General features: G+C 63.1%; 49 protein-coding genes, 1 pseudogene and 1 riboswitch. Of the genes and pseudogenes, 22 read left to right on the forward strand and 28 right to left on the reverse strand.

All coding sequences use genetic code 11. From position 1 onward, the window contains the following. On the reverse strand, positions 1-721 hold a 721-nt coding region (locus GKC28_RS26755), incomplete at its 3' end, for a cysteine hydrolase family protein (protein ID WP_302480812.1). Positions 722-798: 77 nt separating this feature from the next. Here GKC28_RS26755 and GKC28_RS19600 point away from each other — a divergent pair. Next, entirely contained in the window at positions 799-1,740 is a 942-nt protein-coding gene (locus GKC28_RS19600) for a GlxA family transcriptional regulator (protein ID WP_174148689.1), read from the forward strand. Positions 1,741-1,984: 244 nt separating this feature from the next. Further along, entirely contained in the window at positions 1,985-2,995 is a 1,011-nt protein-coding gene (locus GKC28_RS19605) for an AraC family transcriptional regulator (protein WP_217434153.1), read from the forward strand. Here the strand turns inward: GKC28_RS19605 and GKC28_RS19610 are convergent. Beyond that, positions 2,961-3,983, reverse strand: coding sequence for an alpha/beta fold hydrolase (locus GKC28_RS19610; protein ID WP_174148691.1), 1,023 nt, complete (start codon positions 3,981-3,983; stop codon positions 2,961-2,963). The genes GKC28_RS19605 and GKC28_RS19610 overlap by 35 nt on opposite strands. Before the next feature lie 253 nt (positions 3,984-4,236). Here GKC28_RS19610 and GKC28_RS19615 point away from each other — a divergent pair, with 253 nt between their 5' ends. Then, a complete protein-coding gene (locus tag GKC28_RS19615) occupies positions 4,237-4,623 on the forward strand; it encodes a nuclear transport factor 2 family protein (RefSeq protein WP_174148692.1) in 387 nt (128 codons plus the stop codon). Between the two features lie 239 nt (positions 4,624-4,862). Here GKC28_RS19615 and GKC28_RS19620 read toward each other — a convergent pair whose 3' ends face one another. From GKC28_RS19620 to GKC28_RS19655, 8 genes are all read right to left on the reverse strand, one after another. Further along, positions 4,863-6,260: an ABC transporter ATP-binding protein gene (locus GKC28_RS19620; protein ID WP_174148693.1), complete on the reverse strand. Its 1,398-nt coding sequence runs from the start codon at positions 6,258-6,260 to the stop codon at positions 4,863-4,865. After that, entirely contained in the window at positions 6,257-7,033 is a 777-nt protein-coding gene (locus GKC28_RS19625; RefSeq protein WP_174148694.1) for an ABC transporter permease, read from the reverse strand. Before GKC28_RS19625 ends, GKC28_RS19620 begins: the two co-directional genes overlap by 4 nt. Then, positions 7,030-7,974 carry an ABC transporter permease gene (locus tag GKC28_RS19630; RefSeq protein WP_174148695.1) on the reverse strand — a complete coding sequence of 315 codons (945 nt, stop codon included), beginning with the start codon at positions 7,972-7,974 and terminating at the stop codon, positions 7,030-7,032. Before GKC28_RS19630 ends, GKC28_RS19625 begins: the two co-directional genes overlap by 4 nt. After that, positions 7,974-9,461 (reverse strand): ABC transporter substrate-binding protein, encoded by a 1,488-nt coding sequence (locus GKC28_RS19635; RefSeq protein ID WP_174148696.1) that lies wholly within the window; start codon positions 9,459-9,461, stop codon positions 7,974-7,976. The genes GKC28_RS19630 and GKC28_RS19635 overlap by 1 nt, the downstream gene beginning before the upstream one ends. A gap of 363 nt (positions 9,462-9,824) precedes the next feature. Continuing rightward, positions 9,825-10,703: an ABC transporter permease gene (locus tag GKC28_RS19640; RefSeq protein ID WP_174148697.1), complete on the reverse strand. Its 879-nt coding sequence runs from the start codon at positions 10,701-10,703 to the stop codon at positions 9,825-9,827. 32 nt (positions 10,704-10,735) lie between these two features. After that, positions 10,736-11,686 (reverse strand): ABC transporter permease, encoded by a 951-nt coding sequence (locus GKC28_RS19645; protein ID WP_174148698.1) that lies wholly within the window; start codon positions 11,684-11,686, stop codon positions 10,736-10,738. A gap of 78 nt (positions 11,687-11,764) precedes the next feature. Beyond that, a complete protein-coding gene (locus GKC28_RS19650; RefSeq protein WP_174148699.1) occupies positions 11,765-13,432 on the reverse strand; it encodes a peptide ABC transporter substrate-binding protein in 1,668 nt (555 codons plus the stop codon). A gap of 34 nt (positions 13,433-13,466) precedes the next feature. Beyond that, complete coding sequence (locus GKC28_RS19655) at positions 13,467-15,131, reverse strand: ABC transporter ATP-binding protein (RefSeq protein WP_174148700.1); 1,665 nt, start codon at positions 15,129-15,131, stop codon at positions 13,467-13,469. A 428-nt stretch (positions 15,132-15,559) separates the two neighbouring features. Between GKC28_RS19655 and GKC28_RS19660 the strand changes: the two genes are divergently transcribed. Together GKC28_RS19660 and GKC28_RS19665 are read left to right on the forward strand one after the other, a co-directional pair. After that, positions 15,560-16,885: an FAD-binding oxidoreductase gene (locus GKC28_RS19660; RefSeq protein WP_174148701.1), complete on the forward strand. Its 1,326-nt coding sequence runs from the start codon at positions 15,560-15,562 to the stop codon at positions 16,883-16,885. Positions 16,886-16,977: 92 nt separating this feature from the next. Next, positions 16,978-17,466 (forward strand): Lrp/AsnC family transcriptional regulator, encoded by a 489-nt coding sequence (locus tag GKC28_RS19665; RefSeq protein WP_368041151.1) that lies wholly within the window; start codon positions 16,978-16,980, stop codon positions 17,464-17,466. A gap of 39 nt (positions 17,467-17,505) precedes the next feature. Here GKC28_RS19665 and GKC28_RS19670 read toward each other — a convergent pair whose 3' ends face one another. Both GKC28_RS19670 and GKC28_RS19675 read right to left on the reverse strand, forming a co-directional pair. Beyond that, positions 17,506-18,882, reverse strand: coding sequence for an aspartate aminotransferase family protein (locus GKC28_RS19670; protein WP_174148703.1), 1,377 nt, complete (start codon positions 18,880-18,882; stop codon positions 17,506-17,508). A gap of 263 nt (positions 18,883-19,145) precedes the next feature. Next, positions 19,146-20,177 (reverse strand): GNAT family N-acetyltransferase, encoded by a 1,032-nt coding sequence (locus tag GKC28_RS19675; protein WP_217434154.1) that lies wholly within the window; start codon positions 20,175-20,177, stop codon positions 19,146-19,148. A 209-nt stretch (positions 20,178-20,386) separates the two neighbouring features. On the opposite strand from GKC28_RS19675, the gene GKC28_RS19680 reads away from it, so the two are divergent. The 7 genes from GKC28_RS19680 (at position 20,387) to GKC28_RS19710 (ending at position 27,701) form a co-directional block, all read left to right on the forward strand. Further along, complete coding sequence (locus GKC28_RS19680; RefSeq protein ID WP_254604322.1) at positions 20,387-21,862, forward strand: NAD-dependent succinate-semialdehyde dehydrogenase; 1,476 nt, start codon at positions 20,387-20,389, stop codon at positions 21,860-21,862. 10 nt (positions 21,863-21,872) lie between these two features. Beyond that, on the forward strand, positions 21,873-23,537 hold the full coding sequence (locus tag GKC28_RS19685; protein WP_174148704.1) for an FAD-dependent oxidoreductase: 1,665 nt from the start codon (positions 21,873-21,875) through the stop codon (positions 23,535-23,537). A 132-nt stretch (positions 23,538-23,669) separates the two neighbouring features. Beyond that, entirely contained in the window at positions 23,670-23,864 is a 195-nt protein-coding gene (locus tag GKC28_RS19690; protein WP_174148705.1) for a hypothetical protein, read from the forward strand. A gap of 10 nt (positions 23,865-23,874) precedes the next feature. Next, on the forward strand, positions 23,875-24,585 hold the full coding sequence (locus GKC28_RS19695) for an IS6 family transposase (RefSeq protein WP_174148706.1): 711 nt from the start codon (positions 23,875-23,877) through the stop codon (positions 24,583-24,585). A gap of 165 nt (positions 24,586-24,750) precedes the next feature. After that, complete coding sequence (locus tag GKC28_RS19700; protein WP_174148707.1) at positions 24,751-25,872, forward strand: ABC transporter substrate-binding protein; 1,122 nt, start codon at positions 24,751-24,753, stop codon at positions 25,870-25,872. An 18-nt stretch (positions 25,873-25,890) separates the two neighbouring features. Next, the gene (locus GKC28_RS19705) at positions 25,891-26,952 is read left to right on the forward strand and encodes an iron ABC transporter permease (RefSeq protein ID WP_174148708.1); all 1,062 of its coding nucleotides are present in this window, start codon (positions 25,891-25,893) and stop codon (positions 26,950-26,952) included. Continuing rightward, positions 26,946-27,701 carry an ABC transporter ATP-binding protein gene (locus GKC28_RS19710; protein ID WP_174148709.1) on the forward strand — a complete coding sequence of 252 codons (756 nt, stop codon included), beginning with the start codon at positions 26,946-26,948 and terminating at the stop codon, positions 27,699-27,701. Before GKC28_RS19705 ends, GKC28_RS19710 begins: the two co-directional genes overlap by 7 nt. 511 nt (positions 27,702-28,212) lie before the next feature. Here GKC28_RS19710 and GKC28_RS26500 read toward each other — a convergent pair. Continuing rightward, positions 28,213-28,505 (reverse strand): annotated as a pseudogene (locus GKC28_RS26500) (transposase); the annotation flags it as partial. A 361-nt stretch (positions 28,506-28,866) separates the two neighbouring features. Here GKC28_RS26500 and adh point away from each other — a divergent pair. Next, positions 28,867-30,411 carry an aldehyde dehydrogenase gene (gene adh, locus GKC28_RS19715; RefSeq protein WP_174148710.1) on the forward strand — a complete coding sequence of 515 codons (1,545 nt, stop codon included), beginning with the start codon at positions 28,867-28,869 and terminating at the stop codon, positions 30,409-30,411. 69 nt (positions 30,412-30,480) lie between these two features. Next, the gene (locus GKC28_RS19720; protein ID WP_217434155.1) at positions 30,481-30,828 is read left to right on the forward strand and encodes a DUF779 domain-containing protein; all 348 of its coding nucleotides are present in this window, start codon (positions 30,481-30,483) and stop codon (positions 30,826-30,828) included. Positions 30,829-30,845: 17 nt separating this feature from the next. Here the strand turns inward: GKC28_RS19720 and GKC28_RS19725 are convergent, their stop codons facing one another. From GKC28_RS19725 to GKC28_RS19765, 9 genes are all read right to left on the reverse strand, one after another. Beyond that, the gene (locus tag GKC28_RS19725; RefSeq protein WP_174148711.1) at positions 30,846-33,047 is read right to left on the reverse strand and encodes a PAS-domain containing protein; all 2,202 of its coding nucleotides are present in this window, start codon (positions 33,045-33,047) and stop codon (positions 30,846-30,848) included. 3 nt (positions 33,048-33,050) lie between these two features. After that, positions 33,051-34,220 (reverse strand): FIST N-terminal domain-containing protein, encoded by a 1,170-nt coding sequence (locus GKC28_RS19730; protein WP_065268943.1) that lies wholly within the window; start codon positions 34,218-34,220, stop codon positions 33,051-33,053. A 33-nt stretch (positions 34,221-34,253) separates the two neighbouring features. Further along, positions 34,254-34,949 (reverse strand): response regulator transcription factor, encoded by a 696-nt coding sequence (locus GKC28_RS19735; protein WP_174148712.1) that lies wholly within the window; start codon positions 34,947-34,949, stop codon positions 34,254-34,256. A 142-nt stretch (positions 34,950-35,091) separates the two neighbouring features. After that, entirely contained in the window at positions 35,092-36,858 is a 1,767-nt protein-coding gene (locus GKC28_RS19740; protein WP_174148713.1) for a PQQ-dependent methanol/ethanol family dehydrogenase, read from the reverse strand. A gap of 233 nt (positions 36,859-37,091) precedes the next feature. Then, positions 37,092-37,886 carry an ABC transporter permease gene (locus tag GKC28_RS19745; RefSeq protein WP_174148714.1) on the reverse strand — a complete coding sequence of 265 codons (795 nt, stop codon included), beginning with the start codon at positions 37,884-37,886 and terminating at the stop codon, positions 37,092-37,094. Continuing rightward, positions 37,883-38,602, reverse strand: a complete 720-nt coding sequence (locus GKC28_RS19750; protein WP_174148715.1) for an ABC transporter ATP-binding protein — start codon at positions 38,600-38,602, stop codon at positions 37,883-37,885. The genes GKC28_RS19745 and GKC28_RS19750 overlap by 4 nt, the downstream gene beginning before the upstream one ends. Further along, on the reverse strand, positions 38,599-39,057 hold the full coding sequence (locus tag GKC28_RS19755) for a hypothetical protein (protein WP_174148716.1): 459 nt from the start codon (positions 39,055-39,057) through the stop codon (positions 38,599-38,601). Before GKC28_RS19755 ends, GKC28_RS19750 begins: the two co-directional genes overlap by 4 nt. 49 nt (positions 39,058-39,106) lie before the next feature. Continuing rightward, positions 39,107-40,084, reverse strand: a complete 978-nt coding sequence (locus GKC28_RS19760; RefSeq protein ID WP_174148717.1) for a YVTN family beta-propeller repeat protein — start codon at positions 40,082-40,084, stop codon at positions 39,107-39,109. Further along, on the reverse strand, positions 40,081-41,244 hold the full coding sequence (locus GKC28_RS19765; protein WP_174148718.1) for an ABC transporter substrate-binding protein: 1,164 nt from the start codon (positions 41,242-41,244) through the stop codon (positions 40,081-40,083). The genes GKC28_RS19760 and GKC28_RS19765 overlap by 4 nt, the downstream gene beginning before the upstream one ends. Positions 41,245-41,414: 170 nt before the next feature. On the opposite strand from GKC28_RS19765, the gene pedF reads away from it, so the two are divergent. Next, a complete protein-coding gene (gene pedF, locus GKC28_RS19770) occupies positions 41,415-42,092 on the forward strand; it encodes a cytochrome c-550 PedF (RefSeq protein ID WP_174148719.1) in 678 nt (225 codons plus the stop codon). A gap of 18 nt (positions 42,093-42,110) precedes the next feature. After that, positions 42,111-43,013 (forward strand): ABC transporter substrate-binding protein, encoded by a 903-nt coding sequence (locus GKC28_RS19775; protein ID WP_174148720.1) that lies wholly within the window; start codon positions 42,111-42,113, stop codon positions 43,011-43,013. Positions 43,014-43,019: 6 nt separating this feature from the next. Here GKC28_RS19775 and GKC28_RS19780 read toward each other — a convergent pair whose 3' ends face one another. Next, the gene (locus GKC28_RS19780; RefSeq protein WP_174148721.1) at positions 43,020-43,922 is read right to left on the reverse strand and encodes an FAD:protein FMN transferase; all 903 of its coding nucleotides are present in this window, start codon (positions 43,920-43,922) and stop codon (positions 43,020-43,022) included. Then, positions 43,919-46,003 carry a 4Fe-4S binding protein gene (locus tag GKC28_RS19785; protein WP_174148722.1) on the reverse strand — a complete coding sequence of 695 codons (2,085 nt, stop codon included), beginning with the start codon at positions 46,001-46,003 and terminating at the stop codon, positions 43,919-43,921. Before GKC28_RS19785 ends, GKC28_RS19780 begins: the two co-directional genes overlap by 4 nt. A 150-nt stretch (positions 46,004-46,153) precedes the next feature. Here GKC28_RS19785 and pqqA point away from each other — a divergent pair, with 150 nt between their 5' ends. The 5 genes from pqqA to pqqE are packed head-to-tail and all read left to right on the forward strand — an operon-like array spanning position 46,154 to position 49,282. After that, positions 46,154-46,261, forward strand: a complete 108-nt coding sequence (pqqA, locus tag GKC28_RS19790) for a pyrroloquinoline quinone precursor peptide PqqA (protein ID WP_027236494.1) — start codon at positions 46,154-46,156, stop codon at positions 46,259-46,261. A 21-nt stretch (positions 46,262-46,282) separates the two neighbouring features. Next, positions 46,283-47,167: a pyrroloquinoline quinone biosynthesis protein PqqB gene (pqqB, locus tag GKC28_RS19795; RefSeq protein ID WP_174148723.1), complete on the forward strand. Its 885-nt coding sequence runs from the start codon at positions 46,283-46,285 to the stop codon at positions 47,165-47,167. Beyond that, positions 47,164-47,916 carry a pyrroloquinoline-quinone synthase PqqC gene (pqqC, locus tag GKC28_RS19800; RefSeq protein ID WP_174148724.1) on the forward strand — a complete coding sequence of 251 codons (753 nt, stop codon included), beginning with the start codon at positions 47,164-47,166 and terminating at the stop codon, positions 47,914-47,916. Before pqqB ends, pqqC begins: the two co-directional genes overlap by 4 nt. Further along, positions 47,913-48,200: a pyrroloquinoline quinone biosynthesis peptide chaperone PqqD gene (gene pqqD, locus GKC28_RS19805; RefSeq protein ID WP_174148725.1), complete on the forward strand. Its 288-nt coding sequence runs from the start codon at positions 47,913-47,915 to the stop codon at positions 48,198-48,200. The genes pqqC and pqqD overlap by 4 nt, the downstream gene beginning before the upstream one ends. Next, positions 48,197-49,282: a pyrroloquinoline quinone biosynthesis protein PqqE gene (gene pqqE / locus GKC28_RS19810; protein WP_174148726.1), complete on the forward strand. Its 1,086-nt coding sequence runs from the start codon at positions 48,197-48,199 to the stop codon at positions 49,280-49,282. The genes pqqD and pqqE overlap by 4 nt, the downstream gene beginning before the upstream one ends. A 135-nt stretch (positions 49,283-49,417) precedes the next feature. On the opposite strand, the gene nrdF is transcribed toward pqqE, so the two are convergent. Genes nrdF through nrdH form a run of 4 tightly spaced genes read right to left on the reverse strand, consistent with a single transcriptional unit; the run spans position 49,418 to position 53,161 of the window. After that, positions 49,418-50,389: a class 1b ribonucleoside-diphosphate reductase subunit beta gene (nrdF, locus tag GKC28_RS19815; RefSeq protein WP_174148727.1), complete on the reverse strand. Its 972-nt coding sequence runs from the start codon at positions 50,387-50,389 to the stop codon at positions 49,418-49,420. Between the two features lie 13 nt (positions 50,390-50,402). Next, positions 50,403-52,526 (reverse strand): class 1b ribonucleoside-diphosphate reductase subunit alpha, encoded by a 2,124-nt coding sequence (gene nrdE, locus GKC28_RS19820; protein ID WP_174148728.1) that lies wholly within the window; start codon positions 52,524-52,526, stop codon positions 50,403-50,405. Next, a complete protein-coding gene (gene nrdI, locus GKC28_RS19825; RefSeq protein WP_174148733.1) occupies positions 52,508-52,924 on the reverse strand; it encodes a class Ib ribonucleoside-diphosphate reductase assembly flavoprotein NrdI in 417 nt (138 codons plus the stop codon). Before nrdI ends, nrdE begins: the two co-directional genes overlap by 19 nt. A gap of 12 nt (positions 52,925-52,936) precedes the next feature. Then, positions 52,937-53,161 (reverse strand): glutaredoxin-like protein NrdH, encoded by a 225-nt coding sequence (gene nrdH / locus GKC28_RS19830; RefSeq protein ID WP_174148729.1) that lies wholly within the window; start codon positions 53,159-53,161, stop codon positions 52,937-52,939. An 85-nt stretch (positions 53,162-53,246) separates the two neighbouring features. Beyond that, positions 53,247-53,439: riboswitch (cobalamin riboswitch) on the reverse strand. Between the two features lie 266 nt (positions 53,440-53,705). Between nrdH and GKC28_RS26505 the strand changes: the two genes are divergently transcribed. After that, positions 53,706-53,833, forward strand: a 128-nt coding sequence (locus GKC28_RS26505) for a helix-turn-helix domain-containing protein (protein WP_368041152.1), incomplete at its 3' end; no start/stop codon positions are given.

Here is a 53,833-nt window from a genome sequence, read left to right on the forward strand (position 1 = left end):
CCTGCACCACGCCCTGCACCACGCTGTGGTCATACAGATCGAAGGTGCCAGCTACCGCCTGCGCAGCCATGCCGACCTCATACCCGAGCATGTCCGCGCCAACGCCCCGATCGCTCCCCCGCCTCCGCCGAAGCGCCGCGGGCGACCGCCAAAGACAAGGAATGGAGCCGCTGATCACTAACGCCGGCTGATCACCGGGACCGAGCAAGTGGGGAATTTTACTTCGGCACTTTTGGGGAAAATTGAAACGGCGTTGACAGACACCATTGTGCTGAACATTTGCTGCTGCACAGGCGTCATGCGCCAGGGTGACCTTGAAACCCTTGTCGGCCGCAGCGCGAACAGTGGCGTCTATGCACATCTGGGTCATTGCACCGCATATCGTAACTCCTTCTATCTGCGCGCCGCGCAATATGTCCTCCAGATCGGTGCCGACGAAACTGTTCGGCCTGGCTTTTGTGATGACTTTCTCTGTCCCGGTTGGCTCCACGCTGACATGAATCGCGCTGCCGGGTGTTCCAGGCCGGAAGAACGGCGCGGAATTTGACGGCATCAAATGCTGGACATGGATAATCAACATGCCGGTTTCCCGGGCGGTTGCGAGTAAACGCGCCGCATTTGACGCGGCAGCATCCATGTTCGGCAAGGGCATCTTGCTTCCACCGAAACTTGGGAAATAGTCGTTTTGAATATCGACCAGCAGCAGGGCGGATTTTTTCATTTTGTCCTCGTTCATTTGGTGCAACTGGGGCTGTCTCGTCTTTACGTGCTCGCGGACCCTGATTACGATTGGCAGAAATGACGGATTTTGTGCCAGATATGCCAAAAGCGGCCATCATCAAATATGAAGGTGCCCAACAGTCCGCGTTGTTTGGATTGGGCGAAATTTTTGAGACGGCGAACCGTATGGCCGACGGCGAACCCGGGCCACGTCTCTTCCATGAAGTCCTCGAACCCGCATCGTTGAACAGCCAAGGAAATTTCGATGCGGTCATTCTGCCGCCAACCCTGACGGGCGCGAGAGGGGCTAGCGACAAGAAGCTGCATCGTTGGATCAGAGACATGCATTCCCGAGGAGCCGTTGTCTGCTCTGCCTGTGCCGGAGCTTACTGGCTGGCGTATGCGGGGATTCTGGACGGACGGCCGGCCACCACACATTGGGCTCTGGAGAAGGATTTCAGGTCGACGTTTCCCAAGGTGCATCTTCGGCCGGAACGTATCCTGCTTGATGACAACGACATCATAACTGCGGGAGGTGTGATGGCTTGGGTCGATCTTGGAGTTCAACTTGTTGGCCGCTGGATGGGGCCATCCGTTGTTTCCCGCATCTGCCGCCAGATGCTTATAGACCCAACCGGGAGGGAACAGCGCAACTACCGTTCGTTCCGTCCCGGCCTGTCGCACAATGATCAGCCCGTTCGCGCATTGCAGCTTTGGATGGAAGGCAATGCGGACAGCGATCTCTCCGTCAAAGCGCTGGCGGGCCGCGCGAATTTATCCATGCGTACCTTGCAACGAAGATTCACCAGCAACACCGGCCTTTCGGTCAATCAGTATGTGCAGGAACTGAGAGTGGAAAAAGCAAAGGGAATGCTCGAACTCACGGAAATGACAGTGAGCGAAATTTGCTGGCGCGTTGGTTATCATGATTTGTCGGCGTTCAACCGCCTGTTCAAGTCGGTGACCGGCCTGAGTGCCGGAGAGTACCGGCGCCGGTTCAAGATCAATTACGCCCAATAGGAACGAACACCAGAAACCAGATTGCGGCTTTTATTTTTGCCCTGACAGGCTTTCGCACAAGCACGGTGCGAGAGCATCAGCTATCGTTCCCTCTTGTTGCTTGTTCCAAACCCCGCGAGCTCCCGCTTCAGGCGCCATTCCTGGCATTCCCCTTCACGTATTCTGAGGTAATAGTGTCCGCATGATTTCCGTGCCGCTGCCCTTCATTGTCGCGCTTGTTCTGACCTTTTTGCTATGTCTCATCATGACACAGAGGGAAAGCGGCTACAGACCTGCCATAGTCTTTCTGAGTGCCTGTATCACGCTGCTCGTGGTTGTCGGACTGCGGTGGAGCTACGAGGCCCCGGTTTTCCGGTTCCTGCAACCGGTGACCGCGGCATTTCTGCCACCTGCCGCGTGGCTGTGCTTCTCTGGTCTGAACGGGCTGGCGAAAGGCCCAGCCTGGCACCATTTCGTGCCAACGGGAATAGTGTTTGTGCTTTCGGCGCTGTGGCCATGGGTTTATCCTCCTATTGACGCCCTGCTGGCCGCGCTGTTCCTCGGCTACGGTGCAACGCTGATGCGGCGTGGCCTCGCAGGAGCGGACCTTCTAACCGGAGCCCGGCTGAGCGATGCCCCGCAATCCGGCCGGGCGGCTGCCTGTGCGGGCGGACTACTGTTGTTTTCCGGGATGGTCGATCTGGCCATCGCCATGGATTTCGGGCTCGGCGGTGGCGGCCACGTCCGGGGGATCGTCAGCGCTGCAAACCTTCTGGTTCTGCCGCCGATTGCCTGGGCGGTGATCGTGATGGTGCGCTGCGTGCCGCAGCCCGAATCGGCACCTGTGGCCGGGAATTCCGAGGACCCGGCTTGGCAAGGCCTCCCGGCACCCGCCGACAACCAAGTCATGGCAGAGGTAGACCGGATTCTGGCCGAGCGCAGGCTTTACCGGGATCCGGACCTGACACTGGACCGGCTTTCGCGCCGTTTGGGCATTCCCGCCCGGCAGGTCTCCAGAGCTATCAACCGCAAGCTGGGCCAGAATGTGTCGCAGGCCATTAATGGATGGCGCATCCGCGACGCAATGGAACTGCTGGTGGAAACAGACCGCCCGGTGACAGAGATTATGTTCGACTGTGGTTTCCAGACGAAGTCGAATTTCAATCGGGAGTTCCGGCGCGTTGCCGGCACCTCGCCCAGCGGCTGGCGCCGCCAGGCCAGGTCCGGCACAATCGCTTCGGTCAGCGCGGTGGAAGCGTTTCCTCCAGAAAGCTGATGATTGCCGCGGAGATTTCCGCATGGATCTCTGCGCGGCCACGGCTGCCGCCATCCCGGCAGATAATTCCCTCTCCCGGCACTTCCGCCTCGATCAATGCTTCTCCCCCTGGCTTGCATCGCTGCATGAAGCTGAAGTGGATTGCATCCGGGATTGTCACCTTGCGGGTACTTCCGGCGGGCAAATGTTCGCTAAGCCAACCGGATTCCAGTTCCGCCGGCATATCGCCGACATCAATGCCCGCGCCAAGTATGAGGGCAGGAACAGGCAGCGCAGCGAGGCTTTCCGGTGTGAAACCCCGAGCCAGGCCAAGGTCCAGGGAGACAAAGCTATTCACACGCGGGTCACGAAAATCCTGACCGAGGGCGGCATCAGCCAGCCCGAGTTCTCCGGAAAGGGAACAGGCCCGGAGATTGGCGTTGACCTCACAATCCCGCGCGAACCGCACCGGGTCGAACCGGCCACCCGCAACAGCTGTCACCGTCCAGCCGCCCAGCGAATGGCCGATAGCGGCGATGCGGCTTGGATCGATCTCTCCAGCCAGTGCCGGATCTGCCAGAACGCCATCGATGGTGCGGCTCAGATCGCGCGGCCGCTCCCAAAGCATCTCAGCCTGAATGGGATTCCGGTCAAAGGTGGTCGTTCCGGGATGATCCGGGGCGGCAACTGCATAACCCTGTCCTGCCAGTTCTCCGGCCAGCCAGTTGAGGTTCCGCCAGTTGCCGCCGAACCCGTGCGACAACACGATGAGGGGATGCGGCCCTGGTTCCGGCGTTGCTCCGGGAATGGCACTGATGCCGATGAACGCCGGATTTTCGCCGATTGGTTGAGGTGGGGCGTTGTCTTCGGCCGGATACCAGAGTGCGACATTCAGCGGACGAGTGCCTTCTCCATCGATACCGAAATGGCGAAAACCGGTCGCTTCGGCTTGTGCGGAGGCGGTCACGCAAATCAAGCACGCGCTGGCGGTGAAAGAGGTCTTGAGCATAACAAAGGTCCTTCTGTGCAGTGAACCTGCGCTTCATCAGCCGAAATGACGGCATGCGAGACCTGAATCGCGATCGAGGACCAAAGATTTCTGTTCAAAGGGTGGGTAATATCCACATTGGGCTTTGATGAGTTTCTTGGAAAGCATCACGATCGCGAATGCGCCCGCCCAAATCTCTTCATTTGGCAGGTGAGGCATCAGCCCCTAAACCAAAGTCACAGAATAATATTCATAATTGGAAAGCGGTCATCACATGGAAAACCACGCGGAGCTTTTTGAGGCATTGCAGACATATTTTGACGGTTTGTTTTTCTGCGACAAGGACAAGCTGGACGTCGTGTTTCACCCTGCGGCGAGTCTGTTTGACGCGGAGAAAGGTGTGATTTTTGCCGAGCCGGTTGCGAGTTTCAACGCTGACGTGGGCGGCAATGCGGCCAACTCGCCCCATGCCCTGGGCCAGGAGCCGGATGCGGAGATCCTGATGGTGGACTACCTGTCGCCGGTCAGCGCGGTCGCGAAGATCCGCTTTCGCGCGCGCAAGAATGTGTATCAGGATCACCTGTCGCTGCTGAAAGGCGAAAACGGATGGCAGATCGTGGCCAAGGTTTGGTGCCTGGAGAAAGTGGTGGACCGGATCTGAGGGAGGGTCAATCCAGCCGCTGCGGGTCTTGTCGGAAACTCCTGGCATGGGCTGCCGCGGCACCGCCCGGCAACCTGCACCCTGTCCACTGACCTGTTTGCGCGGGCAAGGTGCAGGACCTGCCTGGCCGCTAGGTGTCGCTGCCAAATCGGTCTATCGTTTGTTTAAAGGTGAAAAATCCCAGATCCAGACGCGGGGGGGGGGAGAGAGCCGCTATCCCGCAGAAGCGCATCATCATCTCATTTGGATGAAAGCATTGGCGACAAGGCGATCTGGCGGTCTGTTGCACTGGCGATGAGGTCCGGGTCATGGCTCACCAGAAGCAGGGCGATGCCTTGATCGCGCGCAAGGCCCGTCAAGAGCTGAATAACCTCCTTTTGGGTCAATGGGTCGAGACGCGAGGTGGGTTCGTCCGCAAAAAGGAACACCGGGTCCAGCAGCAGAGCGCGCGCTATGGAGAGGCGTTGCAACTCGCCGCCGGAAACCGCGTCCGGCTTGCGTGCGAGAAGGCCTTTCTCAAGGCGGAGCCGTTCCAGCAAGGGCGGCAGACGGTCGCGCGGGATGCCGTGCAGCGCCATGAGATCCTCCAGGCCCTTTCCCAAGGCCGGGTGCGGCGCAAAGGAGGCGGGCGGATCCTGCCAGAGTTTCTGGAAGCGCATGCGGGCCTGCCCGTCGCTGCGCGTCACCCTGCCGGTGGCGGGCGCCGTGATCCCCAGGAGCGTATCGCCCAGCGAGGATTTCCCCACACCGGAAGGACCGCAAAGCCCCACCACCTCACCGGCATGCAGCACAAGATCCAGGCTCTCAAACAGTTGACGCCCACCGCGTTCAACGGTGACCCCCTGCGCCGACAGAACAGGCGTTCCCCTCCGGGCGGAGGGGCTCTTTTGCCAATGCCGCGGCTCCGCAGCGATGAGTTCCGCTGTATAGGGATCGGTCGGGGTCTTGAGCACCTGTTCAGCCGGGCCGCGTTCGATCAGCTGTCCCTTGCGCAGCACCAGGATCTCGCCACCTAGGGCCTCTGCCAGCTCAAGGTCATGGGTGATCGTCAGCAGCGCACCGCCGTCGTCTGTCACCCGTCTCAGGCGCAGTGCAACCTCGTCGCGGCGGGCGAAATCAAGCCCCTTGGTCGGCTCGTCGGCGACGACGATCCGCCCCCCTCCGGCGCGGGCGGCGGCGATGGCAAGACGTTGCGCCATACCGCCCGACAGCTCGAAAGGGTAGCGCTCGGCGGCCTGGCCGAGACCAAGCGCGGCGAGGTCTTCGCTGGCGGCGGCGGCGGCATTGGTCTTGCCGGCCACCAGCCTGTGGACCTCCGCGACCTGTTGCCTGGCGCGCATCAGCGGGTCCAGCGCGCGCCACGGCTCCTGCGGCAGCACAGAGATGGCGTGCCCCCAGAGGGAGGCAAGCGCCTTGGGATCGTCGAGAGCGACAGGCGCACCCTCGATGTGCAAAGTCCCCTGAGCGTGCAAGCCCGGTGGCAATGTCCCGAGGATGGCCTGGGCAAAGAGGCTCTTGCCAGAGCCGGTCTCGCCGATCAGGGTGACGGACTGCCCCGCTGCGACACGCAGAGCGATCCGTTCGACCATCGCGGCTTGGCTGCCCTTGACGGTCAGGTCAGCATTCAGAAGCGTCATACCTTGGGGCCTCCAGCGATGAGTGTCAGGGCGAGCAGGGTTGCCATTGTGGCGATGACCGGTTGCAACAGCGCCCAGGGCGCCTCGCGCCAATAGGGCAGCAGTTCGACCATCATCAGCCCCAGTTCCGGCGTCGGTGCGCGCACGCCTACCGACACGAAGCCGAGCGCGGCAATCCCCATGACGACTGCGGCGAAGGTCAGCGCGAAGGTGGCGCGCAAGACCGGGGCCAGTTCCGGCCAAAGATGCGTGCGGAAGATATAGATCGGGCCGAAGCCGAGAAGTCTGGCGGCCTCGACCGCCGGCGCGGCAATCTGCGCACGGATGGCGGCGCGCGTGAGGCGAAAGATCTCGACCCAGAGCGTCGCGGACAGGCCGGCCCAGAAGGCCAGCGGCTGGTTCGGCAGGATCAGCCCGGCGATGAGCACGATCAGAAGCGCGGGCAGTGCCACAATGGAATCGGCGAAGAGCACCAGCGCACGATCCACCCAACCGCCGCGCCAGCTTGCCAGCGCACCGAGCGCCACGCCAATCGCCGCAGTGGTCACCAGCGTCACGAAGGCGATCGTCAGCGACAACCGAAGCGCCGCGGCAAGGCGCGCGGACATGGAGCGGCCGAGGTGATCGAAGCCGAAGGGCGTTTCGGCGGAGGGCGGTTGCAGCGCATTCAGGAGGCTTTGGGCGGTGGGGTCGGTCTCGTTTACCAGCGGCAGGCCGAAGGCGAAGAGCAGAACGGCGGCGAGGATCGCCAGGCCAAGGCATCTGGGCATCATTGCGCTGCCTCTCTCGGGTCGAGCACACGCGCGGCGATATCCGCAAGCGCATTGATCAGGACAAAGGCAAGACCCATGATCAGCGCCGTCCCCTGCACCATGGGCACATCGCGGTGGAACACTGCATGGACGAGCGCATGGCCGATCCCCGGCCAGCCGAAGATGGTTTCCACAACCACGACCCCTTCCATCAGCGCCACGAATTGCGCGGCGATCAGCGTCAGCACGGGCACCGCCACGTGGCGTAACCCGTGACGCAGGACGACCTGTCGTTCGGACAGGCCTTTCCAGCGCGCAAAGCGCCACCAATCGGAGTCGCGCGCCTGCACAACCGCCTCGCGGGTGATGCGGGTGGTGTTGGCGGCGAGACCGAGCGCCAGTGTCAGGCCGGGCAAGATCAGGTGCCGCGCCTCGCCATGGCCGGCAGCGGGCAAGAGCCCCATGCCGATTGCGACCACAACGATCAGCACCAGCCCCAGAAGGAACTGCGGCGTGGCCTTAAAGACGGAGGCCAGGAGCACCGTGGCCCGGTCGAACCATCCGCCGGGGTGCAGCCCCGCCCAGAGACCCAGCGGCGGGCCGATCAGCAGCGACAGGAGGATCGCCACGCCCGCCAGCTCCGCCGTGGCGCCGAACTGATGCGCGATTTCGGCCAGGACGGTTTCCCCCGTCACCAGCGAGGTCCCGAGATCACCGCGAAACAGGCCCGCGATCCACCCCAAGAAGGCGGAGATGCCCGCCGGGTCGCCGATCTGGCTGCGCACCAGTTCGGCGTTCTCGGCGGTCACGTTGTCATAGCCGAAACGCGCGGCGGCGATGCGAAAGATCATGTCCCCCGGCAGCGCGCGCATCATGGCGAAACTCAGCACGCCGACGAGGATGGCAACCAGCCCCGCCTGCGCCAGGCGCCAGCCCAGAGAGCGGCCAATCGAGAGAAGCATTATTCGGCCCAGGTGACGGAGGCGAGACCGAGGGTGCGCTCGAACGGGTCGATGACCACGCCGGAGACCTCGTCCGAGACTGCCATGTTGAGCTCGTACCAGGCGATGGGCAGGACCGGCATTTCCTCGTGCAGCGTGGCGACGAGATCCTCGCGGGTGCCCTCCGGCGCGGTACCCGCGGCCATGGCTTTGACGCCTTTGGTGAAATCACCGTTCGACCAGCCCATCGCGCCCCAGTCGCCGCCCGGTGCATAATCCTGCAACAGGGTGCCGACCGGATCGGGAACCAGTGCAAAATTGCGGGCAAAAAGCGCGGTGGAAAGCGTTCCGTCGTTATGCTTGGCGGGGATTTCGGAGAAATTCGTCGAGTTGATCACCGGCTTTGCGCCCAGGGCGGCAAATTGCTGCTCCAGCACGGCGGCCACAAGCGGCAGCTCCGGGCGGTCGGGATAGGTCAGCAGCTCGATTTCCATTGGCTTGCCGTCCTTTTCGAGGATGCCCTCTGCGTTCGGCAGCCAGCCCGCCTCGGCCAGCGCCGCCTTCGCGGCCTCGGGATCGTAAGCGAGCGGTGCCAGCGTCGTGTCGTGCCATCCTGCCATGCCCGGGGGGAACATCTGGGTCGCGCCGGTTTCGTAGCGCAGCACGGCCTTGGCGATGCCTGCGCGATCAATGGCGAGCGAAAGCGCCTTGCGGGTGGCCTGGTCGAAAATTTCGCTATTGACCTTGAGCATCAGGACACGCGGGATCGGCGCGGACCGCACCTGCAGACCCTCCGCGCCCTTGAGGCGGGTGAAGGACGCCGGATCGAGCGAGAGAGTGATATCCGCATCTCCGCTCTCGGCCATCAGAGCGCGGGTCTCGGAGCGGCCGACACCATGGTAGACAGCCCGATCAATAGCCGCCGCATCGCCCCAGTAGTCGCCGAAGGCTTCGACGGTCATCTTGTTGGGTGGGGAGAATTCGGTCACCCGATAAGGACCGGTGCCGATGACTTCGGTCACCGGCCCGCCAGCGAAGGAAGAGGGTGCGATAATCGCGGAACGGTGCTCCGCCAGCATGGCGGGCAGCATGGCGAAGGGTTCGGTCAGCGTGATCGTCACAGTCTGGTCTTCGCTCGAGATCGCCGCGACCGGCGCCTTGGCCAGCAGGCCGCCATTGGCCCGCAACCAGTCCAGCGCCTTGGCGGCAGCGGCGCCATCCATGGCGCTGCCGTCATGGAAGGAGACGTTGTCGCGCAAGGTAAAGATCCAGTCCAGCCCGTCAGCGGACGATTTCCATTCAGTGGCCAGACCGGGGACAAGCCTGCCCTCGGCGTCAGCATCGACCAGTGTTTCGGTCACGTCCATCTTGAGGAAAACATGACCGGAAGTCACCGGATCCGCGCCCGTGAGCTCGAAGGGGGCGACAACGTCAAGCACGCCATCATTGGCCATAGCCGGCAGTGCGGTGCCGGCCATCAATAGCGAAAGGGTGAGAGTGCGGAACATTGGTGTCTCCGTTCAAAAAGTTTCGTCGTGCCGTTGCGTGGTGCTGCCTTCAGGGGCGAGGTAGCAATGTCTGGTAAGCGAGAGGGCCTGCTCCTCCAACGGTCATCGGGCTGATGTGATACTTTATAACATAACGAATGCAACAAAAATTTCTCGTTTCAGGCGAGGAACCATTCCTCTGCCTTTTTACGGGCTGGAATGGCGTAGGGGATGAAGCCGAGACGGGGAAAATCACGCTCCAAAACGGCGCTTCAATTGCGCGGAACAATTGAGTTTGTGCCTTTCCGTGCCGGGGCCATGATCCTACTAGAGGTCATGACCCCGGCTGAGGTTGCGGCAGGAATGATCAAGCCAAGTGGCGCCTTAAATATTATCGTTGCGCACGTCGAGAGCGTCGCGGAGGCCGTCGCCGATGAAGTTGAAGCTGGATACGGCGATGGTGATCGCGGCGCCGGGGATGATCGCCAGCCAGGGAGCGGTTGCCAAGTACTGCTGAGCCCCGTTCAGCATGTTGCCCCAACTGGGCAGCGGCGGCTGAATACCAAAACCGAGGAAGCTGATATAGGCTTCCAGCAGGATTGCACGGGCTACGGTCAGGGTGGCGGCGACGATGATTGGCCCCATGGCATTAGGCAGGATCTCGCGGAACATAATATGTGACCGGCCTAGCCCCAGCATGCGCCCGGCGAGTACGAATTCCCGCTCTTTGAGCGAACGGACTTCGGCCTCGACGATCCGTGCAACCTCCATCCAGCTTGTCACGGCTATGATGACAGTGATCATCACCGGGCTCGGTTTCAGAGCCGCCGCCAGGGCCAGAAGCAGGAAGATCGTCGGGTAGGACAGGAACCCGTCGACGGTCCGCATCAGCACGGCGCTGATCCAGCCGCCGCGATAACCGGCGATCACGCCGACCAGCGTGCCGACCAGGATCGACAGCACCATGGCGAAGAACCCGACCAGAAGCGAGATCCGTCCGGCCATCAAGAGCCGGGCGGCAATGTCCCGCCCCAGCGGGTCGGTGCCCAGGTAATGATCGCCCGATAAGGGCGGCGAGAACCTCGCTCGCAGGTCGATATAGAGCGAGTCATAGGGCAGCAGATAAGGCCCGACAACGCAGGCAAGCGTCAGCAAGCTGATCATCAGCAAGCCAAGGAGCGCCAGACGATGGCTCAGGAAGCGCCGCATTACGCGGCTTTGCCACCAGCGGCTGGGGGATTGAGTTGCGGCGAGTGTAGTCATTTCGGTGGCCTCTTGTTTCTTCGGGGCTGGCGTCAGGCCAGACGAATGCGGGGATCGACGACGGCGACGACGATGTCGGCAATGAGATTTCCTGCGATCGTGAGGATGGCCGAGAACATCAGCAGTCCCATCACAACCGGGTAGTCGCTGTAGCCGAGGCTATCGAGGAACAGCCGTCCCATGCCCGGCCAGGTGAAGACGGTTTCCGTTACCAGCGCCCCGGTCAGGATCGAGGGCAGCTGCACGCCGGCGAGGGTGATCATCGGCAGAAGTGCGTTGCCGACCACGTGCTTCATCAGCACCCGGCGTTCGCTCACCCCCTTTGCACGGGCAGTCTTGACGAATTCCTGGCTGATCGCGTCCAGGGTTGCAGTGCGCATGTAGCGGCTCCAGATCGCGATATGGACCAGTGCCAGCACCACCGAGGGCATGATCAGGTGGTGCAGGTAATCCAGCACCGACGCGTCGCCGATCGTGTACATGTTGCCTGCCGGCAGCCAACCCAGTTTCAGCGAGAAGACGTAGATGCCGATCAGGCCGAACCAGAAGGTCGGGATCGACAGGGCGACCATGGCACCGACAGTCGCAGCATAGTCGAAGAGCGAGTAGCGGTGGGTGGCGCCGCGAATGCCGATCCACGTGCCGATCGCGATTGCGATTACGGTTGAGGATCCCATCAGCAGGAATGTGGCGAAGATATGCCGGCCGATTACCGCCAGCACCGGATTGCCGTCGCGGAACGATGTCCCCCAGTCACCCTGCAGGAGCCGCCAGGCCCAGTCGAAATATTGCACCAACAGCGGGCGGTTCAGACCAAGCTGCTCGGCGAGCCGCGCCTTGTCGGCTTCGGTCATCCCCGGATCGAGCGCATATTGAGCCATCGGCCCGCCCGGAATGAGGTTGAGCACGGTAAAACCAATGATCGAGACGATCACCAGCAATACGATACTCTGAATGAGGCGTTTGAGTAGGAATGCGGGCATGTTCTCCTCCTTCCGAGACAGGCAGCGTGGAATAGTGCCCACCGCCCGGGGCAATCGCCCCGGGCAGCGGAAGTCAGTTTAGGCCCAGTACCAGGCTGCAGCGTGCCAGGATTCGGTCCGCGTGTTGGTATTGACCTCGAAGCCCTCGATACCGGCCTTGTGGCCGTAGACGTTCGTGTAGGCGAACAGCGGCAGGAAGGGCAGGTCGTGCCGGATGATCTCCTGAATGCGGAAATAGATCTCGCGGCGCTTTTCGGGGTCGAAAGTCCGGCTGCCTTCCACAAGCAGCGCGTCAACCTCGGGGTTGGAATACTGCGCGTTGTTCGACCCGCTGCCGCCCTTGGCCGCGATGGCATCGGTGTGGAAGCGATAGGTCACGTCCGGATCGCCGCCGACTAGATAGGTGATGCCGACCATAACCGAGTCGAATTGTGATTGACCCCAGAAATCGCCCCACATGACAGCGGGAGGCAGGTTCTCGATTGTCATCTCGGCACCGATTTCGGCGAAGGTCTGCTGCAGGAACTGCTGGGTCTGCTCGCGCAGGTGGTTACCGACCGTGGTCGAGTTCTTGAAGGACAGGCGCACCCCGTCCTTTTCGCGGATGCCGTCGGCACCCGGAACCCAGCCGGCCTCGTCCAGAATCTGGCGCGCGCGGTCGAGGTTGAACTCCTGCTTCGGCAGGTCCGGATTGTAGTAGTAGGATTGCGGCGGCATGAAGGTCTCGGCCGGGCTCGGCACGCCGTAATAGAGCGCGTCGATGATCGCCGGGCGATCCATCGCCAGGTACAGCGCCTCGCGCACGGCCTGTTCCTTGAACACCGGGAGTTCCTGGTTGAGATAGATCGATTCCACCGACCCTTTGGGCTCCGGCGTCACCACCCGATCCGGCAGGTTCTTGGCCTCTGCGTAATTGTCGGGCGTGATATAGGCCTGGCCGACCAGGTCGATATCGCCGCTCTTGAACTGGGCGTAGAGCACCGTCATGTCGGGGATGTATTTGAACACCAGCTGCTCGATATAGGGGCCTTCGCCGAAATAATCCGGGTTGGCCACCAGTTCGAGCCGGTCGCCGGCCAGACGCTGGCCCCATTTGAAGGCGCCGGTGCCGATGGGTGCCTGGTTGAAGGCGGCCTCGTTCGGGTCGGCCTCGGCCTCCAGGATGTGCTTGGGCACCATGAAGGTCTCGGTCAGGAAGGACATGTAGGGCGCGAAGGCCTCTTCCATGCGCCAGGTCAGTTCGGTCGGCGAGACCACGGTGATGTCGCGGACCAGATCATGGCCGGTGGTGCGCCAGGCGCGGAAATCGGGATTGACGATCAGTTCGAGCGTGAACTTGACGTCCTCGGCGGTGAAAGGCGTGCCATCGTGCCATGTCACGTCATCGCGCAGGCGGATGCGCCAGTTCAGCCCGTCTTCGGAAAGGCCGCCGTTCTCCACACTGGGGACCTCGGTCGCGAGGTTCGGTACGATGACACCATCCACATTGACACGGAACAGCGCGTCGAAAACCGAGAAGTTCACCCCGTCATCGACCTCGATATGCGGCATCAGCGGGTTGAACACGGTCGGTTCCTGCGACAGACCGACAACGATGCGGCCGGTTGGTGTTTCCGGCGGGGTCTGGGCAAAAGCGGGCCCGCCCAGAAGGTTGGGCGCGATCAGCCCCGCTGCTCCGCCCGCGGCCATCATCCGCAGCGCAGCGCGACGCGTATAGCTGGAGTTGGGTTTGTCTTGCTTGGTCATTGGTCGTCTCCCTTGGTTGGTTCTGATTTTGGTTTTAAATCTCGGCGGCCACCGGACGGTGCCCGGCGGGGCGTTCGCCCGGAATGGCGGCCACCAGTTCACGGGTGTAGGCAGATTGCGGATCGAGGAAGATCTGGCTCGGTGGGCCCTCCTCAACGATCTGCCCTTTCTGCATCACCGCAATGCGATCACAGATTTGGCTGGCTACGCGCAGATCGTGGGTGATGAAAACCATTGACACCCCGGTCTCGCGTTGGATCCGGTCCAGAAGCTCCAGAATTTGAGCCTGTATCGATACGTCGAGTGCCGAAACCGCTTCGTCGGCAATCAGCAGCTTTGGCTTGAACATCAGTGCCCGGGCAATTCCGATACGCTGGCGCTGGCCTCCCGAAAACTCATGCGGGTAGCGGTCGAACGCCCCGGCGTCGAGACCAACAAGGCCGAGAAGCGCACGTGCTTCTTCGCGCGCACTTGCAATATCCATTCCATGGGCCACTGGCCCGACGGTCAGGATCCGCCCAATCGTCATACGCGGGTTAAGCGAAGCGAAGGGGTCCTGAAAGATCATCTGAATTTTCTGACGCAGCGGCCGGAATTCCGCTTCATGAAGGGGCGCGATATCTGTGCCGTTGAACAGAATTTTTCCACCATCGGTTTCCATAAGCTTGACCAGCAACCGCCCTAGCGATGACTTGCCCGACCCGCTTTCGCCCACGATGCCGAGTGTTTGCCCAGGAGCCAGCTCAAAGGAGACATTCCTCACTGCGGGAACAATCCGTTGGGTGCGAAAGATCTTGCTGCCACTGCGATAGGTCTTTTCCAGGTTCTGGACCTTTAGAATCGGCTCGGCCTTATCTGTTTGCGATGCCGCGCGATCTTCGCCGGTCAGGTGCGGGACGGCGGCGATCAGCCGCTGTGTATAAGGATGTTCGGGAGTATGTAGAACCTTTTTTGCACTGCCATGCTCGACGACATGACCTTTTTCCATCACAACGACGCTGTCGGCAATTTCGGCAACGACGCCGAAATCATGGGTGATAAACATCACGCTCATACCCTTGCGGCGCTGGATATCGCGGATCAGTTTCAGAATTTGTGCCTGAGTGGTCACATCGAGCGCGGTGGTCGGTTCGTCGGCAATCAGGATCGTGGGCTCAAGCGCCAGTGCCATGGCGATCATCACCCGTTGCCGCTGCCCTCCCGATAGACGGAACGGGTATTGATGATACATCAGTTCCGGATCAGGCAGGCCGACTTCGGTCAGCAGTTCGATGGCTCTTTCGCGGCGCGACGTTGGGGTGCCGGCGCCGTGGGCTTGCATCGCCTCGTCGATTTGCTCGCCGACCGTCATAAGGGGGTTGAGGGCCGAAAGCGGATCCTGAAAGATCATTGACACTACCCGCCCGCGGAGGCTGCGCAGCGCCTCGGGGCCCATGCCAACGATGTCGCGTCCCTCAAGTTGGATCGACCCAGCGGTAACACCGATCACTTTTGGAAGTAGTCCCATAATCGTATTGGCGGTGACCGATTTTCCTGAACCTGATTCGCCGATAACGCACAAGATCTGACCACGACGTAAGTCAAAGGAGATATTTTCGACCGCATGGGCACGCTCCATGCCCTTTGGCAGGCTCACAGTCAGATCGCGCACTGAAAGCGCCACATCGGGCGTGTCTACCGTGTGGATGTTTGCGGTCATTGTAATTCCTCCCTTGTGCGCCGTTTCGGAAAACCGGAATCGCGCTATGTTTCGCTAATTTTGACCTGTGCCGGACAGAAGAGTCGTTCAAATCTGGTGTCCGCCCCGCACGATCATCTGCTGTCTCTAACCGTAAAGGCATTTTATTCTATTCCTGCCTCAATCTGCAGATCTGGCGGGTCGGCCTCTTGCGCCGATAGAATTCAAATGCCACGGTCGCTCGCCCTTCCTAGCTTGTCGCTCGCCCGTTGGACTGGCTTTGAGGGTGACTCGTTTACTGGCGTCCAGATCTCCAATCCAACTTCAGTCGACAAAACAATCGCCTGAATTTTGGCTAAAAGACCGCAGGATGTACTGCCGCCAGGCAAACTCCCTTGCATGGTGGTGCGCGCTGTCGCCTAGGATTGAGCAAAGACCGGAGGAATACGATGCCCGCACCGCTCATGCATATCAATTCGAGCCCCTCGCTGCCGCCCAAGGCCGATGTCGTCGTCATCGGCGGTGGAGTCGTGGGCGTTTTTACGGCCTACTACCTCGCGAGACGTGGGATAAAGGTGGCCTTGGTGGAGAAAGGGCGCGTCGCAGCCGAGCAATCCAGCCGCAACTGGGGCTGGTGCCGCCAGCAGAACCGCGATGCGCGCGAATTGCCGATGGCCACCAAGAGCCTTGCGCTCTGGGATGCGCTGGCCGGCGAGGTCGGTGCCGACGTCGGGTTCCGCCGCTGCGGGTTGCTGTATTTGTCGCAGGACGAAAGCGAGATCGCGGGCTGGGCGAAATGGCGTGACTTTGCCCGGACCGTGGGCGTGACCACCCATGTGCTGAGTGCCGCGGAAGCCAGCGAGCGGGGCCGGGCCACAGGGCGCCGGTGGAAAGGGGGCGTGTTTTCTCCCAGCGATGGGACAGCCGATCCCTCTGTCGCTGTGCCGCAGGTTGCAGCCGCGATCCTGAAACTCGGTGGCTTCGTGCATCAGAATTGCGCGGCGCGCGGGCTCGAGCTTTCGGCCGGCCGAGTGAGCGGAGTGGTAACAGAAGCGGGCACCATCCGCACTAAAACGGTGGTGATGGCCGGTGGTGCCTGGGCGTCATCTTTCTGCCACCAACTGGGTATCCGGTTCCCGCAGGCCTCGGTTCGGTCCTCCATCCTGGCCGTGTCACCGGGGGCCGAAGGGCTGCCCGAGGCACTGCATACGGCCGAGGTGTCGCTCACCCGCCGCCTGAATGGCGGCTACACGCTGGCGATCAGCGGGCGGGCCCGCGTTGATCCCTCGCCGCAACAGATCCGCTTCGGCCGCGAATTCCTGCCGATGTTCGCCCGCCGCTGGCGCTCGCTCGCACCCGGCGGCACGCAGGGATGGCGGCTGGGCCATGAAACGCTGAAGAAATGGGCGCTGGACGACATCACCCCGATGGAGCGCAACCGCATCCTCGACCCGAAACCTGATAGCGGACAGATCCGATTGACCTACAAGCGGGCCGGCACATTGCTGCCCGACCTGGCACGCTGCAAGATTTCGGACGCTTGGGCAGGTTACATAGACAGTACACCGGACGGCGTTCCGGCCATCGGCGAGGTCGAAAGCGTGCCGGGTTTCATCCTAGCTGCCGGATTCAGCGGGCACGGCTTTGGGATTGGCCCGGGTGCGGGTCATCTGATCGCCGACTTGGTGATTGGTGATGAACCCATTGTCGACCCGCGACCCTACGCCCCCGAACGGTTGAATCGCTCCGCATGGGGCAAAGTTGCGGATTTTTAAACAGGCAACGCGCGGGCCTGAATGCTTGCGCGGCCATGAATTCAGTGACGGATGATACCTGCGATAGTATTCATGGTTGGAACAACGACTGGGTGGCGGGCATGAAGCTTGACAAGATAGACATAAGAATTCTGTCAGAGTTGCAGAAGAACGGGCGTATCACCAATGTCGAACTGGCTGAATTGGTGCACTTGTCGCCGAGTCCCTGCCTGATGCGTGTTAAGAAACTTCAGGCCGAAGGCTATATCTCAGGTTACTCAGCGCAGATCAACATTGCAAAACTGGGCCGAAGCCTGACTGTCTTCACCGAGGTAACGTTGAAAAACCATCGGCAGATAGACTTTGCGCGGTTTGTTTCAACTGTGAAAAAGATTGATTCAGTGGTCGAATGCCACCTGGTGTCGGGGGGATACGATTACTTACTGAAATTCATGACGGCGGGAATCGCCGAATACCAGGCGATCATGGAACGTCTCATCGAGATGGAAATCGGGATCGACAAGTATTTCAGTTATGTCATCCTCAAATCGCCCATCGTGAAGGCGCATTTTCCTTTGGACTCGATTGTCGAAGAGGATTGAAGCCGGGGACCGACGCCACTGGCAGTCCCCGGGGGTTTCTTAGCCCTTGAGCGCGCGACGCACTTCCTTGTCTTCCAGCGTCTGATCCAACGTCAGCCTCGTGCGCTCGACAATGGCGTCAATTTCGGCCTCGGTGCAGCTGAGCGGTGGCGCATAGCCCAGGACGCCCTGATTGAAGGCGCGGATGATCAGCCCGTTCTGCCAGGCCCGGTCGAAAATGCGACGCCCGGCATCCGCTTCGACGGGAAGGGGGGTCTTGCGCGCCTTGTCGGTGACCAGTTCTATCGCCGCCAGCATGCCGCGCCCGCGCACATCGCCCACCAGCGGGTGATCGGCCAGCGCCTGCAGCCCTTCCATCAGCCTCGCACCTGCCTTGCAGCCATTCTCCAGCAGGCCGTTTTCGTAAAGATCGAGGCAGGCGAGTCCTACCGCGGCACTCACCGGATGGGCGGAATAGGTCTGGCCATGGCCCACCGGCGCGGCCCCGGCGCCGTCGGCGATGGCGTTGTAAACGCGGTCGGACAGGAACACCGCGCCCATCGGCACATAGCCCGAGGTCATGCCCTTGGCGACAGTGAGAAGGTCCGGAACGATCCCGTCCTCCGCGCAGGCAAACAGCGGCCCAGTGCGGCCAAAGCCGGTGATGACTTCATCGGCCACGAACAGGATGTCATGTTGCTTGCAGACCTCCTGCATCGCCTTCATCCAGCCTGCCGGCGGCACCAGCACGCCGCCCGAACCCTGGATCGGCTCGGCATAGAAGGCGGCGACACGTTCGGCGCCCAGTTCGGCGATCTTGGCGCGTAGCGCAGCCACCGAAGCGGCGATGATCGCCTCGCCGTCGCTGCCGACCGGATTGCGATACGCGTAATGCGATGGGATCTTGTGTTGCCAGTCATGCGGCGCGCCGAAGCCGGTATGGAAGATCGGCAGCGCCGTCAGCCCCGCCGAGGATACCAATGATCCGTGATACCCGTTCTCGACCGAGATGAATTGGTCCTTCTGCGGCTTGCCGATGGCGTGATGGTAGTAGCGGATGAAGCGGATGGTGCTGTCGACCGCATCGGATCCGCCGAGCGAGAAATAAACGTGGTTCAGATCCCCCGGCGCATGGTCCGCGAGCCGGGCCGCAAGGCGGATCGCGGGTTCCGAGCCCAGGCCGAAATAACCGGTCGCATAGGGCAGTTGCTGCAATTGCTTTGTGGCTGCGTCGATCAGACTTTGCTGGCCGTAACCGGCATTGACGCACCAGAGGCCCGCAAAGCCGTCGAGCAGTTCACGACCCTCGGCATCGGTGACGGTTGCCCCCCGAGCCGAGGAAAGTACCCGCACACCGGCCGCCTCATGACCGCGATAGGATGCCAGTGGATGCACAAGGTGCGCACGGTCGAGTTCGACAAGTGAATTGGCCAGCATTTCGGATTCCTTTTTTCTGCGGCCGGACCTAGCGGCCCATCATTTCAGTCTCGGCCCATCTTGGCGCCGGAGCGGCCGCAAATCCTGCCAATCATCCTCCCGTGAAAGAGGGTTCGCGCTGTCCTCGCAGGCTTTCGCAAAATCTTTTGCTGTATCTGGGTCGGAGCGGAGGCCGAATGGCAATTCCGATGTCGCGGATCGGAACAGGGTATGGATGCCGCGCGAGTAGACTACCGGGCGGGGCTGCGGCACATGAAACGAAGTCAGCTTAGCGCATGACCTGCGAGGCCATAGACCCACGGTGCATCCACACTCCGGTTGAGAAACCGGCGCCCCCTGGACATGGTTGTGACCTTTTCCGAGACCGGGAGGCCGCATTGCTGGATGAACTGCGCAAAGGGCCCGTCTTCTTCGCGCGTGTCGATCCGCGCGTGACGACCCTCCAGCGCCTGCAGGTGCCAGGCGGCGAGTTGAATTGCATCCTCGTCATTTCGGGCGACAATCGGACCGATCACCTGGCCCCGACCAAAATCATGGCGCATAGCATAGCCAACGATTTCGCCATTCCGTTTCAGGACGCAGGAGACCGAAACTTCGGCCAGGAGCGCAAGCAGGCGAGAGCGGTCGGTGCCGAAGGCAGGCCCGTCGATGGCGTATATCGTATCGATCTCGGCGGCTGGCATCTCGGCCAGATTGCCATCGACAGGGCCAAGGTCGGGCAGTTTCGTCACCGTTCCACGGTGCAGGAAGACCTCTGCTTCGGTCTGGAATTTGAGCGAAACGTATAGCGGAAAGGCGGCCTTCGTCGCATTCAGGCTCAGGTTACGGCCTTCGCATTGTTCCAACACCTGATCCATCAGCCAGCGACCGGCACCTTGTGCCTGGGCGCGGGGGGTCGTGATGACCAGCCCGACAGTTGCGAAATCCTCGCCATGCGGAAACCACATCGCGCTGCCGAAGACCCGGCCAATCCCGTCAACGGCCACGATGCCTTGCCCGGCGCGCCGCAGGAAGTCCCAATCCGCAGGCCGGTGCGGCCAACCGACACCGATCGACAGTGCATGCAGCAAATCAACGTCAACCTCGGAAATGTCCTGCGCGACCAGATCAAAGGACTTCACGCGAACAGACTTAGCCATGAAAACTCCTTCATCAATGAGCGGGGCGCCAAAGAATCCCCTGTGGCACACCGGATTTTCGCCGAAAGCCAATGTGATCACCTTCTGAAACATATTGAAACCAGGGAGCCAGCAGAATTTGCTGCATGTGGGCAAATCTTCCGAATCTTCTGCCAAACTTCAGCGCCATTCCGCAGCGAACTCTACCACGTCACGGCTATCCTGCCGATGATGCGTAGCCGCACAATTCGGGTGCCCAATGAAGTTATAGAGTTCTTGCTAACCTCAATATCAAGAGCGCTTTCATCGATCTGTGAACGATCCTCGCCCGAGTTAGATCGATTACGTCTGCCTTGAAGACGGCCCCAATCAGAAAGGAAACACTCATGAACGCGATCATGAAAATCGGCGGTTTCAACGATGCCGGACTGCTACGCCAGCAGGCCCTGATCGGCGGCGTCTGGAAGGATGCCGAGAGCGCCAAGACCGTCGATGTCATTGACCCTGCCAGCCAGGCGGTGCTTGGCACCGTTCCCGACATGGGTGGGGCGGAGACACGCGCCGCGATCGAGGCGGCGGAAGCCGCGTTCAAGGGCTGGAAGGCCCGCACCCATGCTGAGCGCGCCGAGGCGCTGGAACGCTGGCACGATCTGATGATCGACAACCTGGAGGATCTGGCCCTGCTCCTGACGCTGGAGCAGGGCAAGCCGCTGGCGGAATCGCGCGGCGAGATCCGTTATGGTGCCTCCTTCGTCAAATGGTTTGCGGAAGAAGCCCGCCGCATCGGCGGCGCCACTATCCCCTCGCCCACCGCTGACCGCCGCATCCTGGTGCTGAAGGAGGCCGTCGGCGTCTGCGCCATCATCACGCCCTGGAACTTCCCCAATGCGATGATCACCCGCAAGGTCGCCCCGGCGCTGGCCGCTGGCTGCACCGTAGTCATCAAACCGTCGGAATTCACACCCTTCTCAGCCCTGGCACTTGGCGTTCTGGCGGAACGCGCCGGCATCCCCGCCGGAGTGATCAATATCGTTACCGGCATGCCGACCGAGATTGGCAACGAACTGATGGCGAATGAGACCGTACGCAAGATCTCTTTCACCGGCTCGACCCGCGTCGGTGCGCTTCTGATGCGCGGCGCGGCTGACAGCATCAAGCGGTTGAGCCTAGAGCTCGGCGGCAATGCGCCCTTCATCGTGTTTGACGATGCCGATTTGGACATCGCCGTCGAGGGGGTCATCGCCTCGAAATTCCGCAATGGCGGCCAGACCTGCGTCTGTGCCAATCGGATCCTGGTGCATGCCGCCATCTACGATGCCTTCGCCGAAAAACTGGGCCGACGCGTGGCACAGCTGAAGGTTGGGCAAGGAACCGACAAAAGCACCGATATCGGCCCGATGATCAACGACGCCGCAATCGTCAAGATCGAAAGCCACATCGCCGACGCGCAGGCCAAGGGGGCCCGGATTGTTGCCCAGAGCGAGACCATGCCGGAAGGATGCCAATATGCCCGCCCGGTGGTGCTGACGGACGCAACAACCGATATGGTGCTGGCCTCCGAAGAGACTTTTGGCCCAGTCGCGCCGCTGTTCCGCTTCGAGACCGAGGACGAGGCACTGGCCATTGCCAACGGTACTCCCTTTGGACTTGCCGCCTATTTCTTCACAGAAAATCTCAAACGGTCATGGCGAGTGGCCGAGGCGCTGGAGTTCGGAATGATCGGGCTGAATACCGGCCTGATCTCGACCGAGGTCGCGCCGTTCGGCGGCGTCAAGCAATCGGGACTGGGCCGGGAAGGGTCTCAACTCGGGATCGAAGAATATCTCGAAACCAAGGCCCTGCATGTCGGCGGCCTGAGTTAGGAGCACTATCATGGCAGCGGTACCAAGACAAAGAGTCCTGGTTCTCGGTGGCGGCTTTGCGGGGATGTTTGCTGCACGCGAAATGCAGCGCAGATTCGGCAACCGCGCCGACATCGAGTTGATAAACGAAGTCAATTACTTCGTTTTTCAACCGCTTCTGCCCGAGGTTGCCGCTGGCGCAATTTCGACGCGCGATGCCGTGTCGCCCCTGCGTCAGCTGCTGCCCGGCGTGAAGGTACGGCAGGCGCGCATTTTCGATATCGACCAAAATCGGCAGGTCGTCACCATCTTTCAGGGCGTGCAGCGCCGCTTTACGGAAGTTACATATGACCATCTGGTGATCGCGCTTGGGCAAGCGGAGGATCTGTCCCGCTTTCCCGGGCTCAAGGCCCATGCCTTGACCATAAAGTCGCTCAGCGATGCGCACAGGCTGCGAAACCATGTGATCGACAAGCTCGAACACGCCGACATCACCGCCATTCCCGAGGTGAAGCGCGAGCTTCTGACCTTCACGGTGATCGGCGGCGGGTTCTCCGGTGTCGAAACCGCCGGAGAAATGCGCGATCTGATCACCAAGTCGTTGAAATACTATCCCCGGATCGAACCTTCCGAGGTCCGCATCCTGCTGATCGAATTTGCGGATCGGATCCTGTCTGAACTGTCGCCATCCCTGAGCGGTTACGCGCAGCAGTTCTTTGAACGCCAGGGGATCGAGGTCATGCTGGGTACGGGCGTGGCCGAAGCCACCGGAACGCAGATCCTGACCACCGGCGGTGAGGTGATCGGAACCCGGACGGTCGTTGCGACTATCGGCAACGGGCCTTCCGAACTCGTTCGCAGTATGGAACTGCCCATCGCCCATGGTCGCATCAGGACCGACCGCAAGATGCGGGTCCAAGGAACAGCGAACCTATGGGCGCTTGGCGATGCAGCGTTGATCCCGTTGCGGGTCGATCCAAGCGAGCGCCACCATTGGGCGCCGCCGACCGCACAATTTGCCGTGCGCGAGGCACGGAGGCTGGCGCAGAATATCGAGGCGGTCATAGAGGGCCGGAACCCAGCGGACTTCACCTACAAGTCAAAGGGCACGATGGCGTCACTCGGCGCGCATCGCGGAGTGGCCGAAGTGTTTGGTTTTCGGCTTTCGGGGCGCAAGGCGTGGCTCCTGTGGCGGCTCTATTATCTTTCCTTCGTTCCGGGCTTCACGACCAAGGTGCGAGTTGCAACGAACTGGGCTCTCGACGCGATTCTTGGCCGAAGTATCGTGCAGACAGCCGCCCAAACGGGATCCGCAACCCGGTACGTCCGCTATCGCAAGGGTGACCGCGTGTTTGAAGCCGGTAACCGGGCCGACGGATTCTACATCGTGATCGAGGGGAAGGTGGAGCTGACGATCCCTGGTATAGGGGAGAAGGAGAACGTGACCCGAACGATCGGCGCGAAGGGGCATTTCGGCGACCGCGTACTTTTGGGTGAGGGCCTGCGTACCGGAACCGTGCGGGCACTGGAAGACACCGTCGTTCTCGTCGTCGGGGCCGCGGACTTTCAACGGATCGTCGCGGCGCTGCCCGTCCTTGAAGAGTATTTCGGGACCTACATCGCATCAGCCTACGGAACTGCGAAAAACCTTGATCTCGCCGCCGTCGGCGGCACCACGGTCGGCAGGTTGTCATGATCCTGGCGCATGATCCCGCGCGGCTACGCGCCGTCCTTACCATTCTGTTTCACACCGCCTCCCCGGCGGTCACGATTCGTCACGGCGACGGGTCCGCCCCTGCCGGGAACCCGACAGCAGGAATTTTCGTCCATGACCAAAAATAGAATCGAAGAGGACTCGCTCGGGCCCAGGCAGATCCCGCGCGAGGCTCTGTGGGGCGTTCACACCGCCCGGGCACTGGAGAATTTTCCGATCACCGGCGTGCCGCTGGCGTCTTTCCCGGAGCTGGTCCGGGTCCGTTGCATTAACCGTCGAGATGTCAGAGATATCGTTGCCCCAAGCTGAGGAGTGCGCGATGTCCCAGCGCAATCCGTTCAAGCGGCACCGGTTTCCGCGCGAGGTCATCCTGCTGGCGGTGCGCTGGTACTGCCGCTACCCGCTTTCGTGCCGGGACGTACGAGATATGCTCGCTGAGCGGGGCGTTGCTGTTGATGCTTCGACGGTTCACCGCTGGGTGCGAAAGTTTGGTCCCGAAATCCGGAAGCGGGCCCAAGCCCGGCACCGCTCCTGCCGTGGACTGCAATGGCATGTCGATGAGACCTACCTTCGTGTGGGCGGGCGCTGGCGTTACCTTTGGCGGGCCGTGGACAAGTTCGGCCAGTTGATCGAATTTCGTCTGACGGCGCGGCGGGATGCCAAGGCAGCAAGGGCATTTCTGCGCCAGGCGCGAAACACCGTGCGATGTTATCAGCCGCTTACAATCGTCACCGACAAGGCGCACAGCTATACAAAGGTGATCGGCGAGATCAACGGCCGACTCGGGCCCGATAATGCTATCCGCCACGTTGACCGCAAGTATTTGAACAATCGGATCGAGAGCGATCATGCCGCACTGAAGCAGCGATTGCGTCCCATGCGCGGGTTCCAGACGCTGGCCGGAGCCAAGGCCGCGCTCGCAGGTATCGAAACCTTCCGCACCATTCGAAAAGGCCAATTCGAGAATTGTGAAATCGGGGTGATCAACGAGATCGCCTTCATCGCCAAACTGTTTCAGGAGGCGGCATGATAGGCGAGCAAAGCCGACGACATACACAGCCCTCTGCCGTTAATGCAACGGACCCTTTTTGCATCAGTCACCTGGGCCTTCCTGAGGTCTTTTATCAAGATTTATGGTTGACTAAATTACTCAGAATTAATAGAGCTGCGGCGTCTTTAGTCCAAGGATCACATCATGACCCTTCGCCCTCTTTACGGCGCTGCGGCGCTGAGCTTTTTCGCCGCCAGCCTCGTGCAAGCTGATACCATCACGTTGACTGATATTGCCGGTCGCGAAATCACAGTCGATGCGCCCGCGGACCGCGTAATTCTGGGCGAAGGGCGGCAGATTTTCTTTACCGCCGTGCTGGACGGGGAGAACCCGTTTGAGCGTGTGGTCGGCTGGCGGGACGATTTACTTCAGGCCTCGCCCGAAACCTATGCCATCTATGCGGAGAAGTTCCCCGAACTGGAGGATATCCCGACCTTTGGCGGTTTCAAAGACGGCACCTTTGACATCGAGCAGGCGGTCTCACTTCAACCCGATGTGATGATCATGAACCTTGAGGCCAAGGCCGCCACCGACGAGGCGGGCTATGAAGAAAAGCTGGCAAAGGTCGGCATCCCGATCGTCTATGTGGATTTCCGCGAGAAGCCATTTGAGCATACCGCACAATCGATGGCGATCATCGGCACCCTCTTTGGAAAGGACGAGCGGGCGGCGGAATTCAACGAATTCTATCGGGCGCAGGTTGCCCGGGTTACCGAGGTAATAGCGGCACAGGCCGATCTGGAAAAACCGCTGGTCTTTGTCGAACGTGCCGGTGGTTACTCGGAGGATTGCTGTATGTCTTTCGGCAATGGCAACTTCGGTCGCTTTGTCGAACTGGCAGGCGGAATCAATATGGCCAGTGAGTTCATCCCTGGCACCTTTGGCACCGTGAATGCGGAGCAGGTGATCGCCTCCAACCCGGATCAGATCGTGGTGACTGGTGGCAACTGGGACGCCTATGTGCCCGGTGGGAAATGGATCGGCGTCGGCCCGGGTTCGGACGTGCAGCAAGCCACCAAAAAGCTCGCCGCGCTGATGGAGCGCCCCGCATTTACCGGAGTCACGGCGGTTGAGGAGGGCAAGGTCCATGCGATCTGGCACCAGTTCTACAACAGCCCCTATAGTTTTGTTGCCGTGCAGCGGCTGGCAACCTGGCTGCACCCGGAACTCTTTGACGATCTCGAACCAGAGACGACGCTGAAGGAGTTGCACGAACGCTTTCTGCCGGTGGATTATCACCCCGGTTACTGGATCTCCCTCGACTGATCTCCTTTGGTGGCACATATGGCTGTTACGTTTACCGGTACTCCTGCCACCGCGCTCGCTTATCGCGGGCTGGTGGCTCGGCGTATCGCCGCACTTGCATCGCTCGCCGCGCTTCTTGTCCTTTCTGTCGCTGTGGATGTGGCGCTGGGGCCGGCGCGCTACAGTCTCGGCGATGTGCTGAGTACCCTCTTCCTGCCGGGCCGCGCCGAACTGCAGATGCGCGTGGTGATCTGGGATATCCGCATGCCGATGGCGGTGCTGGCGGTCACCGTGGGGGCGAGCCTGTCGCTGGCGGGTGCTCAGATGCAGACCATTCTGGCGAATCCTTTGGCGAGCCCCTTCACCCTCGGCCTTTCCGCAGCGGCGAGCTTTGGGGCGGCGCTGGCGATGGTTCTCGGCGTCGCGCTTTTTCCGACTGCCCTTGCGCTGATGGTGCCGATCAATGCCTTTGCCATGGCGATGGCCGCGTCACTTCTGATCTTTGGCCTTTCCACCCTTCGCGGTGTGACAGTGGAGACCATCGTCCTCCTCGGGATCGCGCTGGTATTTAGCTTCAACGCTGCCCTTGCGCTGCTACAATATTTCGCCTCGGAACAGGCGCTCTCGGCGGTAGTGTTCTGGACCATGGGCAGCCTGACTAAGGCGACCTGGGGCAAGGTAGCGGCGACGGCTGTGATCCTTCTGATCTGCACCCCGCTCTTCGCGCGACGCGCCTGGGCGCTGACCGCGATCCGGCTCGGCGAGACCCGCGCTGCCGCCATGGGAGTGCCGGTGAAGCGCTTGCGGCTGGAGGCGCTGGTTCTGGTTTCGCTGCTCGCCGCCGTGCCGGTGTCCTTCGTAGGCACCATCGGGTTTATTGGCATCGTTGGTCCGCATGTGGCGCGGCTGCTCTTGGGCGAAGACCAGCGCTTTTTCCTTCCCGGCGCGATGCTGGCGGGTGCGGTGATCCTGTCGGCGACATCGGTGCTGTCGAAGGCGATCCTTCCCGGCGCCGTTCTGCCCATCGGCATCATCACCGCCCTTGTCGGCGTGCCCTTCTTTGCAGCGCTGATCCTCACGAAAGGACGCAAATCATGGTAAGCCTCGCGCTCGAGCAGATCTCAGCCCGCTATGGCCGCCGTGAGATCCTGATGGAAGCCTCCACCCCGCCGATCCCCGGCGGCAGCTTGACGGCGCTAGTGGGGGCGAATGCGGCCGGCAAATCGACCCTGTTCCGCCGAATCGCGGGTCAGCTCGGCGGCACCGGGGCGGTGCATTTAACTGGAACGTCCCGGGACGAACTGCGCTACATGCCTCAGGATACTGCGATGAATGCGTCACTCACGGTTTACGAGTCCATTATTCTCGCCCTTAAACAGGGTGCAGGCGGCTGGCGGCTCTCGAGTGAGGAACTTGCGGCTGTAGACAGCATGATCACACGATTCGGGATCACTCATCTGGCGGAGCGGCAGTTGCCTGAGCTTTCCGGCGGGCAGCGGCAAGCGGTCTCTATCGCGCAAACCTTGGTGACGCGTCCCCGCGTGGTGCTTATGGATGAACCGACCTCGGCTCTCGACCTCTACCGCCAATATGAAGTCTTGGAGGCGCTGCGCGGCTACGCTGAGGAGACTGGGGCGGTGATCCTTTTGGCTCTGCATGACCTCAATCAGGTGATGCGCAGCTGCCTCACAACAATGGCGCTGGAAGGTGGACGCATCCTCGCCTGCGGCCCTACTCTAGAGGTCCTGACGCCCGGCCTGATCCGCAGCCTGTATGGCATTGACAGCCGGGTCGAGCATTGTTCGAAGGGCTGTCCGATGATGATTGTGGATGGCCCGACGAAGCGCTGAAAAAAAATTACCTCATCTGGCCTCTCCGAATTGATTGTTTGTGCAACAGCGGCCTGTCATCCATCGGAATGGTTTCAGAGGTCGAGGGAGTGCGAAAGCACAGAACAATGCGGGGGGGTGACCAAAGATTTCGGAGCTATGACCGGAATAGTATTTGAGGATGACACCGGGCAGTCACAGGACCCCCAGCACCTCGCCAGCCTGGGCTAGGACCTGACAGATGAAGATGGGTAGGCAGATGCAGACCCTGACCGCGTACAGGGCAAGTTTGGTCGAACGTTCCATGGCCCGGCCCAATCTCACGACAGGAGTTGAAGATGGCCTGACTTTGGACCGGCATTCTGCAATCCTGGCCAAAGAATGCGGCTCATTTGAAGCCCACATGCTTATGAGGAGCGGAAGGGGCGGATCTCCATCTTGGCGGCGACTTTTGTGTCGACATGCCGCACACGTTTTTTCAGTCCGCAATCAGCGTCAACAAGAAGCCCTTACAGACGGGATTGGCAATATTTTTTAGAAAGAGGTTTCCCAGGGTGAGGTCAGCAACGGCCTCCTTCAGGGGCGACGCCTCGGCCCGCAGATCTTTCACTTAGGGACTTGCCGCTTGCCTGGCCGTGTCGCCTGCGAGCAGCTTCTTTTGGCCTCAAGGAACTCTTTCGAGCTGGAATAGTACAGGCTCGTGGCAGTCCTTTCGCGCCGACACAACGCAGCGACATTCTCCTCTCCACGCAAACCCTCCAGCGCAATGCAGATCTTTTCCTCCGCCGCATGGTGCTTGCGCGTCTTAAGGTGGATGTCCTTCACAACCCGAGCGGCCGTTGGTTCTAGCTTTCCGTCTCATCTTAACTCATTGACGGTTCAGATGAGCCAGAAACCTTCCGTTATGCAAATCTCTCAATCGGCCCCACAGGTGCTGATGTCAGACACGCAGCCTTTCTCGGATGTAAAAGCAAGACGACAGCTATTAAAGAACCAGCCTAGGAAAGCGGTTAGTCTAACCTTGATCTCAGGGCATGCGTGCCCTTGAGCAAGGACTTTGGTCGAATACCGCGGCTTCTGCCGATGGGATAAACCTTTAGGCAGCACCGGACCGAGTGCCTGCAATCGAAGGTGCATGGCCGCCAGTTCCGCTGCATTTCTTGGATCAATTCTTGGGAGGAATGGCATGAACATCCACACGAACGGGCTGGCCAACGCGGCACTGGACACGGCGCATCTGGGCGTCGATTTTCCGTTCAAGCCGCGTTATGGCAACTTTATCAACGGCGAATTCACCGAGCCTCGCTCGGGCCAGTATTTCGAAAACACCACTCCGATCACCGGCGATGTGATCTGCGAGATTGCCCGGTCCAACGCGGAGGATGTCGAGGCAGCCCTGGACGCGGCCCATGCGGCGTTTCCGGCCTGGGGCAAGACCTCGACCACCGAGCGCGCCAACATGCTGCTGAAGATCGCCGATATCATGGAGGAAAACACCCAGCTGCTGGCGGCGGCAGAGACGCTGGACAACGGCAAGCCGATCCGCGAGTCGATCCACGCCGACCTCGCGCTCTGTGTGGATCACTGGCGCTATTTCGCGGGCTGCATCCGCGCCGAGGAAGGCCATATCTCCGAAATTGACGCCGACACCTATGCCTATCACATTCCGGAACCGCTGGGCGTGGTCGGGCAGATCATCCCGTGGAATTTCCCGCTGCTGATGGCGGTGTGGAAGCTGGCGCCGGCGCTGGCGGCTGGCAACTGCGTGGTGCTGAAACCGGCGGAGCAGACCCCGGCCTCGATCATGGTGCTGGCGGAGCTGATCGCCGGGGTGCTGCCGGCAGGCGTCCTGAACATCGTCAACGGCTTCGGGCTGGAGGCGGGCAAGCCGCTGGCCTCGTCGAACCGGATCGCCAAGATCGCCTTTACTGGTGAGACCACCACCGGGCGGCTGATCATGCAGTATGCCAGCCAGAACCTGATTCCGGTGACGCTGGAGCTGGGCGGCAAGTCTCCGAACATCTTCTTCGAGGATGTGATGGCCGCCGATGACGCCTATTTCGACAAATGCCTGGAAGGCTTCACCATGTTTGCCCTGAACCAGGGCGAGGTCTGCACCTGCCCCAGCCGGGCGCTGATCCAGGAGTCGATCTACGACGACTTCATGGCCCGCGCCATCGAACGGGTGAAGGCTGTGAAGCAGGGCAACCCGCTGTCGATGGACACGATGATCGGCGCTCAGGCCTCGACCGAGCAGAAGGAGAAGATCGCCTCCTACCTGCAGCTGGGCAAGGATGAGGGCGCCGAGCTGCTGACCGGCGGCAATGTCTCTGCCCTGGAAGGGCTGGAAGGCGGTAACTATATCGAGCCGACGGTGTTCAAGGGCCACAACAAGATGCGGATTTTCCAGGAGGAGATCTTTGGCCCTGTGCTGTCCGTGACCACCTTCAAGGACGATGCCGAGGCGCTTGAGATCGCCAATGACACGCTTTACGGGCTGGGCGCCGGCGTGTGGACCCGCGACACCAACCGCGCGTTCCGCTTTGGCCGCGACATTCAGGCGGGCCGGGTCTGGACCAACTGCTATCACGCCTATCCGGCCCATGCGGCCTTTGGCGGCTACAAGCAGTCGGGCATCGGGCGGGAAACCCACAAAATGATGCTGGATCACTACCGGCAGACCAAGAACCTGCTGGTCAGCTACAGCCCCAATGCGCTGGGGTTCTTCTGAACAGCCGTGTGACGGGCGGCCCCGGGTTTCCGGGGCCGTTTCTTTTTCATTCAGCCGGGGGAGTGTGCAATGACCGGTGCAACAGGCATGACCGTGAAGGCCACAGAAGCGGCGCTGCAACTGATCGGCGAGCTGAAGGCGCGCTTCGGGCCGGATCTGCTGTTTCACCAATCCGGCGGCTGCTGCGACGGGTCCGCGCCGATGTGCTTTCAGCAGGGAGACTACATCGTCGGCGGCAGCGATGTGCTGGTGGGGGAGATCGGCGGGGTGCCGTTTTACATGAATGCCGATCAGCACGCGCGCTGGCAGCACACCAATCTTGTGATCGACGCGATCGACGGCATCGGCGGAATGTTCTCGCTGGAAAACGGCAGCGGCAAGCGGTTCCTGACCCGCTCCGACGTGTGCCTGCGCTGAGGCGCGCCGCGCCTTGGTCAGGACAGCGCGCGCTCCAGGAAGCCGCGCAGCTCGCCGGTGTCGATCGGCTTGTGCAGCAGCGCCGCGTTCAGCCCGGCGCAGGCCGCCGCCAGATCCGGTGAGCGGTTGGCGGTCACCAGGCAGGCTGGAACCGGGCCGTGCTGCGCCCGGAGCGCAGCAATCGCATCGGTTCCCAGCGCACCGTCGTCCAGCTGGTAATCGGCGATGATCGCGTCCGGGCCGATGTCGATTTCCTGCAGCAGCGCAAGGGCGTCGGCGCAGCTGGCGCAGGGCAGCACGTTCAGCCCCCAGCTGTCGAGCGTGATCTCCAGCGCTGCCCTGAGGCCGGCGTCGTTCTCGATCAGCACCACGATCCGGTTTTCGAACGGGACCGCGGCGCCGGTGCCGCGGCCGGGCAGCGGCGATGGCGCGCGCGTAACCGTGCTCAGCGGCAGCTCCACCGAAAAGCAGGTGCCGCGGCCGACCTCCGAGGTGAGGTTCAGCGGATGTTCCAGCAGCCGGCAGGCCCGCTCGACAATGGCGAGACCCAGCCCCATGCCGTCCGACGGGCTGGCCTTGGCGTTGAGCCGCTGAAACTCCTGGAACACCCTGTCCTGATGCTCCGGCGGGATGCCGGGGCCGGTGTCGCGGACTTCGAGCAGCACCCGGCCGCGGCGTTGCCGCACCCCGATCAGCACCTTGCCGCTGGTGGTGTAGCGCACCGCGTTGGAGGCGAGATTCTGCAAGATTCGGCGCAGGTAGGCGGCGTCGCTTTCCACCATCGCGCCGCTGCGCACGACCCGGAATTCCAGCCCCTTGAGCCGGGCGACAGGTTCCAGTTCGTCCTTCAGCTGGTCCAGCATGCCACCCAGGCTGATGGCGGTCCGGTCGATTGCCGCCAGGCCGGAGTCGAGCTTGGAAATGTCCAACAGGGCGCCAAGGATGCGCTCGACCGCGACCAGTGCGTTGCCGGCCTTGGCCGCCCGGTCCCTGAAGCCCGCATCCTGCAGGTTGTCCTCCAGCGAGCCGACATAGAGCTTGGCGGCGGACAGCGGCTGCAGCAGGTCGTGGCTGGCGGCGGCGACGAACCGCGACTTGGAGGCATTGGCGCGCTCCGCCTCCGACAGCGCGTCCTCCAGCTCCAGCGTCCGTTCGGCCACCCGCTGCTCCAGCGTTTCGTTGACCTGGGAAATGGTGCGGACCGCGGCGCGTTCAGCGGTGACATCGGTAAAGCTGATGACAAAGCCCTTGTCCGGCATCTGCTGCGCAAAGACCGCCAGGATTCGGTCGCGGCCCAGTCCGATCTCGAACGACAGGGGCGCCCGCTTGGCGGTGCTGGCCACCCAGGCCTCGACCTCTTCCGGCCGGGTGCCGCCGAGCAGGCGGATGCTGTCCCCGGCCTGGCGGTAGAGGGTGGCGAAATACATGCCCAGCTGGAACTTGCCCGCAGGCATTGACAAGAGCTCTCCGGCGCGGCGGTTCCAGCCGACCAGGCGGTTCTGGGCGTCGAAGATGCAGACCCCCTGGTCGAGATGCTCCAGCGTTGCCTTGATCACCCGCGACTGGTCGTCGAGCAGCCGCTCGCGCTCCTGCCGCTCCAGCCGCATCATGTCGGTGATGTCGGTCTGCAGGATTACGGTGCCGCCGTCCGGGGTGCGGTGCTCGCTGACCTGCAGCCAGCTGTTGCCGGCCATCATCACGTTGAACACCGCGTGATCGTCCTTGTGGCGGGCGATCCGGTAGGCCTCCCAGTCGGCGGCGGTCTCCCCCTCCGGCAGCGCCAGATGGGCGCTGGTTGCCACCAGGTTCACGTAATCGGCGAATTTCAGCCCCGGCCTCAGCAGATGGTAGATATCGGCCATGTGCTTGCCGAACCGGGTGTTGCACATGACCAGCACGTCCTGTGCGTCAAACAGCGCAAAGCCTTCCTGCACCGTCTCGATCGCATTGGCCAAGTTGGCGCGGGCGGCCTCGGTCTCGGCATTGGCCAGCGCCAGCCGGGCGTTCGACTCGTTGAGCAGGTCCAGCGCGTGCTCCAGCTCGCGGGTGCGCAGGCGCACCTCCTCCTCCAGCATCACCGCGCGCTGGAACTGGGCGTAGGCCTCGCCGGAGGCTTCCGAGCTCTGCTCGGCCCGGCGCATCAGGGTCTCGACGATCTTCAGCAGCTTCTGGTTCTGCCGCTCCGGCGGGTCGCGGGGGTCAATCAACTCATGCACCATCGCTCAGCCCTCGTCCGGCGGGTAGATCGCCACCCCGGTCAGGGTCTGGTTGACATGCATCGAGTTGATCTGCTCGCCATAGGTCGAAAAGCCGACCACCCTGTTGTCGCGCAGGATGCGGGAAATGTCCTGCGAGACCTGCTTCTGCTGCGCTTCCAGCCGCCGCAGGATGCAGTCGCAGGCCAGGATGATCTCGGGGCGGCGCTTGGCGCTGAGCGCGGCCATCTCGCGCTCCAGATGGGTCACCATGTCCTCCGGCTCGGCCAGGGTCAGCACCACGCCCTCGTCGATGGCGGAGAAGAACACCAGCTCGTCATTGTCGGCGACCCGCTGGATGGCGCGCACATGGTGCTGGTCGCCGAATTGCACCGCGACGGGATGCGCGGCAAAGGTGAAGGCGGTCAGCTGCTCCGGGTCCTTGCCCAGCACCCGGGCGTATTCGCGGGCGGCGGGTTCGGCATTGATCTCATGCACCACCCGGCGGGCGGGATCGGCCCCGGTCACCACCATGCGCTTTTGCGACGGGATCAGGTGGTCAGTCTTGAACACCTTGATCGGGCAGCGGCTGCGGACCTGGATCAGAATGGCGGCGTTGGAATGGGCCTGGCCGCCATGCAGCACATAGGTCTTGCCGAAGTTGGTGCCGTCGCCCGCCGAGCCGCCGAAAAAGGCCACCGGCCCCAGCCCTACCGCCAGCTGCGAGGTCAGCGCGTCCTCCTTGGTGGAGAGCCCGTCGACCAGCAGGAAGGTGAAGTCGGAGATCCAGCCGCCGGCCTCCTGCGCCATGTGGCTGCGGTTTCGGATCATCCGCTCGATCACGCTGTGCGGATCGAAGCTGCCGAGATCCTCAATCAGGATGGTGCGGGTCTGGAAATGCGACTGTGCAAAGCCGATGGCGACGATTTCGCCCTCGACATAGCCGGCTGCCGAAATCTCCCCCGCGGTGGTGCAGCCGACAACCTGCGCCGGGGCGAACCGCCGTTGCGCCTCGCCGATCAGCCGGTCAACGTCGGTGTCCGGCGACAGGAACAGCACCACCAGCGACAGGCCGTTCGGGTTCAGCGCCTGGGCCAGCTGTTCGACGGCGTCCGGCGCCCGGCAGTCGACCGAGCCGGACCGGACAACCTGCGGCTCCGCCACGGGCGCGCCTGACGGGCCATCGACAGGGTCCATCCTCTTTCTCCTCCCCAAATTCCGCCCGTCAGACTAGGCGGGCGGCGGCGCGTCTTGCAAGACGTTTGCAAAGCTCGCCTGCTTGGCGGCCAGCACCGCCTGGGTGCGGCTTTGCACCCCCAGCTTGCGCATGATGGCGGTAATATGGGCCTTGACCGTGGTCTCGGCGATCGACAGCTCGTAGGCGATCTGCTTGTTCAGCTTGCCTTCGCAGATCAGTTGCAGGATCCGGGCCTGCTGATTGGTCAGCTGCGACAGCCGCTGCAGCACGTCGTCGCTGCTGTCGGCATTGTCATCGAGCAGCACGCAGCCGTCGGGCAGGAACACCTTGCCCTGATTGATTGCTTCCACCGCCTTCTGGAACACGTCGCGCTGGCTGTGCTTGGGAATGAAACCGTTGGCGCCGGCATGGATCACCGAGCTGACGATGCGGTTGTCGGCCATAGAGGAGACCACCAGGATCGGGCAGTCCGTCACCTTGCGCAGCCGCAGCAGCCCGTCCAGCCCGTTGACGTCGGGCAGGTTCAGGTCCAGCACCACCAGGTCGATGCGGATGCCTTCGGCGATCATGTCGAGCGCGGCCTGCAGGGCCGGCGCGGTGTGCATGCTGCTAATTGCGGTGACCGCCTGCAGTGTCATCGCCAGGGCGTCGCAGAACAGCGGGTGGTCATCCACCAGCAGCGCCGCGTGGAACCCTGGGGTGGTCGGCGTGTCCGTGTGTGTCGGCATATCTGCACCAGAGCTGTTGTTTTCCTGCCAGCTTAGCAAGCGGGCGGCAGCAGCGGTATACGCCTAAAGTCGCATATGGAGGGCGCCCCCCCGCAGGAGGCGCGCCCGGGTTTGTTGCCTGCGGCCCGCAGCCGGGGCGGGGTCAGTCCGCCTGCGCCAGCTGGCGGGGCAGGCGGAACGTCCAGACCATGCCGCCCTGGTTCAGATAGTTGACCTTCTTGGCGACCTCGCCGCCCCACAGCGGCACCGCGCCGCCCCAGCCGGACACGACAGAGACATACTGCACGCCGTCCTGTTCCCAGGTGACGGGCTGGCCGACGATGCCGGAGCCGGTCTGGAACGACCACAGCTCCTCGCCGGTCTCGTCGTCAAAGGCGATGAAGCGGCCCTCGGGAGTGCCGGTGAACACCAGCCCGCCCGCGGTGGTCATCACCCCGGCCCAGAGCGGCGCGTCGTTCTTGTATTCCCACTTGATCTCGCCGGTGTCCGGGTCGATCGCCTTGAGGCTGCCGATATGGTCCTCGTAGTTCGGCTTGATGGTGAAGCCCGCACCCAGGTAGGCGGCGCCCTTCTTGTAGCTGATCGGCTCGTTCCAGATGTCCATACCCCATTCGTTCGAGGGCACATAGAAATTACCGGTGTTTTGCGAGAACGCCATCGGCATCCAGTTCTTGCCGCCCAGGAACGACGGCGAGGCAAAGATCACCTCCCCCTTGTTGCCATCGGCTGCGTCCGCCGGGTTTCCGGGGCGGTTTTCCTCGACAAAGACCGGGCGGCCGGTGTCGTCGATGCGCTCGGCCCAGGTGATGTCCTTGACGAAGGGCGTTGCGCTGACGAATTTGCCGTCCTCGCGGTTCAGGACATAGAAAAAGCCATTGCGGTCGGCGGTGGCGAAGCGCTTGTTGCCGCTGCGGTCGGAATAGGCGACCACCTCGTTGACGCCGTCATAGTCCCAGCCCTCGCGCGGAGTAGTCTGGAAGTGCCACTTGATCTCGCCGTTGGAAGGGTCGATGCCGATGCGGCTGGCGGCATAGAGGTTGTCGCCGGTATTGCCCTCCACCGGGGTGCCGGCGTTGCGCAGGTGGCTGTTCCAGGGCGCCGGGTTGCCGGCGCCGAAGACCAGCGTGTCGGTCTCCGCATCATAGGAGCCGCCGAGCCAGGTGGCGCCGCCGCCAGTCTTCCACATGTCGCCCGGCCAGGTGGCGTTCAGGGTGCCGGTCATGGTGCTTTCCTCACCCTTGAAGGTGCCCATGTGGCCCTCAATCACCGGCCGGGTCCAGACCAGCTCGCCGGTTTCAGCGTCGCGCGCCTGCACCTCGCCGACAATGCCGAACTCGCCGCCGGAGTTGCCGGTGATCACCAGCCCGTTGACGATCAGCGGCGCCGCGGTCAGCGAATAGCCGGCCTTGTAGTCGGCCACCTTCTTGCGCCACTTCACGTCGCCGGTCTTGAGGTCCAGCGCCACGATGCGGGCGTCCAGCGTGCCGAAATAGAAGGTGTCGCCATAGATCGCGCCGCCGCGGTTCACCACGTCGCAGCAGGGCAGGATGCCTTCGGGCAGCCGGGCGTCGTACTGCCAGATTTCGCGGCCGGTCTCGACGTCGATGGCATAGACCCGGCTGTAGGAGCCGGTGATATACATGATGCCGTCATAGATCAGCGGCTGGGTCTCCTGACCGCGCTGCTTTTCGCCGCCGAGGCTGAAGGCCCAGGCGGGCACAAGGTTTGCGACGTTGTCCCTATTCAGCGTGTCCAGCGGGCTGTAGCGCTGCAGGTGGCGCCCCATCCCGTTGGTCACCACCTGGGTGGTGGTTGTCTGGTCGTTCCTGAGGTCGTCCTCGGTGACCCCGGCGTGGCTGACGCCCGCCATCATGGTCCCTGCGGCGACCGCCGTGATGAAGCGGTTCATTGGGCTCCTCCCTTTCATTGGATCATCAACAGCCACTGCCCGGTGCGGGCTGCCGGCCTGCCACAGTATCCAAGGCGCGCCGGAAGAGCGGTATTGCACAATGGTCGTAAGCGGAGGGCGGCAGGGGCAGGGGGGAGGGCCCGGCACGGCAGCGCCCGGCGCCTTGCGGCCCGGGTTTGCGGTGCAGGCCCCGCGCTGCGTCAGCCTGCGGCGCGGAGCGGGGCGGTTCAGCCTTATTTCGCGGCCTTTCGGATCAGCCCGCGCGCCGGGTCGTAGCCCCAGACCGCCAGTCCCAGCCAGACCAGCCCGGAAAGCAGCACCCAGGCCAGCGCGGCGGCGTTCAGCTGCTGATAAAGCGCAAAGCGGATCAGCTCGACCGCCTGGCTGAAGGGGTTCACGGCGCAGATATCGCGCAGCAGCGCCGAGCTTTCGGCCATTTTCCACAACGGGTAGAGCGCGGTGGACAGGAAGAATATCGGGAAGATCACGAAATTCATCACTCCGGCGAAATTCTCCAGCTGGCGGATCACCGAGGACAGCGCCAGCCCCAGCGCCCCCAGCATCAGCCCCGCCGGGACCAGGGCGGGCAGCAGCGCGGCATAGCCGACCCAGCCGAAGCGGATGCCGAAAATCGCCGCCAGCGCCAGGAACACATAAACCTGCAGGATAGAGATCGCGGTGCTGGCGAGCAGGCGGCAGACCAGCAGCCACCAGCGCGGCAGCGGACTGGTCAGCAGCAGCCGCATCGAGCCCATTTCCCGGTCATAGACCATCGACAGCGAGCTTTGCATGCCGTTGAACAGAAGGATCATGCCGCACAGGCCTGGAACGATATAGACTTCGTAGGTGGTGTAGGTGGCGTAGGGCGGGGTGATCGACAGGCCAAGCGCGGCGCGAAAGCCCGCGGCAAAGACCACCAGCCACAGCATCGGCCGCACCAGCGCCGCGACGAAGCGGCTGCGCTGGCCAATGAACCGCAGCGCCTCGCGCTGCGTGATTGCCGCCAGGGCTGCGAGCCAGGCGGTCATACCGCCTCTCCTGTCAGCCTGAGAAAGTGATCGGCCAGCCCGAGCCCGCCGCGCAGCTGGCGGGCCGTGCCGTCTTGCGCCAGCTTGCCGCGGTGCAGGATCAGCAGCTGGTCGGCGTCTTCGATCTCGTCGGTGAGATGGGTGGCCCAGAGCACCGTCAGCCCCTTGCGCCGCGACAAGTCGTGCACATGGGCGGTGATCGCGTGCCGGGTTGCCGCGTCCAGCCCCACTGTCGGCTCGTCCAGCAGCAGCACCTTGGGATGGTGGATCAGGCTGCGGGCAATCTCCAGCCGGCGGCGGTGTCCGCCATTGAGGTCGCGCACCCGCTCACCCAGCCGGCCGGGCATCTCCAGCCGCTCCAGCGCGGCCTCGATCCGGGCCTGTGCCCTAGCGCCGCGCAGACCGTGCAGGGCGGCGAAATAGCTGAGATTGCGCTGCACCGTCAGGTCCAGGTCCAGCGTTGGCTGTTGGAACAACACCCCCATCCGGCGCAGCGCCTTGCGCGGGGCGCGGGCCATGTCGTGGCCGTCGATCTCGATCCTGCCCTGCGGCGCGGTGAACAGCCGGGTGAGCAGCGCAAACAGCGTCGACTTGCCTGCGCCGTTGGGGCCGAGCAGGGCGCAGAAGGTGCCGGGTTCAACCCGGAAGCTGACTGCGTCCAGCGCCTGCCGGGCGCCGTAGGCATAGCTCAGGTTTTCCACCCGCAGCCCGGTCATCGGATGGTGATCTCCAACCGCTGGGTGTCGCCGGTGGAGCCGGGCACCTTGAGGTGGTAATTCCCAGGCTTCAGCGCGATGAAGCCGATCTCCATCTCGCCGGCCTCGTCGAACTCGATGCTGTCGAGCCCCAGCGGGCGGATCTCGAGGCCCTCCACTACGATCTCGTCGATCCAGATTGCGCGGAAGAACTCCGCCCCCGTTAGCGCCAGTTCCTGGCTGCCGTCGCCCTGGATCTCGAACTCGTAATATGTGCCGGAGTTCAGCACCCAGGGTGCATCGGCCAGCGGCATTCCCGCCGACAGGGTGATGGGCGGCAGGTCCTCCTTGTTGGCAGCGGACAGCAGCCCGGCAAGGCCAAAGCCGGCCTTGCCCGGATCATCACCGTCAGCGGCCAGGGCGGCGGCCGGCAGCGCAAGGCACAGCGCCGCGGCGAAAAGGCGGGAGTTCAGCATCGGGGATCCTCCTGTCAGGATGCGCCGCGCCGCCGGGGCGCAGCAAGTCTCAGGGGCGCAGTGCTGCGCCCCAGGGAAAACGGCCGACCTTGATCGACTTCAGCGCCTGGCGCCGGGCGGTGTCGATCACGGTGACATCTCCGGACACGCCGTTGGTGGTGAACAGCAGCGACTTGTCGGGCGAAAACGCCATGTGCCAGACCCGGCGGCCGACCAGGATGTAATCCTCCACCTCCAGCGTCTCAGCATTGACCACCGCCACATGGTTGGAAGGCCCCAGCGCCACAAAGGCGGTCTGTTCATCATTGGTGAAGGCAAACCCGACTGGCTGCACCCGGTCGGGGTGCACGCCCTTGACATCAAAGGTTATCTTGCCTGTCTCGGCCTGGGTGGCGGTGTCGAAGACGGTGATGGTGCCGCCGATCTCGGAGGAGACCCACAGCGCGCTGCCGCCGGCGGTGAATTCAGCGTGACGGGGGCGGGCGTCGACCAGAGTGTTGGCAAACAGCTGTTGCGTCTGCGTGTCGATCCAATGCGCCATGTTGGTGGTCTCGGAGGTGGTGATTGCGATCCGGCCATCGGGCGAGACCGCCATGCCCTCGGGCTCGATCCCGACATTGATCTGGGCAACCACCTTGCGGGTTTCCGTATCCACCACCGTGGTCACGGCGTCGTCCTCGTTGGCGATGTAGAGATGCCGGTCGTTGGGATGCAGCACGAATTGCTCGGGATCCTCGCCGGAAGGCAGGTCGTGCAGGATCTCGCCGGTGGCGGCATCCAGAACCTGGACCGTGTCGCTGTCGGAGGCGCAGACATAGACCCGCGAGAAATCCTTGGAGAAGGTGATGCCGCGCGGCCGCTCCCCCGTTGCGATGGTGCGGACCACCTCAAGCGTGGCGATGTCGATCACGCTGATGGTGTCGTCCTTTTCATTGGTCACCCAGATTTCCGCGGCGCCTAGGGGCGGCGCCGGGGCCAGCAGCGCCGAGAGGGCGAGGGCGGCAAGGGATTTTGCAGCAAATGTCATTGGAAGGCTCCGCAGCGGCTTTCGGGCGCATCAAGGCCCAGAGTGTCGAGTTCGCTGTGCTGGTGCAGGAAGCCGGGCAGGGGCGCCTGCGCCGCCAGCGCGCGGGGAGTGGCAAGCGGGATCGGTTGGCGCAGCTGGCCGTTCCAGCTGCGGTAGCTGAGCGGGCGGCCCTTGAAGCCGGCCAGCTCGAATGCGTCCGACAGCAGGTAGCGGCGCAGGACGCCCGCGTCGGACGAGCCGGTGCGGGTCACCGCCTCGCCGATGCTGCGTACCGCGGCCCAGGCGGCGTAATCCCGCGCCAGCATCTTGCGCCCGGCAAGCTCCTGGAACCGCGACTGCAGCTGCGCGGCGCCCCATTGCTCGACCACCGGCGCCCAGGCGGCGGGGACCAGGCCTTCGGAGCCGGCGACCGGCCGCGGCAGCCAGGTGTTGTAGGGCAGGTAGCGGGCGAAATCCTGCAGCTCGTCGGCGACCAGCAGCAGATCGTGGCGGCCCAGGCCCTGTGACATCAGCGGCACCTCCTGGGCGGCGTTGCGGCGCATGTCGGCGCCATAGTCCCAGGTCCGTTCGGCGGCGATTTCCAGCCCGAACTTGGCGGCGCTCTGGCGCAAGGCACCGGCAAAGGCCTGGTCCTGCGGGTTCTTGCCGGTGATCAGCGCCAGCCCGGTCCAGCGCTTGGACAGCGCAAACTGCATCAGCGCATCGCTGCGCATTAGGTCCGAGGGCAGGGTGTGCAACAGGTTGCGGCGGCAGTCGCCGCTGCGCAGGCCGGTGTCCGGGCTGGCGGTGTTGAACAGCAGCGCCTCCTGCGCCTCCGGCAGGGCGGCGGCGGCCAGCAGCGCCGGTTTGGGCGCATCCAGAATCAGCAGCGCGCTGCGTGCCAGCGCCGCCCGCGCCGCAGCGGCAAAATCGCCGCCAGGCGGCACTGCCACCGTCTCCAGGCTGTAGCTGTGGCCAAGGAAGCTGCCGGTGGTCCGGTTGTCTGCCAGCCCCAGCCGGGCGCCGGTCTCGCCCAGGTCCGCAGGCGGCGGGTCGAGATTGGAGAGGGTGGGGGGCTGCTGCTCCTGCTGTTTCAGGTAGATGACCGGCACCTCGAGCCCGGCGGCCGCGGCAAAGGCGGCGGGGCAGAGGGCCATCAGGAGTGTGATCAGAAAGCGCATCGGGGTACCCGGTTCTGGCTGCATGGGCCGAGCGTACTGCCGCCCGCAGCCCCGCGGCCATTGGACCAAGGTCGTAGGCCGCCGGGGCCGGAGGCCGACTTAAGTCGCGTATCGGGGCAGGGCCTGGGCTGGCTATGGTTGCGGCAAGCTCAAACTTACGGGAGGAACTCATGTTCAAATTGCCTCTTGCGGCCCTCGGGCTCGCGGCTCTTGCCACAACGGCGCAGGCCCACGGAGACGTCGCGCCGCAGCCTGTGAATACCGATGCCCTGCCCGAAGTGGGCGAAGAATGGCTGACCGAAAACCCCTATCGCGGCCAGGAGGCGGAAGTCTGGCAGGCGGCGATCGACATCGGCGGCAGCGGCTACAATCAGAACTGCGCCCGCTGCCACGGGCTCGGCGGCGTCTCCGGCGGGCTGGCCCCCGATCTGCGCTACCTGGAGGCAGAGGAAATGGGCGACGAATGGTTCGTGGAACGGTTCCGCACCGGCTACACCCAGAACGGCATCACCAAGATGCCCGCCTTCGGGGAACTGCTGGGCCAGAAGGCCGCCTGGGCCATCCGCACCTATTTGGAAACCCGGCCCGATGACGGCGCTCTGGACGAGGCCACCGGCCGGTTGCTGGAAATCCGCGATGAGCTGGCCGCGCTGGCCGGCGGCAGCGGCGGGGATGCGGCGGCGCTGCAGGCGGAGCTGTCGCAGATTGCGCAAGCGGTTGAAACCGGGTCCGGCGCGCCGGTAGCCGACAGCGCGGCCTACCGGGCGGCCAGCCTGATCGGCGGCGCGCAGCCGGACTTCGCCGGTGCCGCGGAGGCCCTGACCGTCGGCCTTTCGGCGGCGCACTGACACGGAGGGGCGCGGCATATGAGACAGCAGCTGGCCGGGCTTCTTGCGATTGCCGCGCTGGCCTGCGGCTGGGCGCAGGCGGGGCAGGCCCGCTGTGCGGATCATGTGCCGCAGCCCAAGCCGCAGAACGCCTCGCGCGATATCGTCGGTCAGGATCTTGAGACTATCCTCGAACGCGGTTTCATCACCTTTGCGGCCTATGAGGATTTTCCCCCCTGGTCCTATCAGGAGGCGGGCCGCATCAAAGGCGCCGACATCGACCTGGCCCGGCTGATTGCGGCGGAGCTGGGGGCCGAGGCCCGGTTCACGCTGGTTGCGGCGGGCGAGACGCTGGATGCGGACCTGCGCAACTGGATCTGGAAGGGGCCGGTCGTGGGCGGCAGCGTGGCCAACGTCATGCTGCATGTGCCCTATTACAGCGAATTTGCCTGCCGGGTCGAACAGGTGGTGTTCACCGGCCAGTACCATGTCGAGGAGGTGGCCATCGCCTACCGCCGGGACGCCTATCCCGAAGACCCGCCGGTGCCGGCCTATTTCCGCTTCGACAGCGTCGCGGTGGAGAACGACTCGATTGCCGATTTCTACCTCTCGTCCTTTCCGGGCGGCCAGCTGAGCGGCAATATCCGCCGCTATCCGACGGCGGCAGCGGCCATGGCGGGCCTGGACCGGGCCGAGACCAAGGCGGCGATGGGGCCGCTGGCGCAGCTAGAGGCCGGGCTGACCGCGCAGACAGCCGTTCACACGCCGCCGCTGCCCGGGTTTTCCGCAGGCACCTGGACCGCCGGTGTGGCGGTTCATTTTTCCTATCGCCCGCTTGCTTATGCGGTGGAGGACGCCATTGCCGCCGCGCTGCAGGACGGCCGGATTGCTGCCATCTTTGCGGCCCACGGCCTGAGCCACCGGCCGCCGCAGCTGCGCTGATCCTGTCTACCCCAGTGTTTTCACGCTGCCATCCGGCGCCAGCAGGGTGGCACTGGCGCCGCCCGGAAAGCGCGCCAGCGCGGCGGTGATTTCCTCTTCATTCATCAGGCAGAAGGCGGTGGAGGCCGCATCGGCCAGCGCGGCGCTGGCGGCCTCGGTGCTGACGGTGGCCCACTGCGGCCGGCGGTCGAGGGCGGGGTGCAGGATATGCGCGGCACCCCGCAGCTGCAGGGCACCGGGGCTGGAGGTGGCGATGGCGCCACCGGTCAGGCTGCGGGCGGCAAAGACGCCTCGCTCCGGGTCGGCCAGGCCGATACGGAACGGGCCGCCAAGTGCCGCAAACTCCCCGGCATTGACCAGAACCCGATCCAGCCCCAGGCGGTTAAGTGCTGCGCGGACCATGTCGGTGGCAAAGCCCTGGGCAATGCCATTGAAGGTCAGCGCCTGGCCCGGTGCCAGCCGGATCGCCTGTTCTGTCACGGACAACTTGTGCCAGCCGGTGAGGCGGGCAGCCCTGCTGATGCCGTCTCCGCGCGCAAGGGCCTGCCACAGCGGCTGCACTGTGGGGTCGAATACGCCTGCCGTTGCAGCGTGCACCAGGGTGCAGAGCCGGGCCAGATGCAAAAACGGCGGCGGCGGGTTTTTCAGAAACCCGGTCCGGTTCAGCCGGGACAGGGCAGACGCCGGATCATAAAGGCTGAACAGTTGTTCGGCCTGCCGCAGCTGCGACAGCGCGGCAGCAATTGCCCGGTCTGCCAGGCGCGGCGGCGCGTAGATGGTCAGGCGCGCCTCCGCGCCGAAGGCAGACCCGCGCCAGGTAACGGGCGCGGCCCGCGCCGCCGGCGCCGCTGCGCCAAGCGCGGCAGCAGAGATTGCCAGGAACCGGCGGCGGGTCAGTTGTGCGCTCATTCCGCGGCCTCCAGATGTTGTTTCCGGCGCGCCGCCAGGATCAGCGGCACGCAGCGGGCTGGATCGTCGTGGATTGACACGCAGTCGAGGCAGCCGAAGCATTCGTCATAGCGGACCACGCCGGATGGCCCGATCGCGCCATAGGCGCATTTCACCCGGCACAGCTGGCAGGGGCTGCCGCAGGCGGCGCGCCGGGCAATCCAGTTGCGCTGTCGCAGCAGCCCGCCAGCCGCCATGGCCGCGCCCAGCGGGCACAGATAGCGGCAAAAGGGCTTGAACAGCACCAGACCCGCCGCCAGCCAGAAGACCGCATAGGCGGTGAAATACCACTCGCGCAGGAAGTAGGTGGTGATCGCGGTCTTGAAGGGTTCGACCTCGGCCGCGGTGTCCACATGTTCCGGCGCCAGGAAAACCAGCGATACCAGCCCGGCCAGCACCCCGTACTTGAGGTATCTGAGCCGCCCGTCCCAGGCCGGCGGAAGGGCGGTCCGCGGCAGACCCAGCCTGCGGCCAAGATGGTGCGCGAATTCCTGCAGCGCGCCGAACGGGCACAGCCAGCCGCAGAACAGGGCCCGCCCCCACAGGACAAGCCCGAGGATGGCAAAGCCCCAGAGCAGCAGCGAAAACGGGTCATAGGCAAGAAAGGCAAAGCTGCCGCCCTCGGCCGCGGCGCGCAAAACGCCCAGAACGGTGACGATGGACAGCTGGCCCTGGCCCCACCAGCCGGCAAACAGGGTGACAGCTGCCAGCACTGCGAGCCGCAGCGGGGTCAGGGCCTCGCGGGCGGCGATCCGGCCTTGGCGCAGCAGCAGCGCGGCGGTCAGCGTGGTCAGTAGCAGCGCCAGCAGGGTCAGGTCGGTGCTGCGGCTGCGCAGCGCCTCCAGCCAGGGCGGCATCGGTGCCGGGGCCTCGTCGCGCAGGAAAAACCGTTCGGGGGTCCGGTGCGTGACAGGAAATTCCACGGTGCCTGTCTCGGGCTGGAACATGCCGTGCGCGCGCACCGCCTGGGCGTGCAGGGTCCACTCCCGCGCTGGATCAAAGCCGAGGCGGCGGTCGGCCCGCAGGATCATCGCCGTGCCTTCGTGCAACGGGCCGGGCAGATCCGGCGACAGATCCACCAGCAGGTCGCTGTCCCGCAGCGCCACCGGCAGGCCGTTCTGGGTGGCAAACACCCGGTCCGGCGCGGTGTTGCGGATGAATTCCGGGCTAACCAGCCCGTGGCGGCCGGTCTCGACCAGCAACAGCGGCTCATCATCGGGGGAGATCGCCAGGAAATCCTGCAGCTCATTGTAACCGTCGCGAGAGAGGACCGCCTGCGCAATTGAAGGCGGGCCGAGGTCGATAATCCAGAGATCCAGATAGGGCGCCTCAGGGTGTTGCTGCCCCTCCGGATCGTCATCCGCCCACAGGGTGCCGGCAAAGGCCGCATCAACCTCCGCGTTGGAGACAGTGGCGCGGGCGGCCAGTCCCTGATCCGCCAAGGCCACCCAGTCCAGCGGCTCGCTGTGGTCCGGGTCAGGCCGGGCCGGGGGCGTGGTGATGACGCCGTGCATCTTCTCGCGCGCGACCGCCAGCGCTGCCGCCATCACCGAGTCATGCGCGATCCGTACTGACGCGGTCGCCTTGCTGACCCCGTCGAGATAGACCAGGGATGAGCCGGAACCGGTCTCTCCGTAGGGGGTGCCGACGGTGATCGCCGAAAAGACCGACAGGCCGGGGTACTGCTCGAAGAACTTGTGGAACGGGGCAGGGCCAAGCCCGGAGACAAAGACCGGCTCGTTATGGTTGATCAGCCGGACATCCAGAAATTTGCCGTTCAGTTCCATGAGCACCAGCATGTTGACCGGCGCCCCCGAAAACCCGGGCAGCGGGGCCAGGGGTTCGGTTTCAAAGGCATAGCCTGCCTCCGCCCCGCCGGAGTTGAGCAGCGTGTAGACGCCCTTGCCGTTCACCGGCTCCCCCAGGGAGAACGGCGGCATGATCAGGGCGCTGATCTCCTCGCGCGGCAAGGGTGACGCTGACAACGCACCAGCCGCAAGCAGCCAGGCCTGAATCAGAAGTATGGATAGGAGCGCGCGCATGTTCGGAAGTCTGCCGGGGGCAGCGCCAGCGTGCCATTGGACCAAAGTCTGAGGCCGCGCAATGACCCTGTCCCTACGACCAAAGGCCAATACCGGGGCCGGGGACGGGGGGCTAGGCTGACGGGATTAGAGCCAGCAAAGGAGGATGAAATGGCCTGGTCTGCCCCGAAACTGAAAGAAATCAACTGCGGCATGGAAATCAACATGTACTCCCCGTCCGAGGACGAGGGCCGCGAATACGAACCCGATCTGTTCTGATCGCGAAACAGGAAAACGGCCATGCGGTTTCTGGTTCTTGGTGCGGCAGCGGGCGGCGGCCTGCCGCAATGGAATTGCGGCTGCCGGAATTGCCGGGACGCGCGTCTCGGCAGGATCGCTTCCGCCACCCAGTCCTCATTGGCCGTGACACTGGACGGGCAGAACTGGGCGGTTTTGAACACCTCTCCCGATATCCGTGTTCAGCTGCAGAACTGCCCGCCCATGCACCCGCAATCGCTGCGCCACAGCCCACTGCGCGCGGTGCTGCTGACCAATGGCGACATTGACCACATCGCGGGTTTGCTGTCCTTGCGGGAACAGTCGCCTTTCAGCCTGTTCGCCACGGCGGGGCTGCTGGAATTGCTGGCGGCGAACCCGGTGTTCAACGCGCTTCCTACGGCTGTCGGCCGCCATCCGGTGCGGCTGAGCGAAGGTTTCGAGCTGCTTCCGGGGCTGCAGGCAACGGTTTTTCCGGTGCCGGGCAAGGTGCCGCTGTTCATGGAGGACGGGCAGGTGCAGACGGATGTGATGGGGGAACAGACGGTTGGCGTCCGGCTGAGCGACGGTGCGAAAACCGCCTATTACATCCCCGGCTGCTCCGGTGTGTCGGGCGGCCTGCTGGAGATGCTGTCGGATGCCGATCAGATCTTCTTTGACGGCACGCTCTGGCACGACGAGGAGATGATCCAGAGCGGGACGGGCAGCAAGACCGGCCAGCGGATGGGGCATATCTCCATCAGCGGCACCGAGGGCTCGATCGCCGGTTTGCAGGCCGTGGATGCCGCCAAGACGTTCATTCACATCAACAACACCAACCCCGTCTGGCAGCCTGGCAGCGCCGAGCGCGCGCAGGTGCTGGCCGCCGGGTGGACAATTGCAGAGGATGGAATGGAGATCGCGCTATGAATGCACACACCCGGAATACGTCTGCGAGCGGGCCCCTGGAGGCCCGTCTGCGCGCCATCGGCGTCGCCCGTTACCACGACAAACATCCGTTCCATCACAGGTTGCACGGCGGCGAATGCTCGCCCGATCAGGTCCGCGCCTGGGTGATCAACCGCTGGGCCTACCAGGCGGCGATCCCGATGAAGGATGCTGCCTTTCTGTCCCGCTGCGCTGATCCCGCCATGCGCAGGGTCTGGCGCAGCCGGATCGAGGACCATGACGGCGGCATCAGCGAGGGCGGCGGCATCCGCCGCTGGCTGCGGCTGGCCGAAGCGGTCGGGCTTGACCCGGACTACGTGGCCTCTGGCCGCGGGGTTCTGCCGGCCACCCGGTTCGCTGTCGATGCCTATATCCGCTATGTGCGCGACATGCCGCTGCTGCAGGCGGTGGCCTCGTCGCTGACGGAACTGTTTGCGCCTGCCATCCACGAACAGCGGATCGAAGGCCTGCTGCAGCACTACGACTTTGCCAACACTGCCAGCCTGTCCTATTTCCGCAAACGGCTGACCGAAGCGCCGAAGGATGTGAAATTCGGCCTGGCCTGGGTTCTGGAAAACGCAGACACCCCCGAAAAAGAAGACGCCGCCTGCGCGGCGCTGATCTTCAAGACCGATGTTCTGTGGGCGCAGCTGGATGCGCTTTGGGGCGCCTATGTGGAGCCGGGGCGGATCCCGCCGGGCGCATGGCAGCCGGGGGAGGGAATGGCATGAAGCTGGCGCTGGCCCCCTCCGACCGTCCCTTTCTGCCGCGCGGCGTGCGCCTGGCGGCGGACAAGGTGCGGGGCGGCACGGTGCTGCTGTGCCCGGAAAAGGCCATTGCGCTGGACGCCATAGGCGAGGCGATCCTGTCGCGGGTGGATGGCAGCACATCGTTCAAGGAGATTGTTGCCGGTCTGGCGGCAGCCTACGATGCGCCGGCAGAGCAGATCGCCGGGGATGTGCAGCGCTTTCTGGCTGGCCTGCGGGCGCGGATGTATCTGGCGGTGCGGCCATGACCGTGCCTCCGCCAATCGCGATGCTGGCCGAGCTGACGCACCGCTGCCCGCTGGCCTGCCCCTATTGCTCCAACCCGCAGGACCTGCTGGGCCGCGAGGCGGAGATGACAACCGGCGAATGGGCGGATGCCTTCCGCCAGGCTGCGGAGCTGGGCGTCCTGCAATTGCACCTGTCCGGCGGCGAGCCCGCCGCGCGCCCGGATCTGGCAGAGCTCACCGCGGCGGCACAGGGCTGCGGCCTGTATACCAATCTGATCACCAGCGGTATCGGCCTGACGCCCAGGCGGCTGGATGCCCTGGAGGCAGCGGGGCTGGACCATATCCAGCTGTCCCTGCAGGGCACGAGCGCCGGGCTTGCCGATTGGATCGGCGGCTACAAGGGCGGATTTGACCGCAAGGTGAAGATCGCGGCGGAGATCAAGGCCCGGGGAATTCCCCTGACGCTGAACGCCGTCATGCACCGGCACAATCTGGACGATCTGGAATGCACCATCGAAATGGCTGTCGAAATGGGCGCCCGGCGGCTCGAAGTGGCCTGCGTGCAGTTCCACGGCTGGGCGTCCCGCAACCGGGCCCAGCTGCTGCCAACGCACGCGCAGACAGAGGCCGCCAAACGCATCGTCGCAGAGGCAGAGCAGCGGCTGCGCGGTGTGCTGGCCTTCGACTTCGTGCCGCCGGACTATTATGCGGATTATCCCAAGGCCTGCATGGGCGGCTGGGGCACGGCCGGGCTGAACATCGCGCCGGACGGCACCGTGCTGCCCTGCCACGCGGCCCAGACCATCCCGCACCTGGACTTTGACAACGTCCGCAGCAAACCACTGGCGACGATCTGGTACGAGGGCGCGGCATTCAATGCCTATAGGGGCACAGGTTGGCTGCCGCAGCCTTGCCGCAGCTGCGACCGCAAGGAAAGTGATTTCGGCGGCTGCCGCTGCCAGGCGCTGGCTCTGGCCGGGGACGCAAGCGCAGCCGACCCCGTGTGCCGCAAGTCGCCCCGGCACCAAGCCGTGCTTGACCTGCTTGAGGCGGGAAGCACCGGCGACAGCGGCGGCTTTGTCTACCGGCGTGCCGCTGGCTGAGGAAACCGGCACCGGCTGAACGACCACTCCCAGCTTAGCGTAGGATTCCACACTCTTTCGCAAACGCTCCTTTCCAGTCTGCTGCCATAGTCATGATGCCTGTCTCAATTTGATGATCTGCAGAACAGCAGAAGGTTAAAAATCCCAGTCTTCATCCTCGGTCGCAACCGCCTTGCCGATCACATAAGAAGAGCCGGAGCCGGAAAAAAAGTCGTGGTTTTCGCTGTCGGGGCTGAGAGCGGCGAGGATGGCCGGGTTCACCTCTGAGACCTCGGGCGGAAACAGGGCTTCAAACCCGAGGTTCTGCAGCGCCTTGTTGGCGTTGTAATGCAGAAAGACCTTCACGTCCTCGGTCAGGCCGATTTCGTCATACAACTCTTCGGTGTACTGATTTTCGATGCCGTAAAGCTCGAACATCAGGCCGAAGGCATAATCTTTCAGCTCCTGCCGGCGGGCCTCGTCAAGCTGCTCGTAACCGCGCTGGAACTTGTAGCCGATGTAATAGCCATGCACCGCCTCGTCGCGGATGATCAGGCGGATCAGATCGGCGGTGTTGGTCAGCTTGGCGCGGCTGGACCAGTACATCGGCAGGTAGAAGCCGGAGTAGAACAGGAAGCTTTCCAGGAACACCGATGCGATCTTGCGCTTCAGCGGGTCGTTGCCGGGCGCGTAGGTGTCCAGGACCGCCTTGGCCTTGGCCTGCAGATGCGGGTTTTCCTCGGACCAGCGGAACGCCTCGTCGATCTCCCTGGTCGAGCACAGCGTCGAGAAGATCGAGGAATAGCTGCGCGCATGCACCGCCTCCATGAAGGCGATGTTGGTCAGCACCGCCTCTTCGTGCGGGGTGATGGCATCGGGCATCAGCGCCGGCGCGCCGACCGTGTTCTGGATGGTGTCCAGCAGGGTCAGCCCGGTGAAGACGCGGATGGTCAGCTGCTTTTCGGGACCGGTCAGGGTGGCCCAGCTTTGGATGTCATTGGACAGCGGGACTTTCTCGGGCAGCCAGAAGTTCACCGTCAGGCGGTTCCAGACCTCCAGGTCCTTGTCGTCCTCCAGCCGGTTCCAGTTGATGGCGCGCGGGATGCGGGTTGCGGTCATGTCTTTCATCGTCTTTCTCCGCTCACAGCGTGCAGGATACGCAGCCCTGAACCTCGGTGCCCTCCAGGGCCTCCTGGCGCAGCCGCACGTAGTAGATGGTCTTGATGCCTTTTTTCCAGGCGTAGATCTGGGCGCGGTTGATGTCGCGGGTGGTGGCATCTGCCGGGAAGAACAGGGTCAGCGACAGGCCCTGGTCCACATGTTCGGTGGCAGCAGCATAGGTGTCGATCAGCGCCTCGGCGCCGATTTCATAGGCGTCGCGGTAGTATTCCAGGTTCTCATTGTTCATGAAGGCGGCCGGGTAGTAGACGCGGCCGATCTTGCCTTCCTTGCGGATCTCGATCTTGGATACAATCGGGTGGATCGAAGAGGTCGAGTTGTTGATATAGGAGATCGAGCCGGTCGGCGGCACCGCCTGCAGGTTCCGGTTGAACATGCCGTGTTTCATCACATCCGCTTTCAGCGCTAACCAGTCGTCGCGGGTGGGCAGGGAGATGCCGTCAAACAGTGCCTGCACGCGCTCGCTTTCCGGCAGCCAGTCGCGGTCAGTGTATTTGTCAAAGAACGTGCCGGAGGCATAGCCTGACGCCTCAAAGCCTTTGAAGGTGGCCTTGCGCTCCTGCGCCAGATCGCAGGAGGTGCGGATCGCGTGGTAGGCCACGGCGGCGAAGTAGACCGAGGTGAATTCGACACCCTCAGGACTGCCATAGTGAATATGCTCGCGGGCCAGGAAGCCGTGCAGGTTCATCTGGCCGAGACCGATGGCGTGGCTTTCGTCATTGCCGCGGCGCACGGACGGCACCGAGTCGATGGCCGACAATTCCGACACCGCAGTCAGTGCCCGGATGGCAGCTCCGACGGTGCGGCCAAGATCCTTGCCGTCCATGGTCCTGGCGATGTTGAGCGAGCCGAGGTTGCAGGAGATGTCAGTGCCCAAATGGCTGTAGCTCAGATCATGGTTGAACTCCGATGCCTCGTTGACCTGCAGGATCTCGGAGCACAGGTTCGACATGTTGATGCGCCCGTCAATCGGGTTCATCCGGTTCACCGTGTCCTCGAACATCACGTAGGGGTAGCCGGATTCAAATTGGATCTCGGCAATGGTCTGGAAGAACTCGCGCGCGTTGACCTTGGACTTGCGGATGCGCTTGTCGTCGACCATCTCGGCGTACTTTTCGGTGACCGGGATTTCCGAGAACGGCACGCCGTAGATCTTCTCGACGTCATGCGGCGAGAACAGATACATGTCGGCGTTTTTCTTGGCGAGCTCAAAGGTGATGTCGGGGATCACCACGCCCAAGGAGAGGGTCTTGATGCGGATTTTCTCGTCGGCGTTTTCGCGCTTGGTGTCAAGGAACCGCATGATGTCTGGATGGTGGGCGTTCAGATAGACCGCCCCGGCGCCTTGCCGCGCTCCCAGCTGGTTGGCGTAGGAGAAACTGTCCTCCAGCAGCTTCATCACCGGGATGACGCCGGAGGACTGGTTTTCAATGCCTTTGATCGGCGCGCCGTGTTCCCGGATGTTGGTCAGCAGCAGCGCCACGCCGCCGCCGCGTTTGGACAGTTGCAGAGCGGAGTTGATGCCGCGGCCGATGCTTTCCATGTTGTCTTCGAGCCGCAGCAGGAAGCAGGAGATCAGCTCGCCACGGGATTGCTTACCGGCATTGAGGAAAGTGGGAGTGGCGGGCTGGAAGCGGCCTGCCAGCATTTCCTCCATGAAGGACATTGCCAGCGCCTCATCCCCGCGCGCCAGCGCCAGGGCGGTCATCACCACGCGGTCCTCGTAGCGTTCCAGGTAGCGCTGCCCGTCGCGGGTCTTGAGCGTGTAGGACGTGTAGTATTTGAAAGCGCCCAGGAAGGTTGGGAAGCGGAACTTCCTGGCGTAGGCTGCGTCCCAGATTTCGCGCATGAAGTTCTTGGTGTACTGATCCAGAACCGCTTCTTCATAATACCCTTCGGCCACAAGATAGCCGAGCTTTTCATCCAGCGAGTGGAAGAAGACAGTATTCTGGTTCACATGCTGCAGAAAATACTGGCGCGCCGCCATGCGGTCGGCGTCAAAGCGGATGTTGCCGTCTGCATCATACAGGTTCAGCATCGCGTTCAGCGCGTGGTAGTCCAGTTCATTCAAGGAACTGTCGAGCATGTCTTTCTCCCCAGGGTTTCCAGCCCAGCCCGCACGCGGGCAATATCTGTTTCGGTGCCAGCCAGCTCAAATGTATACAGCAGCGGCACCTTGCATTTTTGCGAAATGATGCGGCCGGCCAGGGCATAGGTCGCACCAAAGTTGCGGTTGCCGGTTCCGATCACCCCGGTCAGCCGGGCGCGGCGGGCCGGGTCATTCAGGAAGTGGATCACCTGTTTCGGCACTGCGCCGCGGCCTTCGCCATCGGCATAGGTCGGGCAGATCAGGACGAATGGCTTATCCGGCACGGGAAACCCTGCGCCCTCTTCAACAGGAATGCGCGATGCATCCGCACCAAGGCGTGCCACGAAACGCTGCGTGTTTCCCGATTTCGAAGAGAAGTAGACGAGCCCCGGCAGCCCGCCGGTCACTTAGGACGCCAGACGGGCGATCATGTCGGGGCGGAAACCGGACCAGTGGTCGGCACCGGCGACAACCACCGGAGCCTGGCGGTAGCCCAGCTCGGTCACATGGGAGAGCGCGGCATTGTCCTCGGTCAGATCCACAACGTCATAGCTGATGCCCTTGGCATCCAGCGCACGGGTGGTGGCGGTGCATTGCACACAGGCGGGTTTGGAATACACGGTAATGCTCATCTGTCCTCTGTCTCTCTTGTTCAAAGCCGAGGACGCAATGGACGGATACCGCCCAAAGCACGCCCCCGAACCCTCCGTTCGCGGTCATCATCATTCGCGCTGCGGCAGGTCTCCTGACTCGCGGATCAATGCTTGGGCCGGCCTTCCCGAAAGCTCGCTTTCAGTGGCGTAGTCAGCCTAGCTCACCGCTTACAGTTGCGGGGGCAGTGCCGGATTTCCACCGGCTTCCCTCTTAGCTTCCGACGGGAATCGGAAGAACCGAAGCTACACGATATTGGTGTTTGAAGGGGTGCGTTGTCAATATATAGCTTTCGAAGCCACGGTTTTTCGTGGTCGCTACAGGTCCCTTCCTGAACCTCTGAAACCTACATCGCAGCTCGCCAAGACGCAATCCAATCGAGGACTTCCCCCTGCGATCAACAGCGAGGCGTCTTTAATGTGAATCGGCGTGCAAAATTGACCCACTTTGGTGGGTTATGAGCGAGTAAAATTGACCCACCTGTTTTCGTTAACATCCGCACTAAAAGTGCGGAGGAAAGAGCAGGTGTTACTGATGGAAAGCGTGTCGAAGATCCGACGATGGGTATTGGTTGAGGGACGCAGCATCCGGTCTGTTGCGCGGGCGACGGGATTATCGCGGAACACGATCAAGAAGTATCTGAAGGATGAGAG

This window comes from Leisingera sp. ANG59 (genome assembly GCF_013317235.1).
Taxonomy (GTDB): domain Bacteria; phylum Pseudomonadota; class Alphaproteobacteria; order Rhodobacterales; family Rhodobacteraceae; genus Leisingera.

Excerpts from the sequence above, each read along its gene's own strand:
- GKC28_RS19780 (WP_174148721.1), bottom strand. The coding sequence starts at position 43,922 with ATGAGCGCACAACTGACCCGCCGCCGGTTCCTGGCAATCTCTGCTGCC.
- GKC28_RS19615 (WP_174148692.1), top strand. The coding sequence starts at position 4,237 with ATGGAAAACCACGCGGAGCTTTTTGAGGCATTGCAGACATATTTTGAC.
- GKC28_RS19600 (WP_174148689.1), top strand. The coding sequence starts at position 799 with ATGACGGATTTTGTGCCAGATATGCCAAAAGCGGCCATCATCAAATAT.
- GKC28_RS19670 (WP_174148703.1), bottom strand. The coding sequence starts at position 18,882 with ATGCTGGCCAATTCACTTGTCGAACTCGACCGTGCGCACCTTGTGCAT.
- GKC28_RS19640 (WP_174148697.1), bottom strand. The coding sequence starts at position 10,703 with ATGACTACACTCGCCGCAACTCAATCCCCCAGCCGCTGGTGGCAAAGC.
- adh (WP_174148710.1), top strand. The coding sequence starts at position 28,867 with ATGAACATCCACACGAACGGGCTGGCCAACGCGGCACTGGACACGGCG.
- GKC28_RS19695 (WP_174148706.1), top strand. The coding sequence starts at position 23,875 with ATGTCCCAGCGCAATCCGTTCAAGCGGCACCGGTTTCCGCGCGAGGTC.
- GKC28_RS19650 (WP_174148699.1), bottom strand. The coding sequence starts at position 13,432 with ATGACCAAGCAAGACAAACCCAACTCCAGCTATACGCGTCGCGCTGCG.
- GKC28_RS19765 (WP_174148718.1), bottom strand. The coding sequence starts at position 41,244 with ATGCGCTTTCTGATCACACTCCTGATGGCCCTCTGCCCCGCCGCCTTT.
- GKC28_RS19775 (WP_174148720.1), top strand. The coding sequence starts at position 42,111 with ATGAGACAGCAGCTGGCCGGGCTTCTTGCGATTGCCGCGCTGGCCTGC.
- GKC28_RS19620 (WP_174148693.1), bottom strand. The coding sequence starts at position 6,260 with ATGACGCTTCTGAATGCTGACCTGACCGTCAAGGGCAGCCAAGCCGCG.
- nrdE (WP_174148728.1), bottom strand. The coding sequence starts at position 52,526 with ATGCTCGACAGTTCCTTGAATGAACTGGACTACCACGCGCTGAACGCG.
- pqqB (WP_174148723.1), top strand. The coding sequence starts at position 46,283 with ATGCGGTTTCTGGTTCTTGGTGCGGCAGCGGGCGGCGGCCTGCCGCAA.
- GKC28_RS19730 (WP_065268943.1), bottom strand. The coding sequence starts at position 34,220 with ATGGACCCTGTCGATGGCCCGTCAGGCGCGCCCGTGGCGGAGCCGCAG.
- GKC28_RS19750 (WP_174148715.1), bottom strand. The coding sequence starts at position 38,602 with ATGACCGGGCTGCGGGTGGAAAACCTGAGCTATGCCTACGGCGCCCGG.
- GKC28_RS19785 (WP_174148722.1), bottom strand. The coding sequence starts at position 46,003 with ATGCGCGCGCTCCTATCCATACTTCTGATTCAGGCCTGGCTGCTTGCG.
- GKC28_RS19625 (WP_174148694.1), bottom strand. The coding sequence starts at position 7,033 with ATGATGCCCAGATGCCTTGGCCTGGCGATCCTCGCCGCCGTTCTGCTC.
- pedF (WP_174148719.1), top strand. The coding sequence starts at position 41,415 with ATGTTCAAATTGCCTCTTGCGGCCCTCGGGCTCGCGGCTCTTGCCACA.
- pqqC (WP_174148724.1), top strand. The coding sequence starts at position 47,164 with ATGAATGCACACACCCGGAATACGTCTGCGAGCGGGCCCCTGGAGGCC.
- pqqE (WP_174148726.1), top strand. The coding sequence starts at position 48,197 with ATGACCGTGCCTCCGCCAATCGCGATGCTGGCCGAGCTGACGCACCGC.
- GKC28_RS19635 (WP_174148696.1), bottom strand. The coding sequence starts at position 9,461 with ATGTTCCGCACTCTCACCCTTTCGCTATTGATGGCCGGCACCGCACTG.
- nrdF (WP_174148727.1), bottom strand. The coding sequence starts at position 50,389 with ATGAAAGACATGACCGCAACCCGCATCCCGCGCGCCATCAACTGGAAC.
- GKC28_RS19720 (WP_217434155.1), top strand. The coding sequence starts at position 30,481 with ATGACCGGTGCAACAGGCATGACCGTGAAGGCCACAGAAGCGGCGCTG.
- GKC28_RS19645 (WP_174148698.1), bottom strand. The coding sequence starts at position 11,686 with ATGCCCGCATTCCTACTCAAACGCCTCATTCAGAGTATCGTATTGCTG.
- GKC28_RS19755 (WP_174148716.1), bottom strand. The coding sequence starts at position 39,057 with ATGCTGAACTCCCGCCTTTTCGCCGCGGCGCTGTGCCTTGCGCTGCCG.
- GKC28_RS19685 (WP_174148704.1), top strand. The coding sequence starts at position 21,873 with ATGGCAGCGGTACCAAGACAAAGAGTCCTGGTTCTCGGTGGCGGCTTT.
- GKC28_RS19740 (WP_174148713.1), bottom strand. The coding sequence starts at position 36,858 with ATGAACCGCTTCATCACGGCGGTCGCCGCAGGGACCATGATGGCGGGC.
- nrdH (WP_174148729.1), bottom strand. The coding sequence starts at position 53,161 with ATGAGCATTACCGTGTATTCCAAACCCGCCTGTGTGCAATGCACCGCC.
- GKC28_RS19655 (WP_174148700.1), bottom strand. The coding sequence starts at position 15,131 with ATGACCGCAAACATCCACACGGTAGACACGCCCGATGTGGCGCTTTCA.
- pqqA (WP_027236494.1), top strand. The coding sequence starts at position 46,154 with ATGGCCTGGTCTGCCCCGAAACTGAAAGAAATCAACTGCGGCATGGAA.
- GKC28_RS19610 (WP_174148691.1), bottom strand. The coding sequence starts at position 3,983 with ATGCTCAAGACCTCTTTCACCGCCAGCGCGTGCTTGATTTGCGTGACC.
- GKC28_RS19735 (WP_174148712.1), bottom strand. The coding sequence starts at position 34,949 with ATGCCGACACACACGGACACGCCGACCACCCCAGGGTTCCACGCGGCG.
- GKC28_RS19630 (WP_174148695.1), bottom strand. The coding sequence starts at position 7,974 with ATGCTTCTCTCGATTGGCCGCTCTCTGGGCTGGCGCCTGGCGCAGGCG.
- GKC28_RS19705 (WP_174148708.1), top strand. The coding sequence starts at position 25,891 with ATGGCTGTTACGTTTACCGGTACTCCTGCCACCGCGCTCGCTTATCGC.
- GKC28_RS19605 (WP_217434153.1), top strand. The coding sequence starts at position 1,985 with ATGACACAGAGGGAAAGCGGCTACAGACCTGCCATAGTCTTTCTGAGT.
- GKC28_RS19700 (WP_174148707.1), top strand. The coding sequence starts at position 24,751 with ATGACCCTTCGCCCTCTTTACGGCGCTGCGGCGCTGAGCTTTTTCGCC.
- GKC28_RS19745 (WP_174148714.1), bottom strand. The coding sequence starts at position 37,886 with ATGACCGCCTGGCTCGCAGCCCTGGCGGCAATCACGCAGCGCGAGGCG.
- GKC28_RS19680 (WP_254604322.1), top strand. The coding sequence starts at position 20,387 with ATGAACGCGATCATGAAAATCGGCGGTTTCAACGATGCCGGACTGCTA.
- GKC28_RS19690 (WP_174148705.1), top strand. The coding sequence starts at position 23,670 with ATGACCAAAAATAGAATCGAAGAGGACTCGCTCGGGCCCAGGCAGATC.
- GKC28_RS19710 (WP_174148709.1), top strand. The coding sequence starts at position 26,946 with ATGGTAAGCCTCGCGCTCGAGCAGATCTCAGCCCGCTATGGCCGCCGT.
- GKC28_RS19725 (WP_174148711.1), bottom strand. The coding sequence starts at position 33,047 with ATGGTGCATGAGTTGATTGACCCCCGCGACCCGCCGGAGCGGCAGAAC.
- pqqD (WP_174148725.1), top strand. The coding sequence starts at position 47,913 with ATGAAGCTGGCGCTGGCCCCCTCCGACCGTCCCTTTCTGCCGCGCGGC.
- GKC28_RS19760 (WP_174148717.1), bottom strand. The coding sequence starts at position 40,084 with ATGACATTTGCTGCAAAATCCCTTGCCGCCCTCGCCCTCTCGGCGCTG.
- GKC28_RS19660 (WP_174148701.1), top strand. The coding sequence starts at position 15,560 with ATGCCCGCACCGCTCATGCATATCAATTCGAGCCCCTCGCTGCCGCCC.